The following is a 57,498-nucleotide window of genomic DNA, read 5'->3' as shown; positions in this document are numbered from 1 at the left end:
CCCCCGATCGCGAACGCAAACAGCAGCGCCTCGCGCGCGTCAGGGCGGATGCCGGTGGGGCGCCGCTCCTGCTCACGTCGCACGAAGCAGTGTCGTGGTACCTCGACGGGGTGCGCACCCACGTCTCGCTCGCCGGCCCGCCCGTGCTCGCCGTGCGCGTCGACGAAGCAGGCGACACTCTGTTCGTCGCCGCCAACGAGGCCGACCGGCTCGTCGCGGAGGACCTGCTCCCCGCCGACGCCGCCCGCGTGGTGCCGGTGCCCTGGCAGACGTCGCCCGCCGAAGCCGCCGCCGCCGTCGGCGCCGCGACGGCCGAGAGCCAGGTCGCGGCCGCGCTGCGCGCCGCCCGCGCGAGCCTGCTGCCGGCCGAACGCGACCGCTACCGGGCGCTGGGGCGGGAGGTGGCGCAGGCGTTGACGGATGCCGCGGCGCAGCTGTCCCCGCGGCACACCGAGCGGCTCGCGGCCGCCGCGCTGGCCGCCGGGCTCGTCGAACACGGCATCGACCCGCTCGTGGTGCTCGTGGCCGGGCGGGCTCGGCTGCCGCACCGGCATCCACTCCCCACCGACGCTCCGCTCGGCGACCGCGCGATGCTCGTGGTCTGCGGCCGGCGGCACGGGCTCATCGCGAATGCGACCCGCTGGGTCGGCGCTGCGGGAGCGGACGACGAGCGGATCCTCGCAGTGGAGGCGGACTTCTTCGCCGCCACCCGGCCCGGTGCGACGCTGGCCGACGCGTTCGCCGCGGGGTGCGCGGCGTACGGCGCCCACGGATTCGGCGCTGACGAGTGGCAGCGGCACCACCAGGGCGGGCCCACCGGCTATGCCGGGCGCGACCCGCGGGCGACGGCGATCACGACGGACGAGATCGTGGCGCACCACGCCTTCGCGTGGAACCCCAGCGCCCCGGGCGCGAAGGTCGAGGACACCGTGCTGGTCACCGCCGGCGGCGTCGAGGTGCTCACCGCCGACCCGCGCTGGCCCGCCGTGACGCACGCCGGGCTCCGCCGCCCCGCCCCGCTCTCGTTCCCCTGACTCCGACCCGCGCCCGGGGGAGCATCCGCACCGCGGCAGAGGTCAGCTGACCAACTGCGAGCCGCGCGCGGGTCGGTCGCCATCGCGGCGCTCGATGGCCCGCAGCGAGCGCGCGACGAAGGCCGCGATCCGCCGCGCGCCCTCCACGCGGAAGTGCGTGTCGTCGGTGAGCCCCTCAGGCCAGGCGGCGGTCTCGCCCGGCGCATAATGCGACAGCAGCCGAGTGGATGCCGCGGCGCCGAGGTCCTCGTACAGCCACGTGGTGAAGGCGGTCAGATCGATCAGCGGCGCACCGAGCTCGACGGCGAGATCGCGCACGGCGTTGGGGTAGTCGCCGTGCGTCGGCGTCACCCGCCCGGCCTCATCGAACCAACGCCGCTCGCACGGCGTGCACAGGACCGCCGTCGCATCCAGCGCGCGCACCTCGGTCACGAACCCGCGGAGACGCTCGGTGTACCCGCCGCGCGAGGCCAGCTCGGCATCCTTCTGGTCGTTGTGCCCGAACTGGATCACCACCGTGTCACCCGCCGCGACTTCTGCCACGAGCGCCCGCCAAGCCCCCGAGGCGATGAACGACTGCGTCGTCGCGCCGCCGAAGGCGAGGTTGCGCACCCGGGCGGCCATGACGGCGCCGAGGGCCTCGCCCCAGCCGGCCAGGGGCTCCTCGCCCGGTTTCATGGGTGCGACCGTCGAGTCGCCCGCGAGGTGGTAGATCATGGTGTGCCTCCGAGCGTGTCACAAGGGGCCACCGCTATCGCCCCCGCGTCAGTACCATGGACATCGTGCCACGGAAACCGCTTTCCAGCTCACTGGACCTCATCGACGGCGCTCACCCGGTCCGGTCGGTGCTGCGCCTGCTCGCCCGGCGGCCCGGGCGCATGGCGCTGGCGGTGTTCGCATTCGCGCTGAAGGAGATCCCGCTGTGGTTCCTCCCGGTGATCACCGCTGCCATCATCGACATCGTCGCCGGCGGCGGAGAAGTCACCGCGGTGTTGTGGTGGTTCGCACTGGCGGTCGTGCTGCTGCTGCAGAACTACCCGAACCACATCCTCTACACCCGCAGCTTCATGACCGTGGTCCGCGACACCGGCGCCGACCTGCGCAACGCGCTCGCCGCCCGGTTGCAGAGCCTGTCGATCGGTTACCACACGCGCGTGAGCTCCTCCATCGTGCAGACCAAGGTCGTCCGCGACGTCGAGAATGTCGAGCTCATGCTGCAGCAGGTCACCCACCCGCTGCTGTCGGCCACCATGGTCATGATCGGCGCGATCGCCATGACGGCCATCGCGGTGCCGCAGTTCCTCCCCGTCTACGCCCTGGCGGTGCCGATCGCCATCGGCATCCGCTACGGCATGCGCAACCGTTCCCGCAGTCGCAACGAGGTGTTCCGCCGCGAGGTCGAAACGCTTTCGGCGCGGGTGGGTGAGATGGCCTCGCTCATCCCGGTCACCCGCGCGCACGGCCTCGAAGAGACCGCCGTCACCCGCGTCAGCCACGGCGCCGAGGGCGTGCGGCGGGCGGGCCTGCACCTGGACATGCTCAACGGGCATGTCGCTTCCATCTCCTGGGTGGCGATGCAATTGCTGGCGGTCGGATGCCTCGTTCTGGCGGCCGTGTTCTCGCTCACCGGCATCCTGCCGATCTCACCCGGCGAAGTCGTGCTGCTGTCGACCTACTTCACCCTTCTCACGCAGGGCCTGACCCAGCTGCTCATGCTCATCCCGGTGGGAGCGCGGGGTCTGGAGTCGGTGCGCTCGATCGCCGAGGTGCTGCAGGAGCCGGACCTCGAGCTGAACGAGGGCAAGCGGGCGGTGTCGAGCGTGACCGGCGACATCGAGCTCGAGAGCGCCTCGCACCGGTACCCCGGCGCCGAGGACGACGCGCTGCACGAGATCGACCTGCACATCCCGACGGGGCGCACGTTCGCCTTCGTCGGCTCGTCCGGGTCGGGCAAATCAACCCTGCTGAACCTCGTGCTCGGGTTCCTCCGTCCCACCGGCGGGCGGATCCTGCTCGACGGCGCCGACATGCAGCAGCTCGACCTGCGGACGGTCCGCCGCGCGGTATCGGTCGTGCCGCAGGAATCGGTCCTGTTCGAGGGGACCGTGCGGGAGAACGTCGCCTACGGCCTGCCGGATGTGACCGACGAGCGCATCGAGCAGGCGCTGCGCGACGCCAACGCGTGGGAGTTCGTGCAGGCGCAGCCGCGCGGCTGGGACACCGTCGTCGGCGAACGCGGCGCGCGCCTGTCGGGCGGGCAGCGGCAGCGCCTGGCCATCGCACGCGCCCTCGTGCGGAACCCCCGGATCCTGTTGCTGGACGAGGCGACCAGTGCCCTGGACCCCGAGGCCGAAGAGCTCGTCAAAGAGGCACTCGGGCGCCTGATGACCGGGCGCACGACGCTCGTCGTCGCCCATCGCCTCTCGACCGTGCGTCAGGCTGATTGCATCGTCGTGCTGGAGCACGGCCGCATCGTGGAGCTGGGTACCCACGACGAACTGGTCGCGGCGGACGGCCGCTATGCGCGGTTGCACCTCACCCAGGCCGGGCTCGGCTGAGCCAAAGACGATCAGCGACCACCGAATGCAAAGGAGCACCATGACGGATGCCGCTACCGCACACCGGCCCCTGCGGGCCGCCATCATCGGCACCGGGGCGATCGCGCATGCGCACGCCCAGGCGCTCGCCGACCTCGCGCCGCGCATCACCCTGGCCGCCGTCGTCGACGTCGACGCCGACCGTGCGGCGGCGTTCGCCGAACGGTTCGGTGCGGTGGCGGTGTACCCGGATGCCGCTGCGCTGCTGGCCGCCGAGCCCCTCGACCTCGTGCACATCTGCACGCCGCCGCAGACGCACGTGCCGCTGGCGATCGCGGCGCTGCGCGCCGGCGTGCCCGCTCTGATCGAGAAGCCGACAGCGCTGAGCCTGGCCGAGATGGACGAACTCGTCGCCGTGTCGCGGGAGACCGGGGTGCCCGCCCTCACCGTCTTCCAGCACCGATTCGGCGGGGCCGCCCGTCGGCTGCAGGCACTGGCCGCAGAGGGTGCGCTGGGAAGGCCGCTCGTGGCCACGTGCGAAACGCTGTGGCACCGCACCCCCGATTACTTCGACCTGCCCTGGCGCGGGCGCTGGCAGATCGAAGGCGGCGGGCCGACGATGGGTCACGGCATCCACCAGTTCGATCTGCTGCTGGCGGTGCTGGGACCCTGGGCGCGGCTGACCGCGTTCGCCGCGCGTCAGTCGTTGCCCACCGACACCGAGGACGTGTCGATGGCGCTCGTCGAGTTCGAGAACGGAGCCCTGGCCACCGTGGTCAACTCGATCGTGTCGCCGCGGGAGACCTCCCGGCTGCGCTTCGACTTCGAATACGCCACCGTCGAGGTCGAGCACCTCTACGGCTACACCGACGCCGACTGGACCTTCACCCCCGCGCACGGCCACGAGCACCTCGCCGAGCGGTGGACGCAGGATCCCGCCGAGCCGATCAGCAGCCACACCAGCCAGCTCGCCGCGATCGTCGACGCACTCGAGATCGGCGCAGCCCCCGGGGTGGATGCCGACGACGCCCGCCGCACCCTGGAGCTGGCCGCCGCCACCTACGCCTCGGCGTTCCGCGGTGTGCCGGTGCGGGCCGGCGAGATCGCCGGCGACGACCCGTTCCTGCGTTCGATGGACGGCGGCGCCGTCCCCTGGGCGCCGATCAAGCCCGCATTGGAGACGACACGATGACCCTGGAGATCGACCACGACGACGCCACGGCGTTCGCCGTCCGTGACGGCGACGTCGAGCTGCTGCGCTACACCTACGTGCCCGACTCGCCGCAACTGGAATCCCCCAAGCCCTACCTGCATCCGCTGCGCACCCGCTCCGGTCACGTCGTGAGCCTGTACCGGCCGCATGACCACGTGTGGCACAAGGGCATCGCGTGGTCGCTGCCGGTCGTGGGCGAGGAGAACTTCTGGGGTGGGCCGACCTACGTGCACGGCCAGTTCTACGTGCAGCTTCCCAACGACGGCGCCCAGGCGCACCGGGCGATCGAGGCCAGCGGAGTCGACGACGACGGTGTCGCGGCGTTCGCGCACGACCTGGAGTGGATCACCGAAGCCGGCATCCGCCTGTTCACCGAGCGGCGCACCATCACCGCGCGCATCCTCGACGACGACGCCTGGGCGCTGACGTTCCAGACCACCATGACCAACGTGTCGGATGCCGACATCGCGATCGGCTCTCCCACCACGAAGGGCCGGGACAATGCCGGCTACGGCGGCCTGTTCTGGCGCGGCCCCCGCTCGTTCACCGGCGGCACGCTCGTCACCTCCGACGGAACCGGGTCAGGCAGCGACGTACGAGGGCAGCGGCACGAGTGGATGGGCTTCGCCGGCCGGCATGACGAGGTCGACGCGGCATCGCTCATCGTCATGGTGGATGCCACGGACAATCCGCATCACCCGCCGCAGTGGTTCGCCCGCTCCGAGGAGTTCGCCTGCCTGAACCCGGCACCCTTCTTCAGTGAGGAGCTCGTCGTCGGCGCGGGCGAGACGGTCACCTTCCGGTACGGGGTGGGAATCGGCGACGGCGACGCCGACCGTGCCGCCGCGCTCGCCGCCGCGGTGCGCGACCTGCTCGGAGCCGGGTCATGACGGCGCCGCTGTTTCCCGGCGGGGTCGCCCTCAGCGACCTGGCCGTGTACGACTGGGAAGCCGCAGACGGGTGCCGCGGCGGCTCGCCGCACCTGCACACCGCCTCGAGCGAGGGGTACGTCGTCGTCGGCGGGTCCGGCGCCGTCCACACGCTGTCCTCGCGCGGCGCCGAGGAGCATGCGCTCGCCGCGGGCGACGTGGTGTGGTTCTCGCCCGGCACCGTGCACCGTCTCGTCAACGACGGCGACCTGCGGCTGCTGGTCGTGATGTCCAATGCCGGGCTGCCAGAAGCCGGCGACGCGGTGCTTACCTTCCCCGCCGACGTGCTGGATGACCCCGACGCCTACGCGGCGGCAGCCACGCTGCCGGCAGGCGAGGGGCGCGCCGACGCCGCCCGCGCGCGGCGCGACCTTGCCCTTCACGGCTACGAGCAGCTGCGGGCTGCGGTCCGCGCCGAGGGACCGGCCGCGTTGGCAGCCCTCCACGCGCGTGCCGCCCGGCTGGTGCAGTCCCGCGTCGCGGGGTGGACCGCCACCTGGGAGGCCACCGTCGCCGCGGAGACCGAGCGCACCCGCGCGCAGCTGGCGGCACTGGCCGCGGGCGAACCGGGCACTCTGGCCGCGGCATCCGTCGCGCGCGCCGACGCCACCCCTGGGGAGCGGGGCTACGGCATGTGCGGACGGCTGCAGACGTGGCGCTGGCCGGCCGGCTGATCGGCGCTAGGTGCGCGCGGATGCCACCGGCCGCCGCGGCGGCCACGGCACGAGCATCGACGTGCGCCGCTGATAGTCGGCGTACGCGGGGTACTTGGCGGCGCTGATCGACTCGGTGAAGATCGTCGATCCGATGAACAGCACGCTCAGCAGCGCCGCTCCCGCGATCGTCCAATTGACCAGGCCGCCCCAGACGCCCAGCCCGGCCGAGACGGCCGCGACCGCGCCGATCCCATAGAAGGCCCACCACTGCGCCTGCTCGAAGAAGAAGTTCGGATGCCGGCTCACGCGGAACAGGCCCGTCGTGACGAAACCGGGCTCCAGCGTGCCGCCGGCGCGCTTCTTGGCCTGGTGGAAGTTCCACTGCTCCTGGTCGGCGATGAGCTCGCCGATCAGGAACGCCAGGAACAGCACCGCCAGCGCGGCATCCCACCCCGTGAAGGGGGACGGATGCTGCCAGGCGATCAGTGCCGGCAACGTGATGAGCACGAGCAGCGCGTTTTGGTACAGCACGATGAACAGCAGATTGAACACCTGGAATTGGGCGGGGGTCATCCGCTGCCGCAGGATCGCCCACCGGTAGTCCTCCATGCCGGAGTAGCCGCCCTTGCGGGCGAAGTTGAAGGTCAGTCGTACCCCCCACGCCGTCACGAGCAGCGCCATGACGATCAGCCGCAGCGCATCCCGCCCGGCCAGGATGGCCACGATCGTGAAGATCCACACGTACACGACCGGCACGATCGACCAGATCCGGTCGACCCAGGAGGTGTCCTTGGTGATCAGGGACAGGATCCAGCACGCCGCGCACGTGACGGCGGCGACCAGCAGCACGAGCAGAAGGGGGTCCATGGCCCGAGGCTAACCCCGGATAGCGCTTTCCGTCCGAACCTCCTAGGGTGGACCCCGGCCGGACCCCGGCGCACCGACCCTCGGAAGGCACCCCGCATGACCACCCCGCTTCGCTGCGTGATCGTCGGCACCGGCTCCGTCGCGCACTTCCACGCCCGCGCCGTCGCCGCCTATCCCGACGCCGAACTCGTCGCCGTCAGCGACCTCAGTCGTGATGCCGCAGAGGCGTTCGCCCAGCGCTGGGGCGGCCCCGTCGTGCACGACACCCTCGAGGGGATGCTCGCCGCCGAGCGTCCCGACGTCGTGCTGATCTGCACGCCGCCGGCCGCCCATCGCGCCCAGACGCTCGCCGCGTTCGCCGCCGGCGCCCACGTCGTGGTGGAAAAGCCCCCGGCGCCGTCGCTGGACGAGCTCGACGAGATGCGCCGGGCCGCCGTCACCGCCGACCGCCAGCTGGCCGTCGTGTTCCAGCAGCGCACCGGCACCGCCGCCGCGCACGTGCGACGACTGCTGCAGGAGGGCGCGCTGGGCCGGCCCCTCATCGCGGTGTGCCAGACGCTCTGGTACCGGGATGCCGCCTACTTCGCGGTGCCGTGGCGAGGCTCGTGGGAGACCGAGGGCGGTGGGACGACCCTCGGTCACGGCATCCACCAGCTCGACCTGCTGGCGTTCCTGCTGGGAGAGTGGACCAGCGTGCAGGCGCGGCTGTGGCGCCTGGACCGCGAGACTCAGACCGAGGATGCCTCCACGGCGACGGTCACCTTTGCCGACGGTGTCGTGGCGCAGGTGGTCACCAGCGCCGTGTCGCCCCGCGAGACCAGCTCCATCCGCATAGATACGCAGCAGGCCACCGTCACCGTCGATCACGTCTACGGCCACGGCCACGAGAACTGGGCGATCACCCCCGCCCCTGGTTTCGAGGACCGCGCCGCGGCGTGGCAGTTGCCCGAGGCCGAGGAACGCAGCGACCATGCGCCGCTGCTGCGCGACGTGTTCGATGCGCTGCGCGCGGGCACGCCGCTGCCGCCCACTGCCGACGCACCGGCACGGTCGCTCGAGCTCGTCGCGGCGATCTACGCCTCCGCGGCCGCCGACGGCGCCGTGATCACTCCGGCCGATCTCGCCGTGCACCCCACGCACCGCAGCGGGTTCGCCAGCCCGGTCGCCGACATGCGCGGCGTGGGCGGGTGACCTCCGCCGAGCTGTACCGCGACCCGGTGTACGACGGGCGACCGACCCGACCGTCGTGATCGCGCCGGAGGGCACCTGGTGGATGTTCTACACCCAGCGCCGGGCGACCCACTCCGATCCGGGTCCGGGAGTGGCCTGGGTGCACGGCAGCCGCATCGGCGTCGCCCGCTCGCGCGACGGGGTGGCATGGCAGTACGCCGGCATGCTGGAGCCGGATGCCGCCGGCCTCGCGCTCGAGCCGGGCCCGCCGCCCGCTGTGGTAGCCGTGACCCACTGGGCACCCGAGGTGGTGCACGACGGGGACCGCTGGCGCATGTACCTCACCGAGATCGACGGCGTGCCCGACCGCTGGCCGGGTCACGCCCGCACGATCGTGGAATACAACTCGGATGACCTGGCCCGATGGGAGCGGCGGGGGCCACTGGAGCTTGCCAGCGACCGCGTCATCGACGCCGCCGTCGCCCGCACCCCCGACGGCCGGTGGCGCCTGTGGTACAAGGACGAAGCCGCTGACAGCGTGACGAAGGTCGCCGTCTCGGACGACCTCTCCGCCTGGCGCGACGAGGGCACCGCCATCGGCGGGCGACCGCACGAGGGGCCGAGTGCATTCGAGCTCGGCGGCTGGTGGTGGCTCATCGTGGACGAGTGGCGGGGGATGGGCGTGTATCGGTCCGCCGACGCGGTGTCGTGGGAACGGCAGGGCGGTGAGGATGCCGTCATTCTCGGCGCCGGCGAGGTCGCCGGACCCGGGTTCGGCCACCACGGCGCTGCCGTGCGCGACGGCGACGACTCCTGGTTCTACTACTTCGGCCACCCCGCGCGCACCGCGGCGCACCTCTTCGAGGATGACACCGTCGACGACCGCCGGTGCGCGGTGTACCGCATCCTGCTGCGGGTAACGGATGGCACACTTATCACCGCAGTGGTCTAGCGGGGCTCCCCCGGAAACCGGGCTGGAAAGCGTCTTCCGGATGTCTTGCGAAACGTTTCAGCACGTAGTACGGTTGCGGGCAAGCGCTTTCCCGACCTCAGCATCGGGAGCGCACCGCACACTCACGGACAACGAACGTCCCGCGGAAGCAACACGGACACGGACGTTCCAGGAAAGGACAAAGATGTTCAGCACCAAACGGGCGATCACTGCAGTCGCCCTTGCAACCGGCGCGGCCCTGGCCCTCGCCGGCTGCGCCGGAGGCGGCGGAGACGCCGAGCCGGCCGAGGAATTCGACCCGAACGAAAAGGTCACCCTCGACCTCGCGTTCTGGGGCAACGACGTGCGCGCCGAGCTCTACAACGAGGCCATCGCGGCGTTCAACGAGGAATACCCCAACATCACCGTCAACGCCTCGTTCCTGGGCTTCCCCGAGTTCTGGGAGAAGCGTCAGACCGAGGCGGCCGGCGGCGGTCTTCCCGACGTCATGCAGTTCGACTATTCGTACCTGCGCCAGTACGCCGAGAACGACCTGCTCCTGGACCTCGACCCGTTCCTGGGCGAGATCATCGAGACCGAGCCGCTCTCCGAGAACATCCTCTCGATCGGTGTCGTGAACGACGCCACGTACGCGATCCCGACCTCCACCAACGCCTGGGGCCTGTTCACCAACCCGGTGGTGCTCGAAAGCGTCGGCGTCGAGGACTTCGCCGGCGGCTCGTGGGACGACTACGCCGAATGGATGACCGAGATCACCGAGGCCGGCGGGGGCGAGTTCTACGGCGGCAGCGACTACACCGGCCGCATCCAGAACTTCGAACTGCAGCTGCGCTCGGAGGACTCCTACCTCTTCAACGAGGAGGGCGAGCCTGGTTTCGACGAGGAGCGCCTCACCGAGTTCTGGGAAGAGGGCGCTCCGCTGCGCGACGGCGTGGCCGTCCCGCAGCAGCGCATCGAGGAACTGGTTCCGCTGGGGCCGTTCGACACCGGCATGCAGGCCGCCGAGCTCACCTGGGACAACTTCGGTGCCGGCTACCTCGCGAACCTCGGAGAGGGCTACACCGAGCTGAACCTGCTCGAGCCGCCGGTGACCGAGGAGGGCGCGAAGGATCTGTACCTGAAGCCCTCGATGCTGCACGCGATCTCGTCGAAGTCCGATCACCCCGAGGCAGCAGCCACGCTGGTCAACTTCCTCATCAACTCGCCCGAATCAGGTGCGATCTTCGGCACCAACCGTGGTCTCCCCGCCTCGGAGACCGCCCTTGAGGCAGCCGAGCTCGACCCGCTGAGCCAGCAGGTCGCCGACCACGAGGCTGCCATCGCCGACCGTCTGGGCGACGCCCCGCCGGTGCCGATCGTCGGCTTCGGCACGCTGGAGGAGAAGTTCCGCCAGCTGGGCACGGAGCTGAACTTCGGCACCATCACGGTTGACGAGGCCGTCGCGCAGTTCTTCAGCGAGATGGACATCGTCCTCAACGGATGACCCGCTTCCGGGGCCCGGACTCATCGTCCGGGCCCCGGACACCACCTGCACACTCCCTCATCACACCAGGAGTACCCGTGAGCACCACTGCGACCAGGGTCATCGTCACGAAAGAGCCGTCCGACCGGCGGCGGACCGTGCGCAAGGAGCGACCCGAGCACCTGTCCCGCCCGGGCCAGCGACAGCGGGCCCGCAAGGAGACCATCGCCGGCTACGGGTTCCTCGTGCCCTGGCTCATCGGGTTCTTCGGCCTGACGCTGCTGCCGATGGCGTACTCCTTGTACCTGTCGTTCACGAGCTACAACATCTTCTCGCCGCCCAAGTGGATCGGCTTCGACAACTACGTCCGCCTTTTCACGGACGACCCCAACTTCATGCAGTCGGCGCAGATCACGCTCATCTACGTGTTCATCGGCACGCCGATCTCGCTGCTGGCGTCACTGGCCGTGGCGATGTTGCTGAACTACCGCGACAAGGGCGCCGCGTTCTTCCGTTCCGCCTTCTACGCCCCGTCGCTGATCGGCGCTTCGGTGTCGGTCGCGATCGTCTGGCGCGCCATGTTCAACACCGACGGTCCCGTCGACAACGGCCTGAATGTCTTCGGGATCGACCTGGGCGGCTGGATCGGCCAGCCGAGCCTCATCCTGCCGATGATGATCCTGCTGGCGGTCTGGCAGTTCGGCGGCACGATGGTGATCTTCCTCGCCGGCCTCAAGCAGGTCCCGAAGGAGCTCTATGAGGCGGCCGAGATGGACGGGGCGAACGCGTGGCGTCGCTTCCGCGCCGTCACGGTGCCCATGCTGTCGCCGGTCATCTTCTTCAACCTGCTGCTGGGCCTCATCGGCGCCTTCCAGGTCTTCGGCTCGGCCTACATCATCTCCAACGGCAGCGGCGGACCCGCCGGCATGACCAACTTCATCACCGTCTACCTCTACAAGACGGGCTTCGCCGACGGACGCATGGGCTACGCAGCCGCGATCGCCTGGGTGCTGCTGGTGGTCGTCGCGATCATCGCCCTGATCCTCTTCCGCACCCAGAAGAACTGGGTCCACTACTCGGGAGACAACCGATGACTACTTCTTCGTTCTCCGAGAACGCGCTCATCCAGGTCGAGAACCAGGTCGACCCCGACAGCAAGACCACCCCCCGTCGCAGGATCAAGCGCAAGACGTGGCAGACGGTCATCTGGTTCGTCGTGCTGCTGGCGATCACCGCGATCGTGCTCTATCCGCTCGTGTGGCTGTTCATGTCGACGTTCAAGCCGAACGCGGAGTTCGGCCAGAACCCCGGCCTCATCCCCAACAACCCGACGATCGACAACTACATCAAGGTGATGGAGGGCATCGCCGGAGTGCCGATGTGGCGCTTCTTCTGGAACTCGTTCCTCTTGGCCGCCGTGTCGGTGATCGGCACCCTGATCTCTTCCTCGCTCGCCGCCTACGCGTTCGCCCGCCTGCAGTTCAGGGGCCTCAGCATCCTTTTCGCCGCGATGATCGGCACGCTGCTGCTGCCGTTCCACGTCGTGATCATTCCCCAGTACATCCTGTTCAACAACCTCGGCATGGTCGACACGTTCTGGCCGCTGCTGCTGCCGAAGTTCCTCGCCACCGAGGCGTTCTTCGTCTTCCTGCTCGTGCAGTTCATCCGGCAGATGCCGCGTGACATGGATGAGGCCGCGAAGATCGACGGCGCGGGGCACCTGCGCATCTTCTGGTCGATCGTGCTGCCGCTGATCAGGCCGGCGCTCATCACCTGCGCGATCTTTGCCTTCATCTGGGCCTGGAACGACTTCCTGGGACCGCTGCTGTACCTCACCAGCCCCGAGAACTACCCGCTTCCCATCGCGCTGCGCCTCTACAACGACCAGACGTCCTCGAGCGACTACGGCGCCACGGTGACCGCGTCGTTCGTCGCGCTCATCCCGATCCTGCTGTTCTTCATCGTCTTCCAGCGATTCCTGGTCGACGGCGTGGCCACCCAGGGGCTCAAGGGCTAGTGATGACCCCCGCCGTGAGCCGTCGCGAGCAGAAAGCCGCGCGCCGGGACGAGATCTCCGGCGCCGGACCGGTACCCCAGGAGCGGCCTCCGGCGCAGTATCCGGGGGCCACCGGCCGGTTCGCGCTGTTCGGTGAGGTGATGCTCACCGGGCTCCTGGTGACGGTGGTGAGCGTGCTGGTGATCACCCTCCCGGTCGCGCTGGCTGCCGGCATCCGGCACCTGCGCCGCTTCACCGCGGCGGAGGACTCCCGGCAGGAGTTGTTCTGGCGCGATGTGCGGCGCGGGCTGCTGCCGGGTGCCGTGGTCGGCCTGGTCGCACTGGTGGCGGCCCTCGTGCTGCTGCTGGACATCGACCTCGCGCGGTCCGGGTTCCTCCCCGGCGGGGCAGTCATCGAAGTCATCGGCTGGGTGGGCCTGGCGGTGGTCGCGCTGACGCTGCTGACCGCGGCCGCCGCCTGGACGCCGCAGACCGGCTGGCTCGCGGCGATCCGCACCGTGCCGCGCCGGGTCACGGGAGACATCGCGGGAGCTGCCTACCTGGTCGCCACCGCCGGTTTCGTCGTGGTGGTCACCTGGGTGCTCGTGCCGCTGTTCATCCCCGCCATCGGCTGCGCCGCGCTCGCCGTCGTCGCCGTCCCCACCCGCCGTCGCGGGCGTGCCTGAAACCCCTCCGGAAGGAAACCGCTCCTCGTGATGTCTGCCCACGGCTCCGTCGACCCCCGCTTCGAGACCGCTCGGCTCGACCGCCGCCTGTTCGGCGGCTTCGTCGAGCACCTCGGCCGCCACATCTACGACGGCATCTACGAACCGGCGCACGCCACGGCGGATGCCGACGGGTTCCGTGCCGACGTGATCGAGCTGGTCCGCGAACTCGGGGTCTCCACGATCCGCTATCCCGGCGGCAACTTCGTCTCCGGCTACCGGTGGGAGGACGGCGTCGGGCCCCGCGACCAGCGCCCCCGTCGCCTGGATCTGGCGTGGCACTCGACCGAGACCAACGAGGTCGGGCTGCACGAGTTCGCCGACTGGCTCGACCGGGTCGGCAGCGATCTGATGCTCGCGGTGAACCTCGGTACGCGGGGCACGCAGGAGGCCCTTGACCTCCTCGAGTACGCCAACGCGAACGCCGACACAGACTGGACCCGCCGGCGCGCCGCCAACGGACGCCACGATCCCTTCGCCGTCACCATGTGGTGCCTGGGCAACGAGATGGACGGCCCCTGGCAGCTCGGGCATCGCAACGCCGAGGACTACGGCAAGCTCGCGTCGCGCACCGCCAAGGCGATGCGCATGCTCGATCCGGGCATCGAGCTGGTCGTGTGCGGCTCCTCCGCCAGCGGAATGCCCACGTTCGGGTCGTGGGAGCGCACGGTGCTGGAGCACGCCTTCGACGATGTGGACTACATCTCCTGCCACTCCTATTACCAGGAGATGGGCGGCAACGCGCAGGAGTTCCTCGCCTCCGGCGTAGACATGGCCCGGTTCATCGAAGCGGTCAGCGCGATCACCGACGCGGTGGCTGCCACCAAGAAGAGCGACAAGCGCATCATGATCTCCTTCGACGAGTGGAACGTCTGGTACCTCCACAACGACAACGGGGGACAGAACGACAAGCCGAAGGAGACCGGCTGGCCGGTCGCGCCGCGGCTTCTGGAAGACCAGTACAGCGCGCTGGATGCCGTCGTCTTCGGTGACCTCATGATCACGCTGCTGCAGCACGCCGACCGGGTGCGATCGGCGTCCCTGGCGCAGCTGGTGAACGTCATCGCGCCCATCATGACCGAGCCGGGCGGGATCGCGTGGCGGCAGACCACGTTCTTCCCGTTCTCGATCACTTCGCGCCTGGCCGGAGACCGCGTCGTGCGGGTGCCGGTGGATGCCGGCACGTTCCCGAGCGAGCGCTTCGGCGAGGTCGCGAACGTCAACGCCGTCGCGACCGTCGACGACGACGGCGTGAGCGTCTTCGTCGTGAATCGGTCGCTGACCGAAGCAGCCGACCTGCGGCTGGATCTGTCGGGCGTGGCGGCGGAGTTCGGCCGCGACCTCGCCGTCGTGGAGGCGCACCTGCTGCACGAGGACGACATGTACGCCGCGAACACACTCGCCGACCCGGAGCGGGTGGGGGTGCGGCCGCTCGAGACGACGCTGGAGGGTGCCGCGCTCACCGTGGCGCTGCCGCCGGTGTCTTGGGTCGCGGTGCGGCTGGCGTAGGCACAGTCGCGTGTCGAGCGTAGGAAATGGGGCGAGCGTAGGACGGATCCACCCGGTTTCGTCCTACGCTCGGCCCATCTCCGACCCTCACGACAGCAGCGAACAGCGGAAGGCTTGCGGAAAGCGTCTTCCGATGTCAGGATGAAGAATCGGAAAGCGCTTACCGACATTTCGGGCAGCGCCGAGCAGAAGGAAACCACAGTGTCAGAGACGACCACCCTGGACGCATCCGCCCCGGCATCCGCTCCGCAGGTGCGCGAGATCGGGATCATCATGAACGGCGTCTCCGGGCGCATGGGCTACCGCCAGCACCTGGTGCGCTCGATCCTCGCGATCCGCGACCAGGGCGGCATCGAGCTGCCGGACGGCTCGAAGGTGACCGTCAAGCCGCTGCTCGTGGGCCGCAGCGAGGCCAAGCTCGCCGAACTGGCCGCCCGCCACGGCATCGAGGACTACACGACCGACCTGGATGCCGCTCTGGCTGATCCCCGCTGGGAGATCTACGCCGACTTCCTCGTCACCAAGGCCCGCGCCAGTGCCCTGCGCAAGGCGATCGCCGCCGGCAAGACCATCTACACCGAAAAGCCCACCGCCGAGTCGGTGGATGAGGCGCTGGAGCTTGCCAAGCTCGCCGCCGAGGCCGGGGTCAAGACCGGGGTCGTGCACGACAAGCTGTACCTGCCGGGGCTGCAGAAGCTCAAGCGCCTGATCGACTCCGGGTTCTTCGGCCGCATCCTGTCGGTCCGCGGCGAGTTCGGCTACTGGGTGTTCGAGGGTGACTGGCAGCCCGCGCAGCGCCCGAGCTGGAACTACCGCACCGAAGACGGCGGCGGCATCATCGTCGACATGTTCCCGCACTGGAACTACGTGCTGGAGAACCTGTTCGGCCCCATCAAGACCGTCTACGCCCAGGCAGCCGTGCACATCGCCGACCGCTGGGACGAGAAGGGCGAGCACTACACCGCCACCGCTGAGGATGCCGCGTACGGCATCTTCGAGCTCGACGGCGGGATCGTCGCCCAGATCAACTCCAGCTGGACGGTGCGGGTCAACCGCGACGAGCTGGTGGAGTTCCACGTCGACGGCACGCACGGCTCGGCCGTCGTGGGCCTGTTCGGCGCGAAGATCCAGCACCGCAACGCCACCCCCAAGCCGGTGTGGAACCCCGACCTCGCCGACGACCACGACTACGACGCCGACTGGGCCGACGTCCCCGTCAACGAGGTGTTCCAGAACGGCTTCCGGCAGCAGTGGGAGGAGTTCCTCATCTCCTACGCCACCGGCACCGACTACGCCTTCGACCTGCTCGCCGGCGCCCGCGGCGTGCTGCTGGCCGAGGCGGGCCTGCGCTCCAGCCGCGACGGCTGCAAGGTGACGCTGCCCGCCCTCACGCTGGAGGCACCGTGACGACGCTGACCCTGCTCGGTGCCGACGGCGTCGTCACCGCCGCGGCGCTGAAGGACGCGCCCGGCTACGCCAAGCCCACCGGGGCGCTCCGCAGCCGCGTCGCCTACGCCGCCGCGCACGTCGTGCCGGTCGCGTGGGGGGACAACACCCCGGGGCAGCCGGCGCAGATCGACTGGGATGCCACGCTGGATTTCCGCCGCTCGGTGTACTCCTGGGGCCTGGGCGTGGCAGATGCCATGGACACCGCGCAGCGCAACATGGGGCTGGATGCCGCAGCCACCCGTGAGCTCATCGCCCGATCCGCCGCCGTCGCCCGGGAAGAGGGCGGCTCGGTCGTCGTCGGGGTCAACACCGACCACATCGAGGCGGAGACCCTCTCGATCGACGAGATCATCGCCGCCTACCTCGAGCAGCTGCACTTCACCGAGGAACAGGGCGCCGGCCCCGTGCTCATGGCCAGCCGGCATCTGGCCCGCGCCGCCGAATCAGCCGACGACTACCGCCGCGTGTACCGCGCGGTGCTGCAGGCGGCGACGACCCCGGTCGTGCTGCACTGGCTGGGCACCGCCTTCGACCCGCAGCTCAGCGCCTACTTCGGGTCGACCGACTGGCGCGCGGCATCCGAGGTGCTCTTGGAGATCATCGGCGAGAACGTCGACAAGGTCTCAGGCGTCAAGATGAGCCTGCTGGATGCCGCATCCGAGGTGTCGGTGCGCGAGCGCCTGCCCGCGGGCGTGCGCATGTTCACCGGGGACGACTTCAACTACGTCGGTCTCATCGGCGGCGGAGACGTGCCCGACGCCGCCCAGCCCGATCGCGACCCGGCGAGCCCGCGGCAGCACTCCGATGCGCTGCTGGGCGCGTTCGCCGCGCTCACCCCGGTGGCTTCGGCGGCGATCCAGGCGCTGGATGCCGGCGACCCCGCCCGGTACCTGGAGATCCTCGGACCCACCGAGGAACTCAGCCGGCAGGTGTTCGCCGCGCCGACCTTCTATTACAAGACCGGCGTCGCCTTCCTCGCCTGGCTCAACGGCCACCAGAGCGCCTTCCAGATGGTCGGCGGCCTGCACTCGGCGCGGAGCCTGCCTCATCTGTCGCGCATCGTGGAGCTTGCCAACGCCGCCGCCGCGCTGGAGCAGCCGGAACTGGCCGCCGCCCGCTGGCACGGACTGCTGCGCCTGAACGGAGTGGATGCATGAACGCGGTGGATCCCCGCTTGTCGATCAACCAGGCCACGATCAAATACGCCGACCTCGCCACGGCGCTGCGGGTCACCGCCGAGGCGGGCGTGCCGGCGATCGGACTGTGGCGGGAGCCGGTGCAGGAGGTCGGGCTGGCGGTGGCCGCACGCATGCTCACCGACTCCGGGCTGCGGTTCACCACGCACTGCCGCGCCGGGTTCTTCACGATGCCGGAGGGTCCCGCCCGCCGCGCGTCGATCGATGACAACCGCGTCGCGATCGATGAGGCCGCGACGCTGGCCGCCGCGGGGGCGGCCGGGTCCACGGCGATCCTGGTGCTGGTCGCCGGGGGGCTGCCGGAGGGGTCACGCGACCTCGTGGGCGCCCGGGAGCGCGTGCGCGACGCGATCGGCGAGCTGGTACCGTACGCCGCGGCCGCGGGAGTGACCCTGGCGATCGAGCCGCTGCATCCGATGTACGCCACCGACCGCTGCGTCGTATCGACCCTGGGCCAGGCGCTCGACATCGCGGCGGACTTCGACCCCGCCGTTGTCGGGGCGACCGTCGATACCTTCCACATCTTCTGGGACCCCGACGTTGCGGCATCCATCGCCCGCGCCGGCGCCGAGGGGCGCATCGCCACCTACCAGGTGTGCGATTGGAAGACACCGCTGCCGGCCGACGTGCTGCTGGGCCGCCACTATCCCGGGGATGGGGTCATCGATCTGGCGGCGCTGACCCGTGCGGTCATGGCCACCGGATACGACCGCGACATCGAAGTGGAGATCTTCAACGAGGACGTCTGGGCCACCGACCCGCTCGTGGCGGTGCAGCGCACCGCGGCGGCGTTCGGCGGGGCGGTCTCGCCGCACCTGGCCGTCCCCCTAGAATCGCGATCGTGACCACCGAACGCCTGCGGTCCGGCTCCGCCACGCTCCATGACGTCGCGCGGGAGGCCGGGGTGTCGCTGGCGACCGCGTCTCGGGTGCTCAACGGCTCGAACCGCAAGGTGGCAGAGTCCTACCGGGAGCGGGTGCAGGCCGCCGCGACGCGGTTGGGGTACACCGCGAACCTCTCCGCGCAGGCGACGGCACGGGGCACCTCCGCGATCATCGCGCTGCTGGTGGCCGATATCGCCGACCCCTACTTCGGCGAGATCGCCTCGGGGGTCGCGCAGGGTGCCGACGAGGCCGGTCTGGTCGTCACCGTCGCCATCACCGAGCGCGACACCGAACGCGAGGTGCGCCTGGTGCGGGCGCTGCGAGGTCAGCGGCCGCGCGGCGTGATCCTCGCGGCCTCCCGGACGGCACCGGAGATCGCCCCGGAACTGCTGGCCGAGCTGGACCTCGTGACCGCGGCGGGCGGGCGCGTCGTGGCGCTGGGCGTCGGCACCGACAGCGTGCGCACCGTCAAGATCGACAACCGCGACGGCGCCCGCGCTCTGGGTGCGGCGCTGGCCGAGCGCGGCTACCGCAGCGCGATCGCGCTGGCGGCGGCGGAAGGCGTCATCACCAGCGACAGCCGTCTCGCCGGATTCGCCGAAGGCTTCACGGCGGGTGGCGGCGGGACTCCCCGGGTGTACCGCGGCGATTTCTCCCGCGCATCGGGCGCAGAGCTGATGACCGCGGCCCTCGCCGACGGCGTGGCGGCGGGCACCGTGGTGTTCGGGGTCAGCGACGTCGTGGCCATCGGTGCCATGTCCGCCGTGCGGGACGCGGGTCGCGAACCGGGTACCGACATCGCCTTCGCCGGCTTCGACGACATCCCCACCAGCCGCGACGTGACCCCGGCGCTGTCGACCGTGGCCGTGCCGCTGGCCGACGTGGGCCTGGAGACCTTCCGCGCTGCGACGGACCCCGATTGGACGCCGCAGCCGCTGCGGCTCGAGGTGCGCCTGCGCGACAGCACGCCGCCGCGCCCGTGAACATCGTCGTCGCCCTCGACAGCTTCAAAGGGTCGATCGGGGCGGCCGATGCCGCGCGTGCGCTGGCCGACGGCTGGCTCGACGTCGAGCCGGATGCCGCGATGGTGCTGCGTCCCATGGCGGACGGGGGAGAGGGCACGCTCGACGCGTTCGCCACCGCCGTCGACGGCGCGGTGCGGATGCCGGTGCGGGTGACCGGGCCCGACGCGGCCGAAGTCGAGGTGTCGTGGCTGCTGCTGCCGCCCACTGCCGATGCCCCCGCCGGCACCGGCGTGGTCGAACTCGCATCCACCTCCGGCATCGAGTTGCTCGGACCGCGCCGCCTGCCGTGGGATGCCGACACCACCGGCTTCGGGCAGGCCATCGCCGCCGCGCTCGATCACGGCGTCTCCCGGCTCGTGCTGGGCATCGGATCCAGTGCCTCCACCGACGGTGGCATCGGCGTGCTGCGCGCGCTCGGCGCCCGCTTCACCGACGCTTCCGGCGCCGACGTCGCCCCCGGAGCGCGCGGCCTGGACGCGCTTGCCGCCACCGACCTCGCCGGCCTGCGGCCGCTGCCGCCGGGAGGTGCGGTGGTGCTGACCGACGTGACCAATCCGCTTCTCGGGTCCCGCGGCGCCGCGGCGGTGTTCGGCCCGCAGAAGGGTCTGGATCCCGACGGCGTGGTGCGCGCCGACGCCGCGCTGGCCCGCTGGGCGCACCTGGTGCCGGTCGACCCCGCCACGCCAGGAGCGGGGGCCGCCGGCGGCACCGGCTTCGGCCTGCTCACCTGGGGCGCGCGGCTGGTCCCCGGGGCGCCGGAAGTGGCGGAGCTGATCGGACTGCGCCAGGCGGTGGCCGGCGCCGACCTCGTCGTCACCGGCGAGGGCTCGTTCGACGGTCAGTCCGCCGCCGGCAAGGTGCCGACGTTCGTCGCCGCGCTCGCCGCGGCTGCCGGGGTGCCCACCGCGCTCGTCGCGGGCCGCATCACCGCCGACACCGCCGCTTTCGCGGCATCCGTCTCCCTCACCGACCTCGCCGGCAGCCCCGAGTCATCGCTGGCCCACCCGGCCCGCCACCTCCGCGCCGCCGGCGCCGCCCTGGCCCGCCGCACCCCACGCTGAAACCACACCTGGTCGCCGAGACCGTGGTTGTTTCCCACTGTCTCGGCCACCAGCTGTGGTCTCACGGTTCAGGTGGGTGGGGCTGGGCGGGCCGGCTACTCGGCGGACGGGCCCAGGGCGGGGGCGGCGACGAAGCGGGCCGTGGGATCGAGGACCTGGTCGAGCTCGATCACGCGGATCCGGTTCGTGCCGGGGCGGGTTGCGGGCGCGGGGACGTACAGGGTGCGCTGCGGCCCGTTGGCCCAGTAGCGGCCGAGCAGCAGGTCGCTGACGAACACGAACCCCTTGCCCCAGCCGGCGGTGTCCAGGAACAGGTCGGCAGGCTCCTCGAGCGTGAACGTGCCCTCGAGCACGACCAGCTCGGGGGCGGATGCCGCATCCGCCAGATCGATCGGCGTCGCCGTCCAACCGGTCAGCGCTGCGCTGCCGAGCATCGCGGTGCCGATCAGCCCCTTCGGCTCGCCGAGGCGGACGTCGTAGTTGACGCGCCCCTGCTCCTCGACCAGCACGCTCACTCGGCGCCCGGCGGGAATCCGCAGCGCCCGCTCGTGGCGCGTCCGCGAGATGGTGCCGATGCGCACGCCGTCGACGGACACCCAGGCCTGGTCGCGCACCTCCTCGAACGACAGGATGCCGCCGGTGAAGTCCGCGGGGAGATCGGCTTCGTAGCGCAGCAGCGCGCCCAGGTGTGCGAGGTCCTCGAACGTCGCCGGGTGCTCGCGCGTCACACTCGCGTCATCCCCTGCGACCGTGCCGCCGACCGGCCGCAGCGCCATTTCGAACACCGGGGCAGCCGGCGCAGCCGCGGGCACCTCGTCCGGCACCGGGGCGTAGCGGGCGATGACCTCGCGGAACGCGTGGTACTTCTGGGTCGGGTTGCCCGCTTCGTCCAGCGGGGCGTCGTAGTCGTAGGACGTCACGATCGGCAGGTACCGGCCCTTGTCGTTGGCGCCGTTGGTGAGGGCGAAGTTCGTCCCGCCGTGGAACATGTAGATGTTCACCGACGCGCCCGCCGCCAGCAGGGTGTCCAGCTCGGCGGCGGCATCGGCGGCATCCGTCGTGTGATGCACCCCGCCCCACCAGTCGAACCAGCCATCCCAGAACTCCGAGCACATCAGCGGTCCGCTCGGCTGGTGGGCGCGCAGCGTCGCGAGGCGCTCGGCCGCCCGCGACCCGAACGACCCGGTGGTGTGCAGCCCGGGGAGCGTCCCGGCGGCGAGCATGTCGTCCATCGGCTGGTCCACCGTCGTCAGCGGCACGGTGATGCCGGCGTCGCGGGTGATGCGCACCAGTTCGGCGAGGTAGTCCTGGTCCGACCCGTACGCGCCGTACTCGTTCTCGATCTGCACCAGCGCGACGTTGCCGCCGCGGTCGATCTGCCGCGGTGCGACGATCGCGTACACGCGCCGCAGGTACACCTCGAGGGCCTCGAGGTAGGCGGCATCCGATCGGCGCAGCCGGATGCCGGGGGTGCTGGTCAGCCACACCGGTAGCCCGCCGTTGTGCCATTCGGCGCAGATGTACGGCCCCGGTCGCACGATCGCGTGCATGCCCTCCGCAGCGACCAGATCCAGGAATCGGCCCAGGTCGTTGGAGCCGGTGGTGTTCCACTGCCCCCGCACCGGCTCGTGGGCGTTCCACGCGACGTATGTCTCGATCGTGTTGAGCCCCATGAGGCGCGCCTTGCGGATGCGATCGGCCCACTGCCCCGGGTGCACGCGGAAGTAGTGCAGCGCGCCGGCGATGACGCGGTGCGGGCGGCCGTCGAGGAGGAAGTCGGTCTCGCCGATGGAGAAAGTGCTCACGGGTTCCCTTTCGGGGAGGCGGGTAGGACGTTACGGCAGCGGAGCGGGCTCGGGCCGGTGCACGCCGCGCGGGCGATAGCCCAACGCGTCCGAGACACCGAGCAGATCGGCCAGGTACCAGATGATCGCGAGCCACATTTCCGTGCCCTGTAGCCCCGGGTCGGTCGCCTCGGCACGGAAGGCCATTCCGGCGCCCGGATGCCAGTTGTCCAAGGCATGGTGCAGCAGATCCTCCGCGAGGTCGCGCGTATGCGTGGTGCGGTAGCCGCGGTCACGGGTCAACCACAGCGGATGTGCGATGTCGAGGACGGTGCAGGCATCACGTCGGGCGGGATGCAGCCACCGGTCGTCGCGCGCATGCCGCAGCACCGTGTCGACGACCGCTTCGGGGTACGGCACGGGCACGCCGTGCTGCGCGAATGTCCCCCGCGCTGCGCGGTAGAAGCCGTTGACCACCGGCAGCAGGCCGAGGTCCGCGGGTGGCTCGCCCCACACTCCGCTGCGAGGGTCGGCGTGGGTCACGAGCCACCCGAACAGCGCCTCCTCGACTCCGCGCGGCACGATGTCCCCGCGGCGCTTCGTCCACAACAGGGCGGTGCCCAGCGCGTCGACATGGTGGCCCGCATTCCAGGGATCCGTGGTCCAGGGCAGGGCCTGCAGCCGCTCGACGATCGAGGTCGGTGTCGCGGCGGTGATCACGGCGAGCGGATGCCGGAAGCGGGCACCCAGCAGGTCGAGCGCGTAGCCGATGCTGAGCGCGTGGTAGGCCGTGTCGTCGTCTGCCCAGTCAGTGGGCCCCGCTGCATCAAGGGGTGGGACGGCCCCGGTCGCGGCATCCTGCCAGCCCTGCAGGAGTGCCACGAGCCCTGCGCGCTCGGTGCCCGGTGGTGGCGAACCCAGCAGCAGATCCGCGATCTCGATCGCATCGCCCTGCGCGCGCACCGTCACCGGGGCACCGGGACGGTCGACGAACAGACCGGTGCCGGTATCGCGCGCGCGTGCCAGCAGCGCCGGAGCCTCTGCGCGGGCGGTGGCGGCGAAATCGCGCAGGCGTTCGGCCAGCGGCGACGCGGCGGACGCCGGCTCGAGACGCCACCGCAGCACTCGGGCCGGGTTGCCGCCGACGATGGCGCCGGACGGTACGTCCTTGGTCACCACCGCGCCGGCGGCGAGCACCGCATGGTCGCCGACCGTGACGCCGTCGAGCACCACGACGTGTGAGCCGATCCACACGTCGTCGCCGATCCGCACGCCGTCGCTGCGCAGCGGCTGGCGGAACACCGGGGTGCCCGGCGCCATCGAGTGGTTGAAGCCGAGCACCGAGCTGTGCGCGCCCATCCGCACGGCATCGCCGAAGCTGACCGTACCTCGCACCACGGTGTAGGGGTTGATCGAGCAGTCCGCACCGATCTGCAGCGTGCCGGTGAGGTAGGCGCCGGCGGCGATGTAGGAGCGATCGCCGAGGGTCAGGGTGTCCGCGTCGACTGCGGCCAGTTCCGAGACGAAGCACTCGTCGCCGAACGCCCAGCCGGGGTGCGAGCCGACGAGATCGGACTGCAGCCGGCGCTGCGCGGTCTGCGCTTCGGCGCCGGCGGTGCTCCAGAAGTCCCAGGGGGAGTGCTCGTGACGGTCGATCATGCCGGTCGCTCTGTGGAGCGTGGCGCGGCGGTGGACCCGCGCACGCGCAGCCGCGGGTTGAGGATGACCCGTCGGGCAGCCTGGGTGGGGTGGGCCAGGCGGGAGGACAGCAGCTCCACCGCCGCCTCGCCCACACTCACCCGCGGCGGGGCGATCGCCGTCAGCGCCGGGGTGAACAGCTCGGCGACCTCGTCGTCGTACGCGATGATCGACAGATCCTCCGGCACCGAGATGCCTCGGTTGAAAGCGAGGTCGACGAACGCCATCGCCTCGGGATCCGAATGCACAAGCAGCGCCGTCACGCCGGTGCCCAGCGCCTGGTCGAGGGTGGCGTCCACGGCGGCGGAGAACTCCGCGCTGCCCCGGTCGGGAAGGGTCGATTCGATGTGCTCGGCCGGCGTGAGCCCGAGCTCGTCGCATGCCGCCGCCCAGCCGGCGGCGATCTTGCGCGACGTGGGGGAGTTGCGCGAGAGCACGAGCCCCACCTTGCGATGCCCGAGCGCGGCGAGGTGGCGCGCGGCGAGCACGGCGCCCAGCGCGTGATCGGTCGTGACCGATTCGGCGGGCACCCCCTCGGGTTGCACGATCCCGTCCCGTTCGACCAGCACGCTCGGGGTGCCGCAGTCGGCGAGCCACTGAATGACGTCCTGGGCATGCGGGGTGTCGGTGTTCGGGGCGACGATGAGCCCTCGCACGTCGCCGCTGCGCACCAGCCGCTCCAGCACGGGGCGCTCATCCTGCAGCTCGTATGACGCACCGCGCAGCTGGAGGCGCAGGCCGCGCCGGCGCGCGGCCGACTCCATGCCCCGCACGACCCCCGGCCAGTAGTAGTTCAGCGACGGGACGAGCACGGCGATCGATCCGGCGTCGACGGCGACGGGTACCGGGGTGGTGGTGGGCTGACCGGATGCCGCGATGGCACCGCCGTGCACGCGGACCAGCAGGCCCTCCTGCTCCAGCTGCGCCAGGTCTCGGCGCAGGGTCACCGCGGCCGCGCCCAGCTCCTCGGTCAGCTGGGAGATGCGCACCGCACCGTCTCGCTGCATCGTCGCCAGGATGTGGGCTCGGCGTTCGGCGGCAAGCAGTGCGGGTATGGGATCGGTCATCGGTGGTCGTCCTCGTCTGGTGAGTCCTGTTCTATCGTGACTCGCAGTGCGTTGCGGTCATCCAGGACGATTTCGAGTCGTGTCAGGTGCGCGCCCCACACCTCGGAGAGCATCGGATCGTCGAGCTTGCGCACCTCCAGCACGTATGCGGCATCGCTCGGCCACGAGATGCGGACCGGGCGGGCGGGGTCCGGCGGGATCACCCGGGCCTCGCCCGCGGCGGCGGTGACCTCGCCGGCCAGCAGCAGGTGCAGCGTCGAGCCGGGTGCGCCGGTGGTCCAGCGGTCGTCGACATGGACCGCTCCGCTGCCGCGATCCAGCGCAACGGTGCGGTGCCAGGAACCGGCATCCGCCTGCGCGTACGCGCCGGACAGTTCGAGCTGCAACCGGGAGGTGTGCGGGGCGATGTCGACGGCGACGTCGGATGCCGCGTGCTCGGCGCCGACCGCCTGCGGCGCACCGGCGATCTCCGGCACGTTGTGCCAGCTGCTCTGCATCGTCCAGATCGCATAGCGGTCCGGGCCGAACGTCTGAGCGGTGTACGTGGGGCGGCCGGCGTCGACGACGACGGGCACACCGTCGGAAGCGACGATGAACGAGCCGACGTCGTTGTGGTTGTGGTTCTCGCCGTTGTGCCCGCCCTTGGCAACGACCGTCAGACCGGCGCAGGAACCGGCGGCGGGCCGCGCGAGCAGCACCTGCGTCGAGGGCAACCAGACGTCCGCCGGAAGAGGGGATCGCTGTGGCCGTGCGTCGAGCCAGGCGGCGTCGGTGAGACCGCGCAGCAGCCGTCCGAATCCCTCGTGCTCGGTTGCGGCAGGCGCACCGGGATGGCGGTGGGCAGCGGCGTGAGCGCGGGCGGCGTCGTCGCCGACGGCGCGCGCCGCACGGTGCAGCGCATGCCACGGCTGGTGTGCGGGGGGACGTGCCGGACCGTCGGCGAGGTTGACGTACCAGGGCCCGCCCAGGTGCATCCGATGCGGGAAGGCGACCGTCTCACGCAACGCGGGGACGCCCGGTGCGCCATCCCATGTTCCGTCTGTCGCGAAGGCGAGGATGTCGAGCGCTTCGAGTGCTCGGCAGGCCCCGTTCCACCAGTACGCATAGCCTTCGTCGATGGCGCCGTCGTCAGGCAGCACCGCGACGTAGCGGTCGATGCCCTCGACGACCAGCCGCACCACGTCATCACGCTGGGGGCCGTCGTCGATCAGGGCGAGAGCTGCGACCAGCACGTTGCCGTGGATCCACGGGCTCCAGTTGTGGACATGGCCGTCCAGTCCCAGCCAATGCCAGTCCCGACGGCGCAGGAACGGCTCGATCACGCGCAGCCGGGCTTCGTGTCGGATGCGAGCCCTGATGCCGGGGTAGCGCCGGTCGAGCTGCTCGGCGAGAAGGTGGTCGAGCCAGGCCAGCTGCCCCACGACTTCGCCGGCTCCGAGATCGAGGAACGGGTCGGTGACGGTCGCCAGGACGCTCCCGTGCCGCTGCATCGTGTCGTCGTGGGCCGGCCAGCACCACGACGACTGTTCCGCCAACTGCCAGATGCCGTCCGCCACCTCGTCGACGAAGCGGTCCTCGAGCGTGACGGCGGCGGCGACGGCAGCACGGCTGAGCCGACGTTGCCTCGCATAGTGCTGCTGCTCCCACTGGTCGCGGTCGCCGTCGCGGTGCACCCGCGCGGCCGCACTGGCCATCGTCTGCGGCCACACGGTGCCGATGTCGGCGCGGGCAGCGCCGAGGATCTCGGCCACCGCGCTCGAATCGACGGCGCCGCTCTCGGGCGCCCAGGTCGCCCGGTCTGAGGCCGGCGGCACGGGCAAGGCGCTCCCGGTGGGGCGGAGCATCGCGGTGCTGCTGCCGAAGAGCAGGTGCAGCGGACCGGTGAATGCCGTGGGGCTCAGCTCCACGCTCACGTCCTCTCCGTTGCGACTCGCTTCTTCGCAAATCGATCAGAAACGACCATAACAAGTCTGTTTCAGTCTTGCAATTGATCGAATTAGGTTGATAATCTCCCAATCGGTCGCCGTAGAAGACGACCTGGAACTTCGAAGGAGAACCGGTGGCTTCCGAGCACCCGAACACCACGAGCGGCGACTGGAGCCGCGATGAGTGGATCGCCCGCGCCGACGCGATGCTCGCCGCCGCCCGCAGCCACGCCACGCCCGGCGCGGGGCGCATCGAGTTCCCCGGCGCCGAAGGCGGCTACGGCCACGCCGTCGACGGGCTCGAAGGTTTCGCCCGCACCTTCCTGCTCGCGGGCTTCCGCATCGCCGGCGCCCGCGGCGAAGGCGTTGACGACCTGATCGCGTTCTATGCGCGCGGCATCGCCACCGGTGTCGACCCGGATGCCGCCGACCGGTGGGTGCGCATGGACGAGCACGCGCAGGCGAAGGTCGAGGCGGCATCCATCGCGCTCGTCCTGGACCTCACCCGACCGTGGATCTGGGAGCGCCTGGACGCCATCACGCAGCAGCGCGTCATCGACTACTTCGCGCCCGTCGTCGGCGACGACACCTACCCGCAGACCAACTGGGTCTGGTTCCGCATCGTCGTGCAGACCTTCCTCCGCTCGGTCGGCGGCCCTTGGTCCGCCACCGACATCGCCGCCGACCTCGCCCGCCATGACTCGTTCGTGCGGGAGGACGGGTGGCTCTCCGACGGCGACGAACGCTCGTACGACCACTACATCGGCTGGGCGCTGCACGTGTACCCGATCCTGTGGTCGCGCATGTCGGGTGCCGGTGAGCTCGCAGCAGGCCGCACCGCCGGCGATGTCGCACGCCTCGACCGTTTCCTCACCGACGCGCTCGACCTCATCGGCGGCGACGGCTCGCCGCTGATCCAGGGCCGCAGCCTCATCTACCGCTTCGCCGCCGCCGCGGTCTACTGGGTGGGCGCGATCGCCGAGGTGCCCTCGCACTCGCTGGGCCGGCTGCGCCGCGCCGCCGCCGCGATCGTCGCGCACTTCGCCGACCACGCCGCCCCCGACGCCGACGGCATCCTCACCATGGGGTGGCACGACCAGTGGCGTCCGCTCGCGCAGTCGTACTCCGGTCCCGGCTCGCCCTATTGGGCCGTCAAGGGATTCATCGGCATCTCCCTGCCGGCCGACCACCCGGTGTGGGCGGCCCCGGCCGAGCCACTGCCGGTCGCCGAGGGCGACCTGCTCACCGCGATCGCTTCGCCCGGATGGATCGTCTCGGGTACCCGCGCCGACGGCATCGTGCGCATCGTCAACCACGGCACCGATCACGCCCGCCCGGACGCGCTCGTCGCCGACTCGCCGCTGTACGCCCGCATCGGGTACTCCACCGCCGCCGCACCGCTGGTCGACGAGCGCGCCTGGGTCGAACCGCTGGAGCAATCCGTTGCGCTCGTCGATGCCGACGGTCGTGGCACGCACCGCACCGCCATGCGGCTGCTCGAGGCCCGCGTGCAGGACGACGCGGACGGACACATCGGCATCGCCTCATCCACGTGGGACGCCCACTGGGTGACCCCGGCGCCCACCGCGCAGCGCCACGGCTCCGGTCTGGCAGGCACCGTCGAGATCGCCGGTCGACTGACCGTGCATTCGCTGGTCCGAGGCTCCGGGGAGGTGCGCATCGCGACGGTGGACGCACTCGCATCCGGTCAGGATGCCGCATCCTTGCGGTTGCGCATCGGTGGTTGGGCGATCGCAGGCGATGCACCGCGCGGCGGGTCGGACACCACCGGCGCCTGGGCGGGGTGCAATGGCCGCGTCAGCGGCATCCGCTCGCTCACCGACGGCACCGCGGCGCTGGTCGCCCGTGACGATGCGAGCCCGCTGGGGTCCCGCGCACTCGTGCCCGTGACCGAGCATCCGGTGCGCGTAGGCGTGCCCACCATCGTGATCATCGACCTTGCCGGCGGTGACGAGCCTGCGGCCACCTCCGCGACGGTCTCGCTCGACGGCCGTACGGCCACGGTGGATTGGCCCGACGGCCGACGCACCGTGACCCGTCTCTCAGACCCCGAGTCGCCCGATGCGACCCGGCACCACGAAGCCCGAAGTGGGGCCTCGAACGCAATCGCAAAGGAGCAATACGCATGAAGCGCAAGTTTGCAGCCGCGACGGCAGTAGCCGTCATGGCCAGCCTGACGTTGGCCGGGTGCAGCGGGGAGGCCGAACCCGCGGCCACCACCGAAGAAGGCCCCGTCACCCTCACCCTCTCGGGATGGAGCCTGGCCACGACGCCGGAGTTCCAGGTCCTCGCCGACGCCTTCCACGAGAAGAACCCCGACGTCACCGTCGAACTCAAGGAGTACGACTCCGCCGAGTACAACACGCTGGTCACCGCCGACCTCGCCGCCGGTGTCGGCCCCGACATCATCACCCAGAAGGAAGTGAAGTTCGTCACCACCTTCCAGGAGGGGGGCCAGCTGCTCGACGTGTCCGACGTCGAGCTGCCCGACGGCGTCGGCGGCGCATCGTCGTACGAGATCGACGACAAGGCGTACGGCGTCCCGTATCGCCAGGACCGCTGGGTGCTGTTCTACAACAAGGCGCTGTTCGACACCGCAGGCGTGGACTACCCCGACGGCAGCTGGACGTGGGACGACTACGCAGACGCCGCCGCCGCCATCTCCGAATCGGGCACCGCGAAGGGCGCCTACCAGCACCGCTGGCAGTCGACCGTGCAGGGCTTCGCCAGCGCGCAGGAGGGCACTGACGTGCTCTCCGGCGAGTTCGGCTACTTCGCGGACTACTACGACCGTGTCCTGGACATGCAGGATGCCGGCGCGCAGATCGACTTCAACACCTCCAGCGCCAACCAGCTCACCTACCAGGGCGAGTTCGGCATGCAGAAGGCAGCGATGCTGCCGATGGGCACGTGGTACACCGCGACGCTCATCGCGCAGCAGGCCGCAGGTGAGGCAGACACCTTCGAGTGGGGCATCGCACCGATCCCGCAGGCGGATGAGAAGACCACCGGCACCGACAATACCCCGCTGACCTTCGGCGACCCGACCGGTTTGTCGATCAACGCCGGCATCGACGAGGGCAAGGTGGAGGCAGCGAAGGAGTTCCTCGCCTTCGCCGCAAGCCTTGAGGCAGCCGAGCTGCTCGCCGAGATCGGCATCACCCCGGCCGTCGCGGACGAGACCGTCACCGAGGCGTACTTCGCCGTGGAGGGTGCCCCCACCGACGACCTGTCGAAGTTCGCCTGGTCCACCGGTGAGGTGGCGCCGGAGAACCCGACGTCCAACAAGACCGCGACGATCCAGAACATCCTCCTGGACATGCACACCGCGATCCTGTCCGGATCGACCCCGGTGGAGCAGGCCATCAAGGACGCCGAAGCCCGCTTCGAGAACGAGGTCCAGGTCGACTGACCTCACCGTCGGTCAGCCGACGACCCTGCGGCCGGCGCGGCGCGTCCGCGCCGGCCGCATCCCCCGCCGTCCTCCCCAAGGAGACCCCATGACCACCGCCGCCGCCACGAAGGCCGGCCGCCCCGAGCCGTCGCAGCGTCGCCGCAGATCGAAGCTGACACTGCGCAACACGCTGCTGGGGTGGAGCTTCATCCTCCCCAACTTCCTCGGCTTCGCCACCCTCACCCTCGTGCCCGTCGTCACGCTGTTCTACATGTCGATGACGAACTGGAACGTCTTCGGCACCGCGACCTGGGTGGGCTTCGCCAACTTCGAGCGACTGATCGGGGACGGCAGCTTCCGGATCTCGTTCTGGAACACCATCTACTACGCCGCCCTGCACATCCCGCTGACGATCGTCGCGTCGCTCGGACTCGCACTGCTGCTGAACAACAAGCTGCGTGGCGTGGCGTTCTTCCGTACCGCCGCGTTCCTGCCCTACATCACGTCCATCGTCGCGATCGCGGTGGTGTGGAACCTGCTGTTCAGCCCTGACTACGGCCCCATCAACCAGATCCTGCGCGCCGTCGGCATGGCCAACCCGCCCGGATGGCTCACCTCGTCGGACTGGGCCATGCCCGCCGTGGTCATCGTGAGCACGTGGCGCGACATGGGGTACTACATGATCCTGTTCCTCGCCGGCCTGCAGACAGTGCCACGGGAGCTGTACGAAGCGGCCCGCGTGGACGGTGCCGGGGCGTGGCAGCGGTTCCGCAATGTCACCATTCCGTGCCTGCGCCCGACGATGTTCTTCGTCACCGTCATGCTGACCATCAACTCGTTCAAGATCTTCGATCTCATCCTCGTGATGACCGATGGCGGGCCGGGGCAGTCCACGTCCGTGATCTCCCAGTTCATCTATCGCAAGGGGTTCGAGGAGAACCAGTTCGGCTACGCCTCCTCGGCCGCCGTCGTGCTGTTCTTCCTGTGCATCGGCGTGACCATCTTCCAGTTCATCTGGAACAAGCGGAGGAATGTCTGATGACCGAGCTGCTCGTCCCCGCCGAGGACCGCCGCGCCCTCCGCAAGCTCGCGGCCGACCCCTCACCCGGCCCGCGCAAGACCGACACCAGGACACCGCTGCAGCGTGTCGGCCGGGTCGCGCTGTACACCGCGCTCCTCGTTGCCGCCGCAGGGCTCCTGCTCCCATTCTTCTGGATGGTCATGAGTTCGCTGAAGACCGCGAACGAGGTCTTCAGCGTGCCGGTGCAGTGGATCCCCGAGGTCTTCGTCTGGCAGAACTACCTCGACATCTGGACCGAGTCGAACATGCTCGTCTGGATGCGCAACACGCTGCTGCTGGCCGTCGTCGTGACCTTCCTCCAGGTGCTCACCGGCTCGTTCGCCGCCTATGGGTTCGCTCGCATCCGCTTCCCTGGTCGCGACATCCTGTTCCTCTGCTACATCGGCACCATCGCGGTGCCGTGGCAGTCGTACATGATCCCGCAGTTCATCCTGCTGTCCGACTTCCGGGTGGCCAACACCCTGTGGGCGATCATCCTCATCCAGGCGTTCGGCGCGTTCGGCGTGTTCCTGATGAAGCAGTTCTACGAGACGATCCCCGAGGACCTGTCGGAAGCGGCGCGGCTGGACGGCCTGAGCGAATACGGCATCTGGCGACGCATCATGCTGCCGCTGTCGGTCCCCGCGATCGCGAGCCTGTCGCTGCTGACGTTCACCAGTACCTGGAACGACTACCTCGGGCCGCTGATCTACCTGCGCGACCCGGAATTGTGGACGATCCAGCTGGGGCTCAAGAGCTTCGTCAGCAATCTCTACGACACCGACTACGCGCTGCTGTTCGCTGGTCTGACGATCTCGGTCATCCCGATCGCGATCATCTTCCTGCTCGGGCAGAAGTACTTCGTCGAGGGCATCGCGACAAGCGGCATGAAGGGCTGACGGCGATGAAGCGCATCTCGCACAACACCTACGCCACGGTCTTCGGGGTGGCCTACCTGGGTCTCATGGTGAACCTGCTGCTGCTGGCATCCTGCCTGCCGCTGGTGGTGCTGCTGGTCATCACCGACCCGGCGCTGTCCTGGCCGATGCTCGCCGTGGTCGCGCCGCTGTGCGCTCCCGGGTTCACCGCCGCGTTCGGTGCCTTCCGTGCCCACGGAGAGGGCGACCCGCACATCGTGCGGGCGTTCCTCCGCGGGTGGCGGCAGACCTGGCGCAAGGCGATGCTGGTCGGTCTCGCGGTGACCGCGACGGCTGTGGTGGTGCTGGTCGACGTGCGCTTCTTCTCGCCCATGCAAGCCGGCGTCGCGATCATCCCGGTGCTCGGGGTGATCGCGGTGCTGGTGCTGGCTGCCGGCCTGGTCTCGCTGGTCGCACTGGCCGAACAGCCCGCCGCCCGCCTGAGCACGATCGTGAAGACCGCGCTCTACCTGAGCGTGCGCCGCTGGTGGCTGAGCCTGGTCTCCCTTGCCGTGCTGGCCCTGCAGGTGACGCTGTTCACCGCGATGCCGGCGATCGCGATCGGCCTGACCGCGGCTCCCGCGCTGTACGTCGCCTGGGCCAACGCCCGCTACATCCTCCGCCCTGTACTCGGCGACGCCGAGCCCGTGGCTGCCTGACCCCCAGAAGGACACTCTCTTCATGACCTCCCTCCCAGGCACCGGTGCGCCCGTTTCCGCCGATCCCCGGATCGCAGCGGCGACCAGCGCGGTGCTGGCCACCCTCCGGCGGAACATCGACACCTTCGGCATCCGCTACCCAGACGACGCCACCGCCGGTGACCGCTACCCGGTGCGTCCCGCCGCCGGTGACTTCGCCGAAGGCGCGAACCGCGGCTGGACCACGAGCTTCTGGCCGGGGATGATGTGGATCGCGTGGGAGAAGACCGGTGACGAGTTCTTCCGTCAGGCCGGCCTCGCCCACGTCGCCGACTTCGCCCGCCGGGTGCGTGAGGAAGATGATCTCGACACGCATGACCTCGGCTTCCTCTACACGCTGGCCGCCGTCGCCCCGTGGCGGCTGCTCGACGACTCGGAAGCGCGCGCCGCGGCGCTGCAGGCCGCCGATCACCTGATGCGGCGGTTCCTGGAACCGGCCGGCATCGTGCAGGCGTGGGGGGATCTGTCCGACCCCGCCCAGCGCGGCCGGACGATCATCGACAGCCTCATGAACATGCCGCTGCTCACCTGGGCGGGCGAGCAGACGGGAGATGAGCGGTTCGCCGATGCGGTGCGCCGTCACACCACGCAGCTGCGCACGCACATCCTCCGCGAGGACGACACGACGTTTCACACCTTCTACTGGGATGCCGAAACGGGCGAGCCGCTACGAGGTGCGACCGAGCAGGGTGCGTTCGACGACTCGTGCTGGGCGCGGGGACAGGCCTGGGGGATCTACGGGTTCGCGCTGAACCACCGGGCCACCGGCGACGAGACCCTGCTTGAGGCGTCGCGGCGCTGCGCCGACTACTTCCTCGCGCACCTGCCCGCCGACCGCGTGCCGTTCTGGGATCTCGTCTACACCGACGGTGCCGACGCCCCGCGCGACAGTTCGTCTGCGGCGATCGCGGTGTGCGGCCTGTTCGAACTGGCCGATGCCGAGACCGACCCCGCCCGCGCCCAACGCTGGCGTGACGCGGCGCACGAGATCCTCGCCTCGCTCATCGAGAACTACACCCCCGCCCAGCCGGAGGATTCCGACGCGGTGATCCTGCACAGCGTCTACGACTTCCCCAAGAGCGTCGGCGTCGACGAGGGCACCCTGTGGGGCGACTACTTCTACCTCGAGGCGCTCACCCGAGCCGCCCAGCCCGACTGGAGGCCGTCCTGGTGAGGCTCGTCAGTTATCGCGGTGACGCCGCTGTCCGTGCCGGCGCGGTCATCCGCACGCCGGACGGCGATCGTCTGCTGGACCTGGGCGCCGATCCGCTCGTGGCGATCCTCGCCGACGACGCTCGCCTGGCCGCGGTGCGCGCCGCCGTCGCAGCGGTCGACGCGGCAACGCTGCCGGCGCTGGCATCCGTCCGATTGGAAGCACCCGTGCGGCCGGGCACCATCCTGTGCCTCGGCTACAACTACCGCGGTCACGTGCCCGACGGCGTGGATCCGACGGCGGACGATCCGGCGTCTCCCGACGTGTTCGTGAAGACCCGCAACACGCTGTCCGGTCCCGCTGACCCCGTTGTCGTGCCGGCGGTCGCCGACGACGTCGACTACGAGGGCGAGATCGCCGTCGTGATCGGCCGGCGGGCGAAGAACGTGACCCCGGATGCCGCACTGGATCACGTCGCCGGATACACGATCCTCAACGACGTGTCGGACCGCACCTGGCAGCGGCGGCAGAGCCAGTGGGCGCTGGGCAAGTGCTTCGACTCCTTCGCGCCGCTCGGACCCTGGATCGTCACGCCCGACGAGGTCGGCGACCCGCAGGATCTGCTGGTCGAGGTCATCCGCGACGGGATCGTGACGGTGTCGCAGTCCACGGCGACGACGATCTTCCCCGTCGCCGAGATCGTCGCCTACCTCAGTCAGGTCATCACGCTGGAGCCGGGGGACGTCATCTCCACCGGCACACCGCAGAAACTCCCCGAGGCGCAGGCCGCCCACCGGCCGCTGCGTCCCGGCGACTCGGTCACCGTGCGCGTCGAGCGCATCGGGGAACTCACCACCACCTTCATCGGAGGAACCGAATGATCCTTGACAGCTTCCGCCTCGACGGCCGGGTCGCCGTCGTCACCGGCTCCAGCCGTGGCCTCGGTCAGGGTGCTGCGGTGGCGCTGGCCGAAGCCGGCGCCGACATCGCCCTCGTCGACCGCGGCGACGCCACCGAGACCGCTGAGCGCATCGCGGCGACGGGCCGCCGCGTGCACCGCATCCAGCTCGACCTGGGCGCGGCCGCACCGGCCGAGCTGGCCGCCGCGATCGACGAGGTCGTCGCCGAACTGGGACGGCTGGACATCCTCGTCAACAACGCCGGCACGATCCGCCGCACCCCGGCTGCCGAGCACTCCGCGGCCGACTGGGACGAGGTGCTCGCGCTGAACCTGGACGCAGTGTTCCACCTGTCGCAGGCCGCCGGTCGCCTGATGATCGCGCAGGGTCACGGACGCATCATCAACATCGCCTCGATGCTGTCGTTCCAGGGTGGCCTGTTCGTGCCCGGCTACGCCGCCTCCAAGCACGCCGTCGCGGGCCTCACCAAGGCGCTCGCCAATGAGTGGGCAGCCTCCGGCGTCACCGTCAACGCGATCGCCCCCGGGTACATGGCCACCGACAACACCGCCCCGATCCGCGCCGACGCCGAGCGCGAGGCCACGATCCTCGCCCGCATCCCGGCCGGCCGCTGGGGGACGCCCGAGGACCTGCAGGGTGCCTTCGTCTTCCTCGCCTCCGACGCCTCCGCCTACGTCACGGGCGCCATCGTGCCCGTCGACGGCGGCTGGCTCGTCCGCTGAAACCCCGAATCGAGCAGGAGCTTTCCATGCAGCAGCGCTACGCCACCAACCCCGCCCAGATCCCCGGCATGACCACCGCGGACCTGCGCGACCAGTACCTCGTCCCCGACGTGTTCGTTCCCGGTGAGATCACCGTCGTGTACACGCACCACGACCGCATCGTGCTCGGCGGGGCGGTGCCCGCCGGTGCCGAGCTGTCGCTGACCGGTTACCCCGAGATCCGCAGCGACTACTTCCTCGAGCACCGCGAGCTGGGCATCATCAACGTCGGCGGCACCGGAACGGTCACCGCCGACGGCGAGGTCTACACGATGGTCAAGGGTGCCTGCCTGTACCTCGGGCGCGGCATCCGCGAGGTCGTCTTCGCCGACGCGGAGGGCGACAGCGGCGCGCAGTTCTACCTGTTCTCGGCACCCGCTCACACCGCCTACCCGGCGGCGCTCGTCTCACCGGGGGAGGGCACCGTCCGCGAACTGGGCGACCAGGTCACCAGCAACCGCCGCACGCTCAACCAGTACATCCACGAGAACGGCGTCAAGAGCTGCCAGATCGTGATGGGCGTCACCTCTCTGCACCCGGGCTCGATGTGGAACACCATGCCCGCTCACACGCACGACCGCCGCACCGAGTGCTACCTGTACTTCGACGTGCCCGAGGATGCCCGCGTGATCCACCTGCTGGGCGAGCGCGAGGAGACCCGTCACCTGGTCGTCGCCGATCGGCAGGCGATCATCTCGCCCAGCTGGTCGTTGCACTCCGGCGTCGGCACCGCGGCATACTCGTTCGTGTGGGCGATGGCCGGCGAGAACCAGACGTTCGACGACATGGACGCCGCACCCGTCACGACGTTGAAGTGACCGGTTCGCTCCCTGTCCTGCGCGACGGCGCGCTGCTGGCCATCGGGGAGACCATGGCGATGGTCGCCCCGATGACCGCGGTCCCCGTGGAGGCTGCCGAGACCTTCCGGCTGGATGCCGGGGGCGCCGAGTCGAACGTCGCCTCCCACGTCGCGGCGGCCGGGGTCCCCGCCGCCTGGTACTCGCGGCTCGGCGACGATGCGCTGGGGCGCCGCATCGCGGCCCGCATCGCCTCCCGCGGCGTCGACATCTCGCGCGTGGACATCGACCGGCGGCATCCGACCGGGCTGTACGTGAAAGACCCCGGCCGGGGTGTGACGTACTACCGCGCGGGTTCCGCCGCATCGCACCTGTCGCGGGCGGACGCCGACGCGCTGGAATTCGACGGTGTCGCCGTCGTGCACGTCTCCGGCATCACTCCTGCGCTGTCGGTCTCGGCCGCCGCGTTCCTCGCACATGTCATCGACCGGGCGCGGCGGGCCCGCGTGCTGGTGAGCTTCGACGTGAACCACCGCGCGCCGCTGTGGTCGGCGGCGGCGGCATCCGCCCCGCTGCTCGCCCTCGCCCGTCGCGCCGACATCGTCTTCGTCGGTCGTGACGAAGCCGAAACGCTATGGCGGGCCGCGACCCCCGAAGCGGCGCGCGCGCTGCTGGCGGATGTGCCGCAGCTCATCGTCAAGGACGGCGCCGTCGGCGCCACCCTCTTCGACGGGCAGGCTGCCATGTTCGAGCCGGCGCTCGTGGTCGATGTGGTCGAACCGGTCGGCGCCGGTGACGCGTTCGCCGGCGGCTACCTCGCGGCGCTGCTCTCCGGCGACGGCCCCGCCGCGCGGCTGCGCGCCGGGCACGCCCGCGCCGCCCTCACGATGCAGACGACGGGGGACTTCCCCGACGCCGCCCCTTCCGAAAGGACTCCCGCATGACCGCTCCGGCCGATTCGCGCCGCCTCGACGAGATTTTCGCCGGTGCCCCGCTCATGGCGATCCTGCGGGGGATGGGCCTCGAGCGCTCGGCGCGCCTGGCGACCACGGCCTGGGACCTCGGCATCGATTCCGTCGAGGTGCCGCTGCAGACCGAAGAAGACGACCGCGCGCTGCGCGAGGTCGTGCGCCTCGGCACCGAGCGGGGCAAGGCCGTCGGCGCCGGCACGATCCTGACCGTGGCGCAGGTGGATGCCGCCATCGCCGCCGGGGCGTCGTACCTGGTGGCGCCGGGGCTGGACGCCGCGGTGGTGCGTGCGGCGCAGGAGCGCGGCATCCCGATCCTGCCCGGGGTCGCCACCCCCAGCGAGGTGCAGCAGGCCGTCGCGCTCGGGCTCACGTGGCTCAAGGCATTCCCTGCGCATTGGCTCGGTGCCGACTGGTTCAAGCACATCCGCGGACCGTTCCCGCACGTGCGATTCGTCGCCACCGGCGGTATGGATGCCTCCAACGCCGGCGCCTTCCTCGCTGCCGGGGTGAAGGTCGTCGCCGTTGGCTCGGCCCTCGAGGACGAGTCCCAGCTGCCGCTCCTGGCCGCCCTCCTCCGCGCCTGACCCCCGCCGCCCCCTCCCCGCTGAAACCACAGCTGGTCGCCGAGACCGTGGTTGGTTCCCACTGTCTCGGCGACCAGCTGTGGTCTCACGGTCCGGGGCGACGGACCGCCGTCACATCCAGCGACGGGCCTTGAACACCAGCCAGAGGGCCACCGACGTCGCCGCCATGCAGATCAGCGCGATCGGGTACCCCCAGACCCAGTCCAGCTCGGGCATGTGGGTGAAGTTCATGCCGTAGATGGTTCCCACCAGGGTGGGGCCGAACAGGATCGCCGCCCACCCGGAGATCTTCTTGACCTGCTCGCTCTGCGCCAGCGCGGTGTCGGTCTGCCGGTGCGTGACGAGGGTGGCGTTGACCGCCAGCGCGTTCTCCAGGATCGACCGCATCGCCGCCAGCTTGTCGGTGACCCGGATGACGTGGTCCAGCACGTTGCGCAGCGACCGCTGCAGCTCGAGGTCCAGCGCGTACTTGTCCGCCCCGCGCAGCAGCCCCTCCAGCATTTCGGTGAGCGGCTCCGCGGCGCGCTGGAAGTGGATCACCTCCCGTGACAGGTCGTAAATGCGCCGGGTCAGTTCGGCGCCGGTGTTGCCGAAGAGGGCGTCCTCGATCTCGTCGACGTCGGTCAGCAGCCCCTCGACCACCGGGGCGTACTCGTCGACCACTTCGTCGAGGATCGCCGCCAGCACCGCTTCGGGGCCCTTGGCGAGCAGCTCGGGCTGGCGTTCCAGGTTCCGCCGCACGGTGGCGAGGTCGGGAACGTCGGCATGGCGGATCGTGACGACGAAGTCCGGGCCGACGAACAGGTGCAGCTCGCCGAACTCCACCGTCTCGGTGGCGTCGACGTAGCGGGCTGGGCGCAGCACCGTGAACAGGATGTTGCCGTATCGCTCGATCTTGGCGCGCTGGTGGCCCGACAGGGCGTCTTCCACCGCGAGCGGATGCAGCGAGAACTCCGCCGCGACCTGGTGGATTTCCTCCGGCGTCGGTCGCAGCAACCCGATCCACGCCATGCCGTGGTTTTCCTGCATGTGCTCGAACGTCTGCTCGAGATTCTCCGGGTTGCGAATCCGCTGGCCCGCGACGTACACGGCGTTGTCGATGATCGGCATCCCGCCAGTCTGCCCCCTCCACCGCGCGCCTCCGCGCGCTGAAACGACAGCTGGTCGCCGAGACCCTGGGAAATTCCCCCCGTCTCGGCGACCAGCTGCGGTCTCACGGCCCGGGAGTGACTAGCCGCCGAGGGCGGCGGCGACCACGGCGCGGGCCTCGGCCTGCACCTCGCGCAGGTGCTCGGGGCCTCGCAGCGACTCGGCGTACAGCTTGTAGACGTCCTCGGTGCCGGAGGGACGGGCTGCGAACCACGCGTGCTCGGTCTGCACCTTCAGCCCGCCGATCGCGGCGCCGTTGCCCGGCGCGTGCGAGAGCTTCGCGATGATCGGCTCGCCGGCCAGCTCGGTCGCGGTGACCGACTCGGGGGCGAGCTTGGCGAGCGTCGCCTTCTGGGCAGGGGTCGCGGGCGCGTCGACGCGCTCGTAGGCCGACGAACCGAACTCGGCCTCCAGCTCCGCGTAGCGCTGCGACGGCGTCTTGCCGGTGACGGCCAAGATCTCGGCGGCGAGCAGGCACAGCAGGATGCCGTCCTTGTCGGTGGTCCACACCGTGCCGTCCTTGCGCAGGAACGATGCCCCCGCCGACTCCTCGCCGCCGAACGCGACCGACCCGTCCAGCAGGCCCGGCACGAACCACTTGAACCCGACGGGCACCTCCAGGAGCCTCCGCCCGAGCGACTCCGCGACGCGGTCGATGATCATCGACGACACCAGGGTCTTGCCCACAGCGGCATCCGCCGGCCACCCCTCGCGGTGGCGGAACAGGTAGTCGATCGCCACGGCGAGGAAGTGGTTGGGGTTCATCAGGCCCGCATCGGGTGTGACGATGCCGTGCCGGTCGGCGTCGGCGTCGTTTCCGGTGAGGATGTCGTAGTCGGCGCGCGCCGCGACGAGCGAGGCCATCGCCGACGGCGAAGACGGGTCCATCCGGATCTTCTCGTCCCAGTCCAGTGTCATGAACCGCCACGTCGGATCGACGTCCGGGTTGACGACGGTCAGGTCCAGCCCGTACACCTCGCCGATGAGGGCCCAGTACTCCACCGATGCACCACCCAGCGGGTCCGCGCCGATGCGCACCCCCGCCGAACGGATGGCATCCACGTCGATGATGCTCGCCAGGTCCCGCACGTACTCCTCGCGGAAGTCGTAGCTGCCCAGCCGCGACGTGTCGATGTCGGCGAAGCGGGTGCGTGTGACGCCCTCGAGCCCGGCGGCGATGAGTGCGTTCGCGCGCTCGGCGATCCAGCCGGTGGCGTCGGTGTCGGCGGGGCCGCCGTGCGGCGGGTTGTACTTGAAGCCGCCGTCGCGCGGCGGGTTGTGCGACGGGGTGACGACGATGCCGTCGGCGCGGGTGGGGTCGGCGGCGTCGAGGCCCCGGTTGTGGGCCAGGATCGCGAGGCTCAGTGCGGGGGTCGGCACCCACGCATCGCGGGAGTCGACCCGCACGTCCACGCCGTTACCGACGAGCACTTCGATCGCGCTGCGCTCGGCCGGCCGGGACAGTCCGTGCGTGTCGCGACCGAGGAACAGCGGGCCGGTGATTCCCTGGCTGGCGCGGTAATCGACGATCGCCTGGGTGGTGGCGAGGATGTGGTTCTCGTTGAAGCTCGTCGACAGCGACGAGCCGCGATGACCGCTTGTTCCGAAGGCCACGCGCTGCTCGGCAATGGCGGCATCGGGCTTGCGGTCGTAGTAGGCGTTGACCAGCTCGTCAATGTCGACGAGGTCGGAGGCTTCGGCGGGCTGTCCTGCTCGGCTCATGCGGACAGTCTGCCACCCGGACCGCCGACGCGCGCGGACTAGGCTTGCTCACCGTGACCAACGAGCCCGCCCCCGTCGCCCGTCGGACCTACAGTTTCCTGGGTCCGGCCGGCACCTTCACCGAGGCGGCGCTCGCGCAGGTCCCCGAGGCACGCGACCAGGTCTGGCATCCGGTGCGCAACGTCGCCGAAGCCCTCTCCGACGTCGTCGAGGGACGATCGGATGCCGCGATGATCGCGATCGAGAACTCGATCGACGGCGGCGTGTCCACTGCGCAGGACGCCCTGGCCACCATGCCGGGCCTGCGGATCGTGGGCGAATACCTCGTGCCGGTGAACTTCGTCCTCGTCGCCCGCCCTGGCACCGCGATCGAGGACGTGTCCCTCGTCGCCGCGCACCCGGTCGCCTACGCGCAGTGCCTGCAGTGGCTGGCGGCCCACGTGCCCGCCCACGCTCACCTCCCCGCCGCCAGCAACGTCGCCGCCGCCGTGGACATGCTCGACGGCACGAGCAACGCGGATGCCGCGATCGCGCCACCAGGCATCCTGGAGCACCACGACCTCGAACTGCTGGCCGAAGCGATCGGCGACAACCCGAACGCCGTCACCCGCTTCGTGCTCGTCAGCCGCCCCGGCACGCCGCCGAACCCGACCGGGGCCGACAAGACGTCCCTCATCGCGGAGCTGCCCGACGACCGCCCCGGCGCGCTGCTGGAGCTGCTGGAGCAGTTCTCCACGCGCGGCATCAACCTGTCGCTCATCGAGTCGCGCCCCATCGGAGACGCCCTCGGCCGCTACCGGTTCGTCATCGACGCCGACGGCCACATCGCCGACGAGCGGATGGCCGATGCGCTCCTGGGCCTGCGCCGCTTCAGCCCGCGCGTGATCTTCCTGGGGTCGTACCCGCGCGCCGACCGCGCGATCGTGCACTACCCGGACCGCTACGCCGACGAGGTGTTCGTCGAGGCGCGCGACTGGCTGCGCGGTCTGCTCTCCGGCGAACCCGACGCCTGACCGCGGTCCGCGCCGGAGGCGCCGCCGGGCTCAGCCCAGCGCGCCGGCCAGCAACTCGAGCGTGCGGGCACGGCCGTCGGCGCCGTCCAGCGGATCCGACGTGCGGGCGGCGGCAACCGGCGACACCATGATCTCCTCGACGCCGTGCGTGTCGGCGAGCGCCCGAAGCTCGGATGCCGCCTGGTCGCCGGTGCCGATGATCCAGTGCTGCGCCATCGCGGCGATGATGGGCGTCATCGCCTCGTCCACACCCGCCGCCTCGGCATCCTCGACCGTCTCCATCGCGGCCATCGGCCGGTTCAGCCGCAGCCGGGCCATCGCCCGCAGCTGCGGGAGTGCCCGGGCGTCGGCCTCCTCGGCGGTGTCGGCGGCGACGACGTTCGCGGTGAGGAACGTCACCGGTTGCGGGTGGGCCTGGCTCGGCCGGTACTGGCCGCGGTACAGCCCCAGGGCGCGCTCGAGCCCGTCGCCGGCGAAGTGGTTCGCGAACACGTACGGCAGCCCGAGGGATGCCGCCAGCTGCGCGGAGTAGTCGCTCGACCCCAGCAGCCACACCTCTGGCGTCGTGGTGGCCGCCGGTGTCGCGTGCACGTCGTAGGTGCCGCCCGAGGTGAACTGCAGCGATGCGCCCTCGGGCGAGACCAGCGCGAGGATGTCCTGCACGTGCTGCGGGAACCGGTCGACGTCGCTGGAGGTGCCAGACATCCGCAGCAGCTGCGTGATCACCGGGTCGCTGCCGGGGGCGCGGCCGATGCCGAGGTCGATGCGGCCGGGGGTGAGCGCCTCCAGGGCGGCGAACTGCTCGGCCACCACCAGCGGGGCGTGGTTGGGCAGCATGACTCCGCCGGAGCCCACACGGATGCGCGAGGTACGCGCGGCGGCGGCGGCGATGAGCACCGGGGGAGTGGTCGAGCCGACCGAAGCCATGTTGTGGTGCTCGGCGAACCAGTACCGCCGGTAGCCGAGGGCGTCGGCGCGCACGGCCAGCGCGAGCGACGCGGCGACCGCCTGAGCGCTGGTCTGGCCCGTGCGCACCGGCACGAGGTCGAGGACGGACAGGGCGGGGCGCGGCGAGGAGGACATCCTCCGAGACAACCGCGCGTCGGCGACGGCTATTCCGCGGCGTGGCGCAGTGCCGTGGCGCCGGCCCGCTGCGCCGGGACGCCGGCCTGCTGCGCCGGGACGCCGGCCTGCTGCGCCGGGACGCCGGCCTGCTGCGCCGGATGGCCGACAGGCACCGCCACCAGCAGCGCACCCGCCGCGACGTGGGTGTGCACGTGCACCGCAACGCCGAACTCGTCGCCATCGAGCTGCACCGGCTGCGCGCCCGCGGGCGCGAGGTCCAGCGCGGGTCCCCGGGCGTAGCGCACCGCGGCATCCTCGGTGCGCAGCGCCAGCACGCTCCGGCCGGCGCGGAACCGGCGCAGCACGCTGTTGTCCCAGGCGACGCGGCGCCACACGAACAGCCACCCGAATGGGCCGTCGGGCTGGAAGACGACGACGTCCAGTTCACCGTCGGTGACCGATGCCTCGGGGATCAGCTCCAGCCCCGCCGGCAGCGACCCGCAGTTGGCGAACAGCACGCTGTGCACGCGCGCCGAGTGCATGCGGTGCCGTTCCACCTGGTAGACCACGCGGAACGGTTTCGCGCCGACCAGCGACCGCGCCGCACCTCCCACATAGGCGACCCACCCGACCGTCTTCTTCAGCTGCGGGTTGGTGTTGGCGATCATCGCGGCATCCAGCCCCATGCCGCCCATGACGACGAACGGATGCTCGTCGACCCGGCCGTCGGGACGGCGCAGCTGCGCGAAGCCGATGTCGATGGCCTGCGTCTGGCCGGTGAACGTCGCGCGGATCATCGTCTCCGCGTCGCTCAGGGGCAGCCGCAGGTTGCGTGCCAGCAGGTTGCCGGTGCCGCTGGGGACGATCGTGAGGGGGATGCCGGTGTCGCTGAGCGCTCCGGCGACGGCGCGCACTGTGCCGTCGCCGCCGGCCACCAGCACCGCGGTCACGCCCTGCGTGAGGGCCTCACCGGTGGCGGCGTCGCCCAGGTCGTCGACGGTGGTGGCGAACAGCAGGGGCGGCTCCCACCCCGCGTCGGCCGACAGGCGCGCCACGCTCGCGCTCAGCGCGGCGACGTCGACCTTGATCGGGTTGTAGACCAGCGCGGCGCGGGGAGCGGCAGGCGTGGTCATGGACACACGATAGCCCCGGGTTGGAGCGCGGGGCCTGTGCGAGGATTGACCGGTGATCGATCCCGCTCTCCTCCGCGACCAGCCAGACCTCGTCAAGCGCTCGCAGCAGGCCCGCGGCCAGTCGCCCGATACCGTCGATGAGGCCGTGACCGCCGACCGTGCCCGCCGCGCCGCGATCACCGCGTTCGAGGAGTTGCGCGCGGCGCAGAACTCCCACGGCAAGCGGGTCGCACAGGCCCCGAAGGAGGAGAAGGCGGCACTGGTCGCCGAGGCCAAGGAACTGAGCGAACGCGTCAAGCGCGCCCAGCACGCCGTGACCGAAGCCGAGGCGGCCGCAGAGTCGGCGTTCGCGAAGATCGAGAACATCGTCATCGACGGCGTGCCCGCCGGCGGCGAGGACGACTTCGTGACGCTGCGCACCCACGGCGAGCCGCTCACCTTCGACTTCGAGCCCCGCGATCACCTCGCCCTCGGCGAGAAGCTGGGCGCGATCGACATGGAACGCGGCACCAAGGTGTCGGGTTCGCGTTTCTACTTCCTCACCGGCATCGGGGCTCGTCTGGAGATCGCCCTGATGAACCTCGGTCTCGACCGGGCACTGCAGGCGGGGTTCACCCCGATCATCCCGCCGACGCTGGTGCGTCCCGAGGTCATGCGCGGCACCGGTTTTCTCGGCCAGCACGCCGACGAGGTCTACCACCTCGCCGACGAGGACCTCTACCTCGTCGGCACGAGCGAAGTGCCGCTCGCCGGCTACCACATGGACGAGATCCTCGATTTCCCGCGCGGCCCGCTGCGGTACGCCGGCTGGTCCACCTGCTATCGCAGCGAAGCCGGCTCCTACGGCAAAGACACCCGCGGCATCATCCGCGTGCACCAGTTCAACAAGCTGGAGATGTTCGTCTACACGACCCCCGAGGATGCCGAGAGCGAGCACGAGCGTCTCGTCGCGCTGCAGGAGCAGCTGCTGCAGGACCTCGGTCTCAGCTACCGCGTCATCGACGTCGCTGCCGGCGACCTCGGGTCCTCCGCGGCCCGCAAGTACGACATCGAGGCGTGGGTTCCCACGCAGGGCGCCTACCGCGAGCTGACCAGCACGAGCAACTGCACCACCTACCAGGCCAGGCGCCTGGACATCCGCTACCGGCCCGATGGCGGCAAGACGGCGCCGGTGGCCACCCTCAACGGCACGCTGGCCACCACCCGCTGGATCGTCGCGCTGCTGGAGACGCACCAGCGCGCCGACGGCTCGGTGACGGTGCCCGAGGTTCTGCGCCCGTTCCTCGGCGGCTTGGAAGTGCTGGAGCCGGTCGCATGAAACCCGCCCACCTTCCTGAAACCGGCAGCGTCGAGGTCACCGAACCCGCCCAGGCCGCCGAACTCGTCGAAGAGATCGCGGAGGATGCCGAGAACCCGCTCGTCGCCACCGAACAGCTGCTCATCGTGCTCGACATCGACGGCACGATCCTGCTCGAGGACGAGTCGCTGAGCCCGGGCGTCATCGAAGCGGTGGAGCACGCCCACCGCGCCGGTCACGAGGTCATGCTCGCCACCGGGCGCAGCTGGGAGAGCACCCGCGGCATCATGCGCGTGCTGGAGATCGCACCCGAATACGTCGTCTGCTCCAACGGCGCCGTCGTGATGAAGCGCGTCGAGGGCGACGAGGTGCGTTACGAGCGGTTCCACACCGAGACGTTCGACCCCACCGAAGTGCTCACCCTGCTGCGCGAGCACCTGCCGCACGCGAAGTACATGGTCGAGCTTCCCGACGGCAGCCGGCTCTACACCGAGGAACTCGACGACTGGAACCTGCAGGGCGCCAAGCGGGTGCCGTTCGCCCAGCTCGCCGCGCAGCCGGCCTGCCGCGTCGTGGTGGTCTCGCCCGACGAGACCGAACAGGACTTCGTGGATCTCGTCGCCCGCATCGGCCTGAACGAGGTGTCGTACGCGGTGGGCTGGACGGCTTGGCTGGACATCGCCCCGCGCGGCGTGGACAAATCATCGGCGCTCGAGCTGGTCTGCGGCTGGCTCGACGTGGACCCCGCGCACGTGCTGGTCATCGGCGACGGTCGCAACGACATCGGCATGTTCCGCTGGGCGCGCGAGCACGGCGGGCGCGCCGTGGCGATGGCGCAGGGTGTGGCAGAGGTGCGCGCCGTGGCCGGCGAGACGACGACTTCGGTCGAAGCCGGCGGCGTCGCCGACGTGCTGCGTCAGCTCTGACGGCACGCGCGGATCGGCCTCCGCGGGTCATTCAGCGCCTGTACAGCCGCCCCCGGGAGAATGGGAGACGGTGCCGTCGACTAGACTCGGGGCCTGTTCGACGGATGCCGCAGGGCATTCGCCGGGAGGGTTGTCCGAGCGGCCGATGGACCTGGTCTTGAAAACCAGTGGGCAGCAATGTCCCGTGGGTTCGAATCCCACACCCTCCGCCACGCCACTCGGGTGTGACGGGCATGGTCTGCCCCACCCGAGAGGACCCGTGTGAGCGCCACCCCCGACCGCAGCGGCGCGCCGACAGGTGCCGACCGCGCCGGTCGGCGTCCGCTCGCACGGCACGGCACGCAGCGCACGCCCGGCCCCTGGGCCCAGCTGATGAAGTTCCTCGCGATCGGCTTGGCCGTGGTGCTGGTGTCCGGGGTGAGCGTGGCGGCATACGCCGCGTTCAACCTGGCATCCAGCTTTGCCGACGGCTCAGTGGACCTCAAGGGCCAAGAGGCAGTCCCGCCCGACATCGGCGAGATCGAAGGCGGCGTCAACCTGTTCCTCGCCGGCACGGATGCCTGCGAGCCCGAGTACGCCGCCTACTTCGGCGACCGTTGCACCGGCAGCGACGCGACGGGCGAGCTGAACGACGTCAACATGCTCGTGCACATCTCGGACAACCCGCGCCGTGTGACGGTGGTGTCGTTCCCGCGTGACCTGATGGTCCCGATCCCCGCGTGCACCGACCCCGGTGGCAACGAGACCCCGGCGATGCGCAAGCAGCCGCTGAACTCGGCCTATTCCAACGGGGGTGAAGCAGGCCTGGCCTGCGTCGTCTCGACGATCTCGGAGCTCTCCGGGCAGGAGATCCCGTTCGCTGCGAAGATCACCTGGGGTGGCGTGATCGAGATCACCAACGCCATCGGCGGGGTCGAGGTGTGCATCGAGAACGGCATCAAGGACCCGCACACCGGAATCGACTGGGAGGCGGGCAACCGCACCATCGCGGGCGTGGAAGCGCTGCAGTTCCTGCGCACCCGGTACGGCGTCGGCAACGGCGGAGACCTCGGCCGCATCTCCAACCAGCAGCAGTACATGTCGCGGCTGGCGCGCAAGCTCGTCAGCGACGAAGTGCTCTCCAACCCGGCCACGCTGTACTCACTGGCATCCACCGCCGTGGAGAACGTGACCCCGAGCAAGACCCTCACCAACCCGGTCACGCTCATGCAGATCGCGCTGGCGGTCAAGAACGTGCCGTTCGAAGAGATCGTGTTCCTGCAGTACCCCGTACTGGAAGACCCCGACGACCCGAACAAGGTCGTACCCGACTACGACGCCGCCGATCAGCTGTGGGCGGCGCTCGAAGCCAACCAGCCGCTGATCATCAGCGGTGAGACCAGTCAGGGCGAGGGCGTGGTCGTCGTGGAGCCGGAAACGCCCGCAGCGCCCGCGCCCACCGAGGCGGCCCCGGCACCGGGCGAGACCGCCGCGCCGTCGGAGACGCCTGCGCCGGGTGTTACCCTTCCTTCGTCCATCGCGGGACAGACGGCCGCGCAGGAGACCTGTACGAACGGGAATGTGAGCCAATGACTCCACGCAATGCCCCAGCCAAGGGGCGACGGCTTCCCGTCGCCCGACATGGGGTATTGCGTTCACCGAATCCGCTGCTGCAATTGCTGACCGTCTTCGGAGTCATCGTCGCCGTCGTGCTGGTCTCGGGGGTCAGTGTCGCCGGCTACGCCACCGTGGGGCTGGTGTCGGACTTCGCCGAGAACGCCGTCGTGCTCGAGGATGCCCCCGCCGAGCCCCCGAGCCTCGGAGCCCTCGAGGGGCCGATCACGATGGTCGTCGCCGGCACCGACGAGTGCGAGGACGAGATTGCCGGCTCGTTCGGCGGCCGCTGCAAAGGGCCCGATGCCAGCGGGCAGCTCAACGACGTGAACCTGCTCATACACATCTCCGATGCCCCGCGCCGGGTGACGGTGGTGTCATTCCCCCGAGACCTGATGGTGCCGATCCCGTCGTGCACGCAGGAGGACGGCTCGCAGACGTCGGCGATGAGCAAGCAGCCGCTGAACTCGGCATATTCGTACGGCGGCCTCGGGTGCGTCGTGAGCACGCTGTCGAAGCTGAGCGGGATGAGCGTGCCGTATGCCGCGAAGGTGAGCTTCGGCAACGTCATCAACATCACCGACGCGATCGGCGGGGTCGAGGTGTGCATCGCCGGCGGCATCCGCGATCGTCACACCGGCATCGACTGGCCGGAGGGCACGCGCACCGTCTCGGGCTACGACGCGCTGCAGTTCCTTCGCACCCGGCACGGCGTCGGCGACGGCTCGGATCTCGCCCGCATCAGCAACCAGCAGCAGTACATGTCGCGTCTGGTGCGCAAGTTGGTCAGCGACGAGGTGCTCAGCGACTACGGCACTCTCGGCGCACTCGCCGGCACCGCGGTGAAGAACGTGACGCCGAGCGATTCGCTGACCAACCCGCTGCGACTGGTGCAGATCGCGCTGGCCGCGAAGGACGTGCCGTTCGACGACATCACCTTCCTGCAGTACCCCACGTACGGCGACCCTGCCGACGTCGACAAGGTGGTTCCCGACTACAACGCGGCCGAGCAGATGTGGGAGGCGATCCTGGCGAACCAGCCGCTGCAGCTCAGCGGTGAAGCAGGCATGAACGACGCCGTGGTCGTCGTGGAGCCGCCCGGCGCCGAGCCGTCGGCCGGGGCCGAGACCCCCGCCGGGCAGACCCCCGTGGCGGAAGCGCCGGTGGTCCCGGAGGGCACCGTGCTGCTGCCGCGATCGATCACCGGGTCGACCGCTGCGCAGGAGACGTGCTCCGTGGGTAACGTCGGCGGGTGACCGCGTTCGTTCGCGGGTCCGCGACCAGGTTATGATGGCTGAGCGCACCCGCCGTTTTGCGGTCGGATGCCTGGAGACGTCGCATAGTCCGGCCTAGTGCACCACCCTGCTAAGGTGGAGTCCCCTTATGGGGACCGAGGGTTCAAATCCCTCCGTCTCCGCCACGTGATGGCCCGAGATCCCTGTAAACACCGGGAACGCGGGCCATAGGTGTCTCATGGAATCCCGTTCGCGTACGGACGACGTAAATCCGGCGGAGAAGGCTCCCAATGCACCCACGAGACGACAGAGTGCGGGAGAAAGCGGGCGTGAGGCCGCAACGACGGGCGGTGTCCGTTGTCGCCAGTGCGGCAGTCGTTATCGCGGTGATAAGTGGATGTGGCGCGACGGGCACGTCCCACCCATCGTCCTCATCGACGCCAACTGTGGCATCCAGCCCCACGCCGCAAGCCGTCGCCGACGACCACTTCATGCGACTCGAGCGCGATTTCGACGCGCGACTGGGTGTCTACGCAATGGACACCGGCACCGGTGAGGCCGTCGCCTACCGCCCGGACGAACGGTTCGCCTATGCGTCGACATCCAAGGCGCTTCTCGGTGGTGCAATCCTCGCGCAGGCGAGCGAGTCCGAGTTGAGCGAGATCGTCACCTACACCGCAAACCAGCTGGTGGCGCACTCGCCGATAACCGAGCAGCACATCGACACGGGCATGCCTTTGCGAGAGGTCATCGCGGCCGCGATCCAGTACAGCGACAATACCGCTGCCAATCTGATGTTCGACCGCCTTGGCGGGCCCAGCGGGCTGAGCGACTATCTCGAGAGCATCGGCGACACCACCACCCACCCGGAGCGGGTGGAACCGGAGCTCAACGAGGCCACGCCCGGCGACATGCGAGACACCAGTACGCCACACGCCTTGGCGGCAAGCCTGACGGAGATCGCGTTCGGAAGCACTCTCACACCGGAGCGGAGAGATTTCTTCACTGAGCTCCTCATCGGCAACACCACCGGCGACAACCTCATCCGAGCGGGCGCCCCCGACGGATGGGTGGTCGGCGACAAGACCGGATCCGGCGGGTACGGAACACGCAACGACATCGCCATCCTCTGGCCCGACACCGGCTCTCCTATCGTGCTGACCGTGCTCTCAAGCAAGAGCTCAGCCGACGCAGAACGAGACGATGCGCTCATCGCGGCCGCCGCAAGGGCTGCGATAACAGCACTCAGACCTGACGCCGGGTGACAAGGCAACTTGTACGACCTCAACCCTGGTCTCGCGAAGGATCTGAGTCCGGTCGCAGGCGGCGTGGCTCGGTCTAGCGTTCGGTTCGCGGCCTTCCGGGCCGGAGCCCGGTCCGTCATCGCGGTCGCCGGAGGGACTGGAACGAGGACAAAGAAGCCCGGATCCCTTGTGGGTCCGGGCTTCTTTTCGTATCCGTGCTGGCGCGTCAAGCCACGGTCTCCGTGGGGACTCGACGCTCGACACCGATCGTGACGCGGGTCACGAGGGCAGTGACCGCACCGATGGCCACGAGGACCGGAGCCAGGAAGAGGCCGACCGTGGCCACAGCGACACCGGCCGTGAGCGGCACTTCGAGGATGGTCTCCCCGGTGTCGCGCTTGACGAAGAGGCGGCTGACGTTGCCCTCGCGGACGATCTCGCGGACGCGGCGGACCGCATCCTCGGCCTCGACTTCGAACTCCTCGTACTGGTTGTGACTGTTCTCGCTCATGAGAGTGTTCCCTTCTTTCTTCGACCGGCTCATCCGGCCGTGTCAGGACACTAAGCATCCGCACCGCACCCGCGCCTCCACCCGTGGGGTCGATCAGCGTGGTCCGCAGTATGCCCCTCGTCAGTACCGAGGGGGGACGTGCACTGCGCGCGCGTGGCCCTATCTTCTCGAGATCACGCAGGGCAACGACCGCAACGGACTCAAAGGATGACAATCATGACCGACACGCCAGCATCGATACGCCTCGATGCGTCGACACGGCTCCTGAGCCCTCTGCGGGCGGCTCGGGCCATCGGCCCGGAGGCTCTCGCTTACGCCGTCCACGGCCTTGTGCTGTTCGTAGCGGTCGTGGGCGCGACGTTCGTCGCTGATTACCCCGCGTGGCAGATGCTCATCTACTCCGCAGGCGCCGTCCTCCTCTTCTGGTGCGCACACGTCTACTCGGCAGTCCTCGCCGACCAGCACACCCCCCAGGCCACCGTGCCGACCGGCATCACGCTGGTGTGGCATGAGATGAAGCGTCACACTCCGCTTCTTGAGGCGTGCATCGCTCCCGCCGTCCCCCTGATACTGGCAGTGACCGGGGTGCTGCCCTCGCCGATGGCATACGCCGCGAGCCTCACCATCGGCCTTGTCACCCTCGCCGTCGTCGGCTTCCTGTCACTGCGGAACCGACGTGGTTCGCTGCGGCGTTCGCTGTTCGCGGCGGTGACGACCGCGGGCTTCGGCGCCGGCATCATCGCCGCTGAGACCTTCCTCCACTGATCCACCATTCCGCCTGCGGTTCTGGCCGTGAGTGGCTCGCAACGAATCCCGAAAGGCCATAGAAATGCAAATCCTCCTCTCCATTCCCCGGCTCATGCTGGCAGTCCTCGCCCTCGCGCTGTTCCACCTCGCCGCAGGGTTCCTCGTCCTCGTCTACGCCGTCATCGCGCTTGCGGTCGGCATGGGTCGTTGGTGCCGGGATGTCTGGGTTCGAGCCAGTCGGCGCCAGCGCCGCCCCGGTGTCCCGCTTCAGCCGGTTCGCGCGGTAGGTCCGTGATCAGTGCCTGGCCATACGGCGGTATGGGACCGGCACCCACGATCGGGTGATGACGTGGTACGAGATCAGCCGTAGCGTACTGACGAAGGCCGCTCAGCCCGGCCGGAGAGGGCGATCGTGACAAGCGCGACGAACACGAGAGCCGTCGGCCATCGATCGAATGTGGAACTGCCGTTCTGGGCCTGGTGCACAGTCGCCGCATTCTGCGCGGCGCTGTTCACCGCTGCGGTTCCGGTGACGACCGCGGTCTACGACGTTCCCCTTCTGGCGGCCTTCGCCATCTGCACCGCTCAGTCCGGCTCGTTGATCCTCACAATCTTCCGGCCGCTCGTCGGAACCGCGGCGCAGCTGGCCGCCATCGTCGCGCTCGCCCTTGCGACGCGCGGCGTTCCCGAACAGCCGTGGCCGCTACCCGTCACCGGACTGATCTCGTTGGGCGCCCTGATCCTTCTTGTCGGCATCCGCGAACGTTGGATCGTGTCGCTGACCGTGTGGTGGGTGAGCATCGTCGTGCTCGTCGCGGTGATCGCCGCCTCCCCCACGCAGTACGCCTCACCCGATCAGTGGGGTGCCAATCTCATCATCTACAGCAGCTATACGGTCACCGTCCTGGCTGCGGCGATCGCAGTTGGCCAGAGGGCACGCATTCGCAGCGATCTCGCCAGAGCGCGCCGGGATATCGAACTCGAGCAAGCGCAGCGCCTGTATGTCGAGGAACGCGCGCGCATCGCGCGCGAACTGCACGACGTCGTCGCCCACAGCATGTCGATCATCCATATGCAGGCGATCTCCGCACCCTTCCGCCTCCGCGACGCCGCGCCGGCTGCCATCGAGGAGGAGTTCTCCGACATCGCCCGCTCCGCGCGCGCTGCGTTGTCCGAGATGAGGCAGCTGCTGGGCGCTCTCCGCTCAGGCGACGACGATGCTGATCTGCTGCCGCAACCCCAGCTCACCGAGTTGTCGGAGCTCACGCAGTCTGCGTCGCGCGCCGGAACCGATGTCGAGCTCGTCATCGATCCCCGCGCTTATTCAAGCAGCTCCCTCGTGCAGCTGACCGCATACCGCATCGTTCAAGAAGCCCTCAGCAATATCGTGCGACATGCTGCGGGCGCTCCGACGACGGTGAGAGTGAGCGTCGACGAGGAATCGGTGCTCATCGTGGTGCGCAACGCCAGATCCGGCCACGCGACCGGCGCGGCGCCAGGAGGGCCGATCGTCGACCGTGGCGGCGAGGGATTGCGCGGAATGCGAGAACGCGTGAGCCTCTTAGGAGGACACCTGTCGACCGGGCCTACGCCTGACGGCGGCTACCTGGTGGATGCCGCCCTGCCCGCCGCGATCGAAAGCCGACTGGAGGCGCCATGACCGTCCGAGTGCTCATCGTGGATGACCAGCCGATGTACCGGGCGGGGATGTCCGCCATCCTCGGCGCGGCGGACGGCATCGCCGTCGTGGGCGAGGCCAGCGACGGCGAGGAAGCGCTCGCGCGGAACCGCGTGCTTCATCCCGACGTCGTGCTCATGGACGTGCGCATGCCGAAGATGAATGGAATCGACGCAACCCGTCAGTTGACGCGCCCTGCGGGGCCCGCGAACATTCCGCGCGTGGTCATGCTCACGACGTTCGACATCGACGAGTATGTCTACGCCGCGCTGGAGGCCGGCGCGAGCGGCTTCCTGTTGAAAGACGCCGACGCCCAGGAGCTTGCATCCGCGGTGCACATCGTCGCCAGAGGCGATTCCCTCCTCTCCCCGCGCGTGACGCGCCGACTCATTGGGGACTTCGTCGCGAGCAAACCGACCGGGCTACAGTCCACGACCGTCTTCAACAGTCTCACCGACCGGGAGCGCGAGGTGTTCCTGCTGATCGCCACCGGGCGGTCGAACTCCGAGATCGGCAAGGAGCTGTTCATGGCGGAGCAGACCGCGAAAAGCCACGTCAGCCGCATCCTGTCCAAGCTGCACCTGCGCGATCGTATCCACGCCGTGATGCTCGCCTACGACACCGGGCTCGTAAGGCCCGGTGCGCCCGGCTGAGGATCGCCGAATACCCCTACACGCGTACGGGGAGAGATCATCCACCGGGTGAAGACCCATCCGGCATCCAGGTCCTACCTTCGGGACACCGTCGCACGCAGCGGCTACGACCCGAGGGAGAGCACGATGACCAGTACGACGACGAACGACATTCCCGTGAGCGGGACAGGCAACCCCGGCTCGTTTGGGCGTCGCCACCGCAAAGACCTCCTGATCGCCGGCATTGCCACGGCCGGGCTCGTCCTCGGGGGCCTCGGTTCCTATGGCGTGCTCCGCTGGATCCCACCGGAGTTCCCTCTCGTCTACTCCGAGACCATCGAGCCGGGCGCGACCGAGGAAGTCATGCTCGCCGACCCGGCGATCGCGCTGACCTTCGCGCGTGTGGCCACGGCCACCGGCCCCGCCGTCCTCGCCGTCACCGACTACTCCGGCGGCGAGATCACCGGGATCGTCGTCACCGGCGCGACGGGCGCCGCGCACACCGACCCGATCACAGCCTTCAACGCTCTCGGATACGACACGCTCCACGGCATCGCGACCGACGCGTCGCAGCCCACGATGACCGTGGCGGCCTCAGCGGTACTCACGGCCATCGAGACGCACAAGCACCATGTCGGCACCGGAACGAACTACGTCGAGCACCAGGAGGAGACGACCATCCACGAGCCGTACCTCTTCCCGAAGATGGGTGCGATCACCGATTCGAACGAGCCGCTGGCCGCCGGCGTCGGGGGACTGCTCGACTATGAGGTCGAACTCGGCCTCGTGGCGATGAACGACATCACGGCAGAGACCGGCATCCCCGAGTACATGGGCCTTCTACTCACCAACGACTGGACCGACCGCGAGCTTCTCGTCAGCCAGATCGAGCCTGACAACCTGACCGACGCGGCCGGCTTCACCAACGCGAAGAGCCAGCCCGGCTTCTTCAGCACGGGCGACCTGTTCGTGATCCCCGCGGACTGGCAGACCTACTACCGGGAGCTCGAACTCGACCTGTTCGTCAACGGCGACCTGCGCCAGCGCGCCCACCCCGTCGACATGGTGTGGGACCCGGTCACGCTGATCGAGCAGACCCTCGCCATCGGTGACCGCACGTGGGACAGCGACGGTGTGCAGACTCCGCTCACCGCGGCGCCCGGCGTGATCAGCCGGGGCACCATCATTCAGAGCGGGACGCCGGAGGGCGTGATCTATCGCGCCCCCGACACGCGCCAGCGGGTCCTCGGGTTCATGGAATACGTCGCCAGCTTCGGCACCAACGCCGACTCCATCGTCGACTCCGCCCTGAAGGTCTACGTCCGCGACGCGCACGAGGCGGGTGCGTACCTGCAGCCCGGCGACATGATCGTCACGCGCGCGGAGGGACTCGGTCAGATCTTCACGGACATCGTCGCTGGAGAGCGCGCCGAGACCGAAGACCTCAACTGAGAATTCCCTCCGCCTCTGCATCCAGCGTTATCGGGGGGCGGGTAGCGAAGGATGACGTGGTTGGCGTCCGAGTGCCACACCTGCGTCTGCGGCGCGAGTTCGGTGGCCCTGCGCACGTCGTCGTCGTCCATCGCCCCGACCAGGCCGTACGCGTCCAGGCGCATCCAGCGGGCGTGCATGAGCAGGATCGGCACGCAGATCCTGCTCAGCGCCTCCGCATGGGAGAACTCGCCGTAGATCCTTCCGTCGACGAAGGCGCGCGCGAAGTCGGGGTCGAACATCGACAGCGACCGGAACAGATCGCCGAACGACGCTGGCGCCCACCAAGCCTGGAATTCGTGGGCGATCCCACGATTGCGGATCATGTAAATCCGGGGGTGACAGCGATGAGCACGATCGTTAGTATCGGCAGCGTTGCCCGTCAGTCTCGCTGGAGGATCATCCCCGATGGCCCGAGAACACGTCCCTGCCCAGGAGCGCGCCGCACGGAAGGCGCCCACCATCGATGATGTAGCCGCGGTGGCGGGGGTGTCTCGCGCGACGGTCTCGCGGGTGATCAACGATCATCCTTCCGTGAGTGCAAGCGCCCGGAACGCGGTAGCGCTAGCAATCCGCGCCCTGGAGTATTCGCCCGATACCGCGGCACAGTCTCTCGCTCGGCGCCCTCCTGCGCGTGGCGGCTAGGCATGGCAGGCACGCTGCGAGTCATGCGGCGGGTGTTCCGATCTGGTCCGCGAGACAACAAAGTGCAGAAAGGCGCCATGCGGCCACAACGACGGGCGGTGTCCGCTGTCGCCAGTGCGGCAGTCGCTATCGCGATGATAAGTGGATGTGGCGCGACGGGCACGTCCCACCCATCGTCCTCATCGACGCCAACTGTGGCATCCACCCCCACGCCGCAAGCCGTCGCCGACGACCACTTCATGCGACTCGAGCGCGATTTCGACGCGCGACTGGGTGTCTACGCAATGGACACCGGCACCGGTGAGGCCGTCGCCTACCGCCCGGACGAACGGTTCGCCTATGCGTCGACATCCAAGGCGCTTCTCGGTGGTGCAATCCTCGCGCAGGCGAGCGAGTCCGAGTTGAGCGAGATCGTCACCTACACCGCAAACCAGCTGGTGGCGCACTCGCCGATAACCGAGCAGCACATCGACACGGGCATGCCTTTGCGAGAGGTCATCGCGGCCGCGATCCAGTACAGCGACAATACCGCTGCCAATCTGATGTTCGACCGCCTTGGCGGGCCCAGCGGGCTGAGCGACTATCTCGAGAGCATCGGCGACACCACCACCCACCCGGAGCGGGTGGAACCGGAGCTCAACGAGGCCACGCCCGGCGACATGCGAGACACCAGTACGCCACACGCCTTGGCGGCAAGCCTGACGGAGATCGCGTTCGGAAGCACTCTCACACCGGAGCGGAGAGATTTCTTCACTGAGCTCCTCATCGGCAACACCACCGGCGACAACCTCATCCGAGCGGGCGCCCCCGACGGATGGGTGGTCGGCGACAAGACCGGATCCGGCGGGTACGGAACACGCAACGACATCGCCATCCTCTGGCCCGACACCGGCTCTCCTATCGTGCTGACCGTGCTCTCAAGCAAGAGCTCAGCCGACGCAGAACGAGACGATGCGCTCATCGCGGCCGCCGCAAGGGCTGCGATAACAGCACTCAGACCTG

General features: G+C 69.9%; 53 protein-coding genes and 2 tRNA genes. 43 read left to right on the top strand and 12 right to left on the bottom strand.

Features of this window, described 5'->3' with window-relative positions:
• Positions 1-68: 68 nt before the first annotated feature.
• Entirely contained in the window at positions 69-1,034 is a 966-nt protein-coding gene (locus NQ151_RS09175; protein ID WP_257527895.1) for a M24 family metallopeptidase, read from the top strand.
• A gap of 42 nt (positions 1,035-1,076) precedes the next feature.
• On the opposite strand, the gene NQ151_RS09170 is transcribed toward NQ151_RS09175, so the two are convergent.
• Entirely contained in the window at positions 1,077-1,751 is a 675-nt protein-coding gene (locus tag NQ151_RS09170; RefSeq protein WP_257507618.1) for a rhamnogalacturonan acetylesterase, read from the bottom strand.
• 65 nt (positions 1,752-1,816) lie between these two features.
• Here NQ151_RS09170 and NQ151_RS09165 point away from each other — a divergent pair, with 65 nt between their 5' ends.
• The 4 genes from NQ151_RS09165 to NQ151_RS09150 are packed head-to-tail and all read left to right on the top strand — an operon-like array spanning position 1,817 to position 6,387.
• On the top strand, positions 1,817-3,592 hold the full coding sequence (locus tag NQ151_RS09165; RefSeq protein ID WP_257527881.1) for an ABC transporter ATP-binding protein: 1,776 nt from the start codon (positions 1,817-1,819) through the stop codon (positions 3,590-3,592).
• Between the two features lie 40 nt (positions 3,593-3,632).
• Complete coding sequence (locus NQ151_RS09160) at positions 3,633-4,763, top strand: Gfo/Idh/MocA family protein (RefSeq protein WP_257527880.1); 1,131 nt, start codon at positions 3,633-3,635, stop codon at positions 4,761-4,763.
• On the top strand, positions 4,760-5,674 hold the full coding sequence (locus tag NQ151_RS09155) for a DUF6807 domain-containing protein (protein WP_257527879.1): 915 nt from the start codon (positions 4,760-4,762) through the stop codon (positions 5,672-5,674). Before NQ151_RS09160 ends, NQ151_RS09155 begins: the two co-directional genes overlap by 4 nt.
• Positions 5,671-6,387, top strand: coding sequence for a cupin domain-containing protein (locus NQ151_RS09150; protein WP_257527878.1), 717 nt, complete (start codon positions 5,671-5,673; stop codon positions 6,385-6,387). Before NQ151_RS09155 ends, NQ151_RS09150 begins: the two co-directional genes overlap by 4 nt.
• A 6-nt stretch (positions 6,388-6,393) precedes the next feature.
• Here NQ151_RS09150 and NQ151_RS09145 read toward each other — a convergent pair whose 3' ends face one another.
• On the bottom strand, positions 6,394-7,236 hold the full coding sequence (locus NQ151_RS09145; RefSeq protein ID WP_257527877.1) for a DUF1295 domain-containing protein: 843 nt from the start codon (positions 7,234-7,236) through the stop codon (positions 6,394-6,396).
• A 96-nt stretch (positions 7,237-7,332) separates the two neighbouring features.
• On the opposite strand from NQ151_RS09145, the gene NQ151_RS09140 reads away from it, so the two are divergent.
• The 12 genes from NQ151_RS09140 to NQ151_RS09085 all read left to right on the top strand — a co-directional run bounded on the left by NQ151_RS09140 (position 7,333) and on the right by NQ151_RS09085 (position 20,665).
• A complete protein-coding gene (locus NQ151_RS09140) occupies positions 7,333-8,427 on the top strand; it encodes a Gfo/Idh/MocA family protein (protein ID WP_257527876.1) in 1,095 nt (364 codons plus the stop codon).
• A 55-nt stretch (positions 8,428-8,482) separates the two neighbouring features.
• Positions 8,483-9,358 carry a family 43 glycosylhydrolase gene (locus NQ151_RS09135; RefSeq protein WP_257527875.1) on the top strand — a complete coding sequence of 292 codons (876 nt, stop codon included), beginning with the start codon at positions 8,483-8,485 and terminating at the stop codon, positions 9,356-9,358.
• 184 nt (positions 9,359-9,542) lie between these two features.
• The gene (locus tag NQ151_RS09130; protein WP_257507626.1) at positions 9,543-10,841 is read left to right on the top strand and encodes an ABC transporter substrate-binding protein; all 1,299 of its coding nucleotides are present in this window, start codon (positions 9,543-9,545) and stop codon (positions 10,839-10,841) included.
• Between the two features lie 77 nt (positions 10,842-10,918).
• Complete coding sequence (locus NQ151_RS09125) at positions 10,919-11,914, top strand: carbohydrate ABC transporter permease (protein ID WP_257507627.1); 996 nt, start codon at positions 10,919-10,921, stop codon at positions 11,912-11,914.
• Complete coding sequence (locus tag NQ151_RS09120) at positions 11,911-12,837, top strand: carbohydrate ABC transporter permease (protein ID WP_257507628.1); 927 nt, start codon at positions 11,911-11,913, stop codon at positions 12,835-12,837. The genes NQ151_RS09125 and NQ151_RS09120 overlap by 4 nt, the downstream gene beginning before the upstream one ends.
• A gap of 2 nt (positions 12,838-12,839) precedes the next feature.
• On the top strand, positions 12,840-13,502 hold the full coding sequence (locus NQ151_RS09115; RefSeq protein ID WP_257507629.1) for a hypothetical protein: 663 nt from the start codon (positions 12,840-12,842) through the stop codon (positions 13,500-13,502).
• 30 nt (positions 13,503-13,532) lie between these two features.
• Positions 13,533-15,050 carry an arabinosylfuranosidase ArfA gene (gene arfA, locus NQ151_RS09110; protein ID WP_257527894.1) on the top strand — a complete coding sequence of 506 codons (1,518 nt, stop codon included), beginning with the start codon at positions 13,533-13,535 and terminating at the stop codon, positions 15,048-15,050.
• A gap of 273 nt (positions 15,051-15,323) precedes the next feature.
• Positions 15,324-16,457, top strand: a complete 1,134-nt coding sequence (locus tag NQ151_RS09105) for a Gfo/Idh/MocA family protein (RefSeq protein WP_257507739.1) — start codon at positions 15,324-15,326, stop codon at positions 16,455-16,457.
• Entirely contained in the window at positions 16,454-17,656 is a 1,203-nt protein-coding gene (locus tag NQ151_RS09100) for a dihydrodipicolinate synthase family protein (RefSeq protein ID WP_257507630.1), read from the top strand. The genes NQ151_RS09105 and NQ151_RS09100 overlap by 4 nt, the downstream gene beginning before the upstream one ends.
• Complete coding sequence (locus NQ151_RS09095) at positions 17,653-18,540, top strand: sugar phosphate isomerase/epimerase family protein (RefSeq protein WP_257507631.1); 888 nt, start codon at positions 17,653-17,655, stop codon at positions 18,538-18,540. The genes NQ151_RS09100 and NQ151_RS09095 overlap by 4 nt, the downstream gene beginning before the upstream one ends.
• Positions 18,537-19,562 carry a LacI family DNA-binding transcriptional regulator gene (locus tag NQ151_RS09090; RefSeq protein ID WP_257507632.1) on the top strand — a complete coding sequence of 342 codons (1,026 nt, stop codon included), beginning with the start codon at positions 18,537-18,539 and terminating at the stop codon, positions 19,560-19,562. Before NQ151_RS09095 ends, NQ151_RS09090 begins: the two co-directional genes overlap by 4 nt.
• Complete coding sequence (locus NQ151_RS09085; RefSeq protein WP_257527874.1) at positions 19,559-20,665, top strand: glycerate kinase; 1,107 nt, start codon at positions 19,559-19,561, stop codon at positions 20,663-20,665. The genes NQ151_RS09090 and NQ151_RS09085 overlap by 4 nt, the downstream gene beginning before the upstream one ends.
• Before the next feature lie 95 nt (positions 20,666-20,760).
• Here the strand turns inward: NQ151_RS09085 and NQ151_RS09080 are convergent, their stop codons facing one another.
• The 4 genes from NQ151_RS09080 to NQ151_RS09065 are packed head-to-tail and all read right to left on the bottom strand — an operon-like array spanning position 20,761 to position 27,127.
• Positions 20,761-22,470: a glycoside hydrolase family 35 protein gene (locus NQ151_RS09080; RefSeq protein ID WP_257527873.1), complete on the bottom strand. Its 1,710-nt coding sequence runs from the start codon at positions 22,468-22,470 to the stop codon at positions 20,761-20,763.
• A gap of 30 nt (positions 22,471-22,500) precedes the next feature.
• Positions 22,501-24,108 (bottom strand): acyltransferase, encoded by a 1,608-nt coding sequence (locus tag NQ151_RS09075; protein ID WP_285891974.1) that lies wholly within the window; start codon positions 24,106-24,108, stop codon positions 22,501-22,503.
• Positions 24,105-25,214, bottom strand: coding sequence for a substrate-binding domain-containing protein (locus NQ151_RS09070; RefSeq protein WP_257507635.1), 1,110 nt, complete (start codon positions 25,212-25,214; stop codon positions 24,105-24,107). Before NQ151_RS09070 ends, NQ151_RS09075 begins: the two co-directional genes overlap by 4 nt.
• Positions 25,211-27,127, bottom strand: coding sequence for a heparinase II/III domain-containing protein (locus tag NQ151_RS09065; protein WP_257527872.1), 1,917 nt, complete (start codon positions 27,125-27,127; stop codon positions 25,211-25,213). The genes NQ151_RS09070 and NQ151_RS09065 overlap by 4 nt, the downstream gene beginning before the upstream one ends.
• A gap of 146 nt (positions 27,128-27,273) precedes the next feature.
• Between NQ151_RS09065 and NQ151_RS09060 the strand changes: the two genes are divergently transcribed.
• The 11 genes from NQ151_RS09060 to NQ151_RS09010 all read left to right on the top strand — a co-directional run bounded on the left by NQ151_RS09060 (position 27,274) and on the right by NQ151_RS09010 (position 38,415).
• A complete protein-coding gene (locus tag NQ151_RS09060) occupies positions 27,274-29,289 on the top strand; it encodes a DUF2264 domain-containing protein (protein WP_257527871.1) in 2,016 nt (671 codons plus the stop codon).
• The gene (locus NQ151_RS09055) at positions 29,286-30,572 is read left to right on the top strand and encodes an ABC transporter substrate-binding protein (RefSeq protein WP_257527870.1); all 1,287 of its coding nucleotides are present in this window, start codon (positions 29,286-29,288) and stop codon (positions 30,570-30,572) included. Before NQ151_RS09060 ends, NQ151_RS09055 begins: the two co-directional genes overlap by 4 nt.
• A gap of 88 nt (positions 30,573-30,660) precedes the next feature.
• A complete protein-coding gene (locus NQ151_RS09050) occupies positions 30,661-31,593 on the top strand; it encodes a carbohydrate ABC transporter permease (RefSeq protein WP_257507639.1) in 933 nt (310 codons plus the stop codon).
• On the top strand, positions 31,593-32,513 hold the full coding sequence (locus NQ151_RS09045; protein ID WP_257507640.1) for a carbohydrate ABC transporter permease: 921 nt from the start codon (positions 31,593-31,595) through the stop codon (positions 32,511-32,513). The genes NQ151_RS09050 and NQ151_RS09045 overlap by 1 nt, the downstream gene beginning before the upstream one ends.
• A 5-nt stretch (positions 32,514-32,518) precedes the next feature.
• Complete coding sequence (locus NQ151_RS09040) at positions 32,519-33,190, top strand: DUF624 domain-containing protein (protein ID WP_257507641.1); 672 nt, start codon at positions 32,519-32,521, stop codon at positions 33,188-33,190.
• A gap of 22 nt (positions 33,191-33,212) precedes the next feature.
• Entirely contained in the window at positions 33,213-34,403 is a 1,191-nt protein-coding gene (locus NQ151_RS09035; RefSeq protein ID WP_257507642.1) for a glycoside hydrolase family 88 protein, read from the top strand.
• Positions 34,400-35,263 carry a fumarylacetoacetate hydrolase family protein gene (locus NQ151_RS09030; protein ID WP_257527869.1) on the top strand — a complete coding sequence of 288 codons (864 nt, stop codon included), beginning with the start codon at positions 34,400-34,402 and terminating at the stop codon, positions 35,261-35,263. The genes NQ151_RS09035 and NQ151_RS09030 overlap by 4 nt, the downstream gene beginning before the upstream one ends.
• Positions 35,260-36,024 (top strand): 2-dehydro-3-deoxy-D-gluconate 5-dehydrogenase KduD, encoded by a 765-nt coding sequence (gene kduD / locus NQ151_RS09025; protein ID WP_285169401.1) that lies wholly within the window; start codon positions 35,260-35,262, stop codon positions 36,022-36,024. The genes NQ151_RS09030 and kduD overlap by 4 nt, the downstream gene beginning before the upstream one ends.
• A 26-nt stretch (positions 36,025-36,050) precedes the next feature.
• Positions 36,051-36,881: a 5-dehydro-4-deoxy-D-glucuronate isomerase gene (gene kduI / locus NQ151_RS09020; protein ID WP_257527868.1), complete on the top strand. Its 831-nt coding sequence runs from the start codon at positions 36,051-36,053 to the stop codon at positions 36,879-36,881.
• Positions 36,878-37,804: a sugar kinase gene (locus tag NQ151_RS09015; RefSeq protein ID WP_257527867.1), complete on the top strand. Its 927-nt coding sequence runs from the start codon at positions 36,878-36,880 to the stop codon at positions 37,802-37,804. Before kduI ends, NQ151_RS09015 begins: the two co-directional genes overlap by 4 nt.
• A complete protein-coding gene (locus NQ151_RS09010; protein ID WP_257507646.1) occupies positions 37,801-38,415 on the top strand; it encodes a bifunctional 4-hydroxy-2-oxoglutarate aldolase/2-dehydro-3-deoxy-phosphogluconate aldolase in 615 nt (204 codons plus the stop codon). Before NQ151_RS09015 ends, NQ151_RS09010 begins: the two co-directional genes overlap by 4 nt.
• A 111-nt stretch (positions 38,416-38,526) precedes the next feature.
• Here the strand turns inward: NQ151_RS09010 and NQ151_RS09005 are convergent, their stop codons facing one another.
• Positions 38,527-39,525 carry a magnesium and cobalt transport protein CorA gene (locus NQ151_RS09005; protein WP_257527866.1) on the bottom strand — a complete coding sequence of 333 codons (999 nt, stop codon included), beginning with the start codon at positions 39,523-39,525 and terminating at the stop codon, positions 38,527-38,529.
• Between the two features lie 120 nt (positions 39,526-39,645).
• Complete coding sequence (gene pgm / locus NQ151_RS09000) at positions 39,646-41,286, bottom strand: phosphoglucomutase (alpha-D-glucose-1,6-bisphosphate-dependent) (protein WP_257527865.1); 1,641 nt, start codon at positions 41,284-41,286, stop codon at positions 39,646-39,648.
• A 53-nt stretch (positions 41,287-41,339) separates the two neighbouring features.
• Here pgm and pheA point away from each other — a divergent pair, with 53 nt between their 5' ends.
• Positions 41,340-42,299, top strand: a complete 960-nt coding sequence (pheA, locus tag NQ151_RS08995) for a prephenate dehydratase (protein ID WP_257507649.1) — start codon at positions 41,340-41,342, stop codon at positions 42,297-42,299.
• Between the two features lie 30 nt (positions 42,300-42,329).
• On the opposite strand, the gene NQ151_RS08990 is transcribed toward pheA, so the two are convergent.
• Positions 42,330-43,382: an LLM class flavin-dependent oxidoreductase gene (locus tag NQ151_RS08990; RefSeq protein WP_257527864.1), complete on the bottom strand. Its 1,053-nt coding sequence runs from the start codon at positions 43,380-43,382 to the stop codon at positions 42,330-42,332.
• Positions 43,383-43,411: 29 nt separating this feature from the next.
• Positions 43,412-44,497, bottom strand: coding sequence for a diacylglycerol/lipid kinase family protein (locus NQ151_RS08985; protein WP_257527863.1), 1,086 nt, complete (start codon positions 44,495-44,497; stop codon positions 43,412-43,414).
• A gap of 52 nt (positions 44,498-44,549) precedes the next feature.
• On the opposite strand from NQ151_RS08985, the gene serS reads away from it, so the two are divergent.
• From serS to bla (NQ151_RS08950), 7 genes are all read left to right on the top strand, one after another.
• Positions 44,550-45,815: a serine--tRNA ligase gene (gene serS, locus NQ151_RS08980; RefSeq protein ID WP_257507652.1), complete on the top strand. Its 1,266-nt coding sequence runs from the start codon at positions 44,550-44,552 to the stop codon at positions 45,813-45,815.
• On the top strand, positions 45,812-46,720 hold the full coding sequence (locus tag NQ151_RS08975) for an HAD family hydrolase (protein WP_257507653.1): 909 nt from the start codon (positions 45,812-45,814) through the stop codon (positions 46,718-46,720). Before serS ends, NQ151_RS08975 begins: the two co-directional genes overlap by 4 nt.
• Before the next feature lie 124 nt (positions 46,721-46,844).
• Positions 46,845-46,932, top strand: a tRNA-Ser gene (locus NQ151_RS08970).
• Positions 46,933-46,981: 49 nt separating this feature from the next.
• Positions 46,982-48,292: an LCP family protein gene (locus tag NQ151_RS08965; protein ID WP_257527862.1), complete on the top strand. Its 1,311-nt coding sequence runs from the start codon at positions 46,982-46,984 to the stop codon at positions 48,290-48,292.
• 56 nt (positions 48,293-48,348) lie between these two features.
• Complete coding sequence (locus NQ151_RS08960; RefSeq protein WP_353477565.1) at positions 48,349-49,569, top strand: LCP family protein; 1,221 nt, start codon at positions 48,349-48,351, stop codon at positions 49,567-49,569.
• 72 nt (positions 49,570-49,641) lie between these two features.
• Positions 49,642-49,733: transfer RNA gene (locus tag NQ151_RS08955), tRNA-Ser, on the top strand.
• Between the two features lie 261 nt (positions 49,734-49,994).
• A complete protein-coding gene (gene bla / locus NQ151_RS08950) occupies positions 49,995-50,813 on the top strand; it encodes a class A beta-lactamase (RefSeq protein ID WP_257527860.1) in 819 nt (272 codons plus the stop codon).
• 205 nt (positions 50,814-51,018) lie between these two features.
• On the opposite strand, the gene NQ151_RS08945 is transcribed toward bla (NQ151_RS08950), so the two are convergent.
• On the bottom strand, positions 51,019-51,303 hold the full coding sequence (locus tag NQ151_RS08945; protein ID WP_257507657.1) for a DUF4342 domain-containing protein: 285 nt from the start codon (positions 51,301-51,303) through the stop codon (positions 51,019-51,021).
• A 216-nt stretch (positions 51,304-51,519) separates the two neighbouring features.
• Here NQ151_RS08945 and NQ151_RS08940 point away from each other — a divergent pair, with 216 nt between their 5' ends.
• The 5 genes from NQ151_RS08940 (at position 51,520) to NQ151_RS08920 (ending at position 55,812) form a co-directional block, all read left to right on the top strand.
• Positions 51,520-52,068 carry a hypothetical protein gene (locus tag NQ151_RS08940; RefSeq protein WP_257507658.1) on the top strand — a complete coding sequence of 183 codons (549 nt, stop codon included), beginning with the start codon at positions 51,520-51,522 and terminating at the stop codon, positions 52,066-52,068.
• A gap of 64 nt (positions 52,069-52,132) precedes the next feature.
• Positions 52,133-52,345 carry a hypothetical protein gene (locus tag NQ151_RS08935; protein ID WP_257507659.1) on the top strand — a complete coding sequence of 71 codons (213 nt, stop codon included), beginning with the start codon at positions 52,133-52,135 and terminating at the stop codon, positions 52,343-52,345.
• A gap of 162 nt (positions 52,346-52,507) precedes the next feature.
• Positions 52,508-53,710: a sensor histidine kinase gene (locus NQ151_RS08930; RefSeq protein ID WP_257507660.1), complete on the top strand. Its 1,203-nt coding sequence runs from the start codon at positions 52,508-52,510 to the stop codon at positions 53,708-53,710.
• Entirely contained in the window at positions 53,707-54,381 is a 675-nt protein-coding gene (locus NQ151_RS08925; RefSeq protein WP_257527859.1) for a response regulator, read from the top strand. The genes NQ151_RS08930 and NQ151_RS08925 overlap by 4 nt, the downstream gene beginning before the upstream one ends.
• A 126-nt stretch (positions 54,382-54,507) precedes the next feature.
• Positions 54,508-55,812: a fumarylacetoacetate hydrolase family protein gene (locus NQ151_RS08920; protein ID WP_257527858.1), complete on the top strand. Its 1,305-nt coding sequence runs from the start codon at positions 54,508-54,510 to the stop codon at positions 55,810-55,812.
• Here the strand turns inward: NQ151_RS08920 and NQ151_RS08915 are convergent.
• Positions 55,755-56,177, bottom strand: a complete 423-nt coding sequence (locus NQ151_RS08915; RefSeq protein WP_257527857.1) for a hypothetical protein — start codon at positions 56,175-56,177, stop codon at positions 55,755-55,757. The two genes, NQ151_RS08920 and NQ151_RS08915, sit on opposite strands and share 58 nt — an antisense overlap.
• An 82-nt stretch (positions 56,178-56,259) precedes the next feature.
• Here NQ151_RS08915 and NQ151_RS08910 point away from each other — a divergent pair, with 82 nt between their 5' ends.
• Both NQ151_RS08910 and bla (NQ151_RS08905) read left to right on the top strand, forming a co-directional pair.
• Positions 56,260-56,496, top strand: a complete 237-nt coding sequence (locus tag NQ151_RS08910; protein WP_257507663.1) for a LacI family DNA-binding transcriptional regulator — start codon at positions 56,260-56,262, stop codon at positions 56,494-56,496.
• Positions 56,497-56,690: 194 nt separating this feature from the next.
• Positions 56,691-57,498: class A beta-lactamase (gene bla, locus NQ151_RS08905; protein WP_257527856.1), on the top strand; the 808-nt coding region annotated here is incomplete at its 3' end.

The organism is Microbacterium sp. zg-YB36, assembly GCF_024623575.2.
In the GTDB taxonomy this organism is placed as follows: Bacteria; Actinomycetota; Actinomycetes; order Actinomycetales; family Microbacteriaceae; genus Microbacterium.
This window is presented reverse-complemented; position numbering and strand designations above follow the sequence as displayed.

Coding starts and splice junctions, on each gene's coding strand:
- NQ151_RS09170 (WP_257507618.1), bottom strand. CDS start 1,751: ATGATCTACCACCTCGCGGGCGACTCGACGGTCGCACCCATGAAACCG.
- NQ151_RS09160 (WP_257527880.1), top strand. CDS start 3,633: ATGACGGATGCCGCTACCGCACACCGGCCCCTGCGGGCCGCCATCATC.
- NQ151_RS09155 (WP_257527879.1), top strand. CDS start 4,760: ATGACCCTGGAGATCGACCACGACGACGCCACGGCGTTCGCCGTCCGT.
- NQ151_RS09150 (WP_257527878.1), top strand. CDS start 5,671: ATGACGGCGCCGCTGTTTCCCGGCGGGGTCGCCCTCAGCGACCTGGCC.
- NQ151_RS09145 (WP_257527877.1), bottom strand. CDS start 7,236: ATGGACCCCCTTCTGCTCGTGCTGCTGGTCGCCGCCGTCACGTGCGCG.
- NQ151_RS09140 (WP_257527876.1), top strand. CDS start 7,333: ATGACCACCCCGCTTCGCTGCGTGATCGTCGGCACCGGCTCCGTCGCG.
- NQ151_RS09130 (WP_257507626.1), top strand. CDS start 9,543: ATGTTCAGCACCAAACGGGCGATCACTGCAGTCGCCCTTGCAACCGGC.
- NQ151_RS09120 (WP_257507628.1), top strand. CDS start 11,911: ATGACTACTTCTTCGTTCTCCGAGAACGCGCTCATCCAGGTCGAGAAC.
- NQ151_RS09115 (WP_257507629.1), top strand. CDS start 12,840: ATGACCCCCGCCGTGAGCCGTCGCGAGCAGAAAGCCGCGCGCCGGGAC.
- arfA (WP_257527894.1), top strand. CDS start 13,533: ATGTCTGCCCACGGCTCCGTCGACCCCCGCTTCGAGACCGCTCGGCTC.
- NQ151_RS09105 (WP_257507739.1), top strand. CDS start 15,324: ATGAACGGCGTCTCCGGGCGCATGGGCTACCGCCAGCACCTGGTGCGC.
- NQ151_RS09095 (WP_257507631.1), top strand. CDS start 17,653: ATGAACGCGGTGGATCCCCGCTTGTCGATCAACCAGGCCACGATCAAA.
- NQ151_RS09075 (WP_285891974.1), bottom strand. CDS start 24,108: ATGATCGACCGTCACGAGCACTCCCCCTGGGACTTCTGGAGCACCGCC.
- NQ151_RS09070 (WP_257507635.1), bottom strand. CDS start 25,214: ATGACCGATCCCATACCCGCACTGCTTGCCGCCGAACGCCGAGCCCAC.
- NQ151_RS09055 (WP_257527870.1), top strand. CDS start 29,286: ATGAAGCGCAAGTTTGCAGCCGCGACGGCAGTAGCCGTCATGGCCAGC.
- NQ151_RS09050 (WP_257507639.1), top strand. CDS start 30,661: ATGACCACCGCCGCCGCCACGAAGGCCGGCCGCCCCGAGCCGTCGCAG.
- NQ151_RS09045 (WP_257507640.1), top strand. CDS start 31,593: ATGACCGAGCTGCTCGTCCCCGCCGAGGACCGCCGCGCCCTCCGCAAG.
- NQ151_RS09040 (WP_257507641.1), top strand. CDS start 32,519: ATGAAGCGCATCTCGCACAACACCTACGCCACGGTCTTCGGGGTGGCC.
- NQ151_RS09035 (WP_257507642.1), top strand. CDS start 33,213: ATGACCTCCCTCCCAGGCACCGGTGCGCCCGTTTCCGCCGATCCCCGG.
- kduD (WP_285169401.1), top strand. CDS start 35,260: ATGATCCTTGACAGCTTCCGCCTCGACGGCCGGGTCGCCGTCGTCACC.
- kduI (WP_257527868.1), top strand. CDS start 36,051: ATGCAGCAGCGCTACGCCACCAACCCCGCCCAGATCCCCGGCATGACC.
- NQ151_RS09010 (WP_257507646.1), top strand. CDS start 37,801: ATGACCGCTCCGGCCGATTCGCGCCGCCTCGACGAGATTTTCGCCGGT.
- NQ151_RS09005 (WP_257527866.1), bottom strand. CDS start 39,525: ATGCCGATCATCGACAACGCCGTGTACGTCGCGGGCCAGCGGATTCGC.
- pgm (WP_257527865.1), bottom strand. CDS start 41,286: ATGAGCCGAGCAGGACAGCCCGCCGAAGCCTCCGACCTCGTCGACATT.
- NQ151_RS08990 (WP_257527864.1), bottom strand. CDS start 43,382: ATGTCCTCCTCGCCGCGCCCCGCCCTGTCCGTCCTCGACCTCGTGCCG.
- NQ151_RS08985 (WP_257527863.1), bottom strand. CDS start 44,497: ATGACCACGCCTGCCGCTCCCCGCGCCGCGCTGGTCTACAACCCGATC.
- NQ151_RS08975 (WP_257507653.1), top strand. CDS start 45,812: ATGAAACCCGCCCACCTTCCTGAAACCGGCAGCGTCGAGGTCACCGAA.
- NQ151_RS08945 (WP_257507657.1), bottom strand. CDS start 51,303: ATGAGCGAGAACAGTCACAACCAGTACGAGGAGTTCGAAGTCGAGGCC.
- NQ151_RS08940 (WP_257507658.1), top strand. CDS start 51,520: ATGACCGACACGCCAGCATCGATACGCCTCGATGCGTCGACACGGCTC.
- NQ151_RS08935 (WP_257507659.1), top strand. CDS start 52,133: ATGCAAATCCTCCTCTCCATTCCCCGGCTCATGCTGGCAGTCCTCGCC.
- NQ151_RS08925 (WP_257527859.1), top strand. CDS start 53,707: ATGACCGTCCGAGTGCTCATCGTGGATGACCAGCCGATGTACCGGGCG.
- NQ151_RS08920 (WP_257527858.1), top strand. CDS start 54,508: ATGACCAGTACGACGACGAACGACATTCCCGTGAGCGGGACAGGCAAC.
- NQ151_RS08915 (WP_257527857.1), bottom strand. CDS start 56,177: ATGATCCGCAATCGTGGGATCGCCCACGAATTCCAGGCTTGGTGGGCG.
- NQ151_RS08910 (WP_257507663.1), top strand. CDS start 56,260: ATGGCCCGAGAACACGTCCCTGCCCAGGAGCGCGCCGCACGGAAGGCG.